Below are 53841 nucleotides of genomic sequence, written 5' to 3' on the forward strand. Positions count from 1 at the left end.
AGAAACCTGGCACCAGTTCCTCGACGACTTCGTTAGCGATCCTGAACTCGCGCAACGCTTCAAGGCTCAACCGCCGCGGTAACAATCGGCCGGTTACGTCCCGCCGCTCAGCGGAAGCGGATAGCGCCCGCCCTCGTCGCCCGTCACCGGGTCGAGGACGATCAGCCCCGGCCGCCAGCCATCGGCGGTAAGCATGTCAGCCTCGATCACCACGCGCCCGTCGCCCATGGGTTGCGCGGTGCTTTTGTACGACAATTTCACGCCGTCGAAACGGACGGTGCCCAGACAGCCCGAGCGCGCCAGCGCCCGGTCGATCCAGCCGCAGGTCTGAAGCCCCTGCCACCCGGCCACAGCTGCCGCCCCCGCCAGCACGAGGGCCGCGAGCGCAGTCCCGAATATCTGCTTGCGTCTCATTCCCGTGCCCCTGCCGCATAGATCCGCAGCTCGCTGTCCGCGCTTGCCGCCACCTCTCCGGCCAAGGCCACGATCACCGCGTCGCGTTGCGGATGCCACAGGATCGCGGGGGCGAGGTCGCTGTCGATGTCATGCGCCGCCAGCAGTCGGCCCGTGGCAATGTCATAGATGCGGATGGCGGCGCGGACCTTTCCCGGGCCTGAAAAGCGGCGGGCGAGGATCGCGATGCGCTCGCCCTCGGGCGAGCGGGCGCTGTCGAGGCGCAGGAAGGGGATGAACCCTGCAGGCAGGTCCAGCGTCACCTGCGTGTCGCCCAGCGGGACCTCGTCACCCGCAGGCAGGCGGGCGTTCGGGTCCGGGACCGGCTGCTGGCGGGTCAGGATCACCGCGCCGGTCGCGGCGTCGAAGGCGACATGGGCGAAGACCACGTTACCCGAGGATGAAAACCCCAGCTCGAAGGCCCGGCCATCGGCATCCGGCGGTGCGTCGCGGTGCTCAATCCCGGCGAACCACTCTCGCTCGCCCTCGCGGTCGAACAGGATCACGCGGCTCTCGCGGGACTCGTTTCCGCCGGGCAGGTCACAGGTGTAGAGCGCATTGCAGCTGACCGTCATGCGGCTGCTGTCGGGCGACAGCCGCAGTTGCTCGGGCCGCCCCTGCATCCCCAGATCGGCGCGGGCAATTTCGGCCCCAGTTTCGGGCTTGAGGGTGGCCACCACCATCTGCGCCTGCAGCCGGCCCAGGCGGCGTTCGGGCCGATAATCGATGCCGCCGACGACCAGTTGGCCTTCGGCGTCAATCACCAGCGTGTCGCCTGTCACCACGAGATCGCGCAAGGTGAAGGCCGCAAGGCAGCCGCCGTCTCCAGCAAGCCGCCCGGCCGGGCCGCAGGGACCGGACAAAGCCAGCGCCGCGACCCCCACCGCCAGCATCAACGCGGCACCGAGCAGCGCACGCCTCATTCCGCAGGCTGCCTTGGCGCCCAATGGTGACATTCCCCGGCGATGCGCGCGACGACCAGCGTCTCGCCCTCGAAATGCCCCTCGGCCACCACGCAGCCGCCACTGGCGAAGGCGTCCTCGATCCGCGTGCGGTCGGCCTTGTCGGCCTCCAGCAGAGGGAGTTCGGTCATGTCATGGCCGGACAGGGGGCGGTCGCGGGTGCCGTCAGGGTTCATGCGGAACACCCCGCGCCATGGGCAAGGCGCGCGATAGCAATTTATGCCGGTCGAACCGAGGCCCCAGAACTGTTCCCCCCCGGCCGGAACCGGCAAGGGTTCCACCGGAAGCGCCTGGACGGCACCGGCCCACAGGATCAGCGCGGCGGCAAGGGTGCTGCGGAGCATGGGCGTTCCTTTCCCAAGATCGTCGTTCCCTCATATGACGCGGGACACACGGCGGACCTTGGGCGCTATCGGGGAACGTCCAGCCTGCGGGCGGCGGCTGCGCGGTCGGGCGCATCGTGGACCTGCATGGACAACGCTCCAGAAAGGCGGATGCCGCCCGGAGCCACGGTGAACACGTCCCAGTTTGTCGTGTCCCCGATGCGGCTTTGCAGCAGCAGCAGTTCGCCCTGGGCGGACATCGTCAGGAAAGCGTCCAGCAGTTCGAACCCGGTGCCGGGGTCAAGGCTGCGGCGGTCGAAGGGTGTCGCGGTTCCGTCCCGAAGAAACGAGAGGCTGACCGCGCCGTCCTGGTCGTGGACGCCGATCTGGAAGCCATCGAAATCGTGGACCCGTGCGGGTGCCAGCACCGTGGTGCCGGACCGCGCGGCAGCCTGCGGCGGGCGGGCGCCCATGATCGGGCCGGACGGTGCGGCCCCGTCGCGCGCAAGGGCGGGTTCTTCCTGGGTCGGGTCATTTCCGGCCAGCCGTGGCGAGCCGGTTTGCGGCACCAGCACGACGACCAGGGCCAATGCCGCCAGCGCCGTGGCGCCGGGGACCAGCCAGATCAGCCACCCCCGGCGGCGTGGGGCGGGACGGCTTGGCGCGCCTTCTGTGAAACGCGCCCGCGCTGCGGTGATGGTGGCCCGCATCCGCGCGGGGTCAGGCTCGGGCGCGGGAAGCCGACGGAGCAGGTCGAGGGGATCAGTCGGCCGGATCATCACAGCACCTCCCTCAATGCCTTGCGCGCCTTGTGGATATGCCAGGCGACGGTCACTTCCTTGCAGCCCATGATCCGCGCGGCCTCGGCTTGGCTCAGTCCCTCGGCATGGACAAGCATCACTGCGTCACGCTGCTTTTCCGGCAAGGCGCGGACCGCCCGCCAGATGTCGGCCACATGCAGCGCGTCATCCTGATCCGGGGCGTGGCTGTCCTCGGCCAGGGTGGCGACGGCATCGGCCAGGCGGGCTTGCCGCTGCCTGCTGCGCTGAAGGTCACGCACGGCGTTCAGCGTCACCCGGTAAAGCCAGCTTGTGAAGGCCGCGCGGCCGTCGAAGCTGCGGATCGCGTCCGGCAGCCGCATGCATACGGATTGGGTCACGTCCTCGGCATCGCTTTCATGCCCCAGCCAGCGGAAGGCAACCCGGAAGATATAGCGGTAATGGAGGACCAGCAACGCCTCGAAGGCGGCGCCGTCGCCCGCCCGCGCACGTTCCAGCAGGGTATCGTCGCTGTCCCCGGCGTCCTCCGGCCGGGGCCGGGCATCGCGCAACCTTGGTGCCTGCAAGAAACTGGCCCCGCAATCCATCCTCAGGGGGCAAGAGGACCACAAATACGGCCGCAAGCAAAGCCAAGATCGACAAAAGACTGCATCCTGCGCCAAGATCGTGCCGGGGCGCGGCGTCCCAAGGGCAGGAAAGGAGGGCGTCCATGATCGAAAAGCATCCGCCTTGCAGTCTGATCCGACGCACGGTCATCCTTGCCGCAGTCTGCGCCATGCCTGCCGCCGCAGGACAGCCGGATGCGGGATTGGTCATCGCGCCCCGGACGGAACTGCCGGAACCCGCGGCCCCGACCGACCTTGGCTTGTGCAGGCATCACGCGCTTGACCCGCAGACAGCCGGGGGGCGGATGGTCGCCGCTGCGGGATGGGCCATCACAGACGAAGCGTCGCTGGGCACATTGACGGCGATCAGCTTCGTCGCCGGCGCCCGGACGATGACCAGCGGCGCCTGCATCCTGGACGGCGGGCGGATCGGCATCTTTGACGGACCGGATCTGCTGGCCCTTGCCGAAGGTTCGCGACCGGACGGCACCGCGATAGGCCACCTGCGCCGCAGCGGCGACCGCTTGCGCATCTGGAACGGCGGGATGCTGTCTCAGCCTGTGGCCGACCTGATGCTGGCCGAAGGTGCGCCGGTAATCGTCCCGCTGCCCTTGGCCGAAGACCTTTGCGAGGGCCGGCTGACAATGCCGCTGATTCATGGCCTGAGCCTTGCCGACGCAAGCGCGCTGCTGGCCGAGCATGGCTGGGAACCGGACAGGCTTGCGGCACCCGTCGATCCCCTTGCCGCCCGGCTTGCCGCCAGGGGCTTTGCCGGGGCCGGACATTGCTCGGGGACCGGCTTCGGTTTCTGCACCATCGCCTTCGTGCAGGACGCGGCCGCAGCCTCGGTCCTGACCTTCGGGGATGTGGAACGGCCCGCAGGCCCCGAAGTGGCGGACTACGAGGTCACCTGTCCCGCCGCACCCTTTTTACCCCGATGAAGGAGAAGATGATGACCCGACCCGCGTTCGCACTGGCGCTTGCCCTGGTTGCCGCCACGCCTGCCCTGGCCGAGGATTCAAACCTGCGCGCCGCGCTGTCGGTCCTTCCCGATACGGCGTTTTCCGCAATCGGCGCGGAGGTTGTGCGGTATGTCGATCTGTCGGCCCTTGCTTTGGCCTACGGCGGCGCGCTGGACCGCGAGGCGCTGGCCCGTGTCCTGCTGGGCGGCGGCATCCGCCCGGTCGAGGCGCTTGCGGTCGGCACCCCGGAAAGCTTTGCCAAAAAGTCCGGGATCGACAGTGCCGAATTGGCATTTGCGGCCGGGATGGGACAGCCGCCGAACGCAGTCTCGGTCTGGGGTTTCAACCAGGGAGAAGCGGCCGCAACGGCGTTTTCCAGCTTGACCGCCCATGACTTTGCGGAACGTTCATCGGGAATGATCGCCAATGGTGAGCCGGGCGTCATGAACATCGCCGGGCGCGATCCTGCGGATCCGTGGCGCGGCCCGATGGGGCAGGCATCGGTCGTGGCGCTTTCCGGTCCGACCCTGCTGCAGGCGGGTGATCCCGCGGTGCTGGAGCCGATTTTGGCCGAGGGGCACTCGGCCCTGGACAGCCCGGCAGGCCTGATCATGCTGGACGCGCTGGAGGCAGAGGAGGGCACGGTGCTGCAGGCAGCCTTCCTCGGGCCGTGGCACGGGCTGGGCAGCGGCATCGATCCTGCCGCCCTTGCCGGCAAGACCCCCGACGAAGCCCGCGCTGTCCTGGAACAGGCTGCCGCCGCGGCCGCCGGCGGGCTGCCTTTTTGGCAGGGTGCCGCAGTAGCCGATCTGGATACGGAAAAGAACCCTGCCATGGTCCTTGCCTTGTCTTATGCGGACTGCGCCGACGCGCAGGTGGCAGCGGACGGTGCCGCGGACCTGTGGCGGGAAATGGACGGCACCTCCGAGGATCTGGCTGATGCGCGCGTTGCACAGATCCAGCCATCCGGTTGCGCGGCGATCCTGCGCGTCACTGGACGCGACGAAAAGCCCCGTCCTTTCAATCAGGCCATTCATGCCCTGATGTCCGGGAACCTTCCCGCATTGCGCATTGGCACCGGAAACTGAGGGGATGATCGCTGGCCTGAAAGGAAGGGCGTCGGGCCTTGCCGGGCGCTGGCTGCTATCGCTGTGGCTCTGCGCCTGCGTTTCTGCCTGCGCCGATCGTCAGGCGGCCATCGACGCCGCGACCGCCTTGGCCGAAGCCGCCTATCCCGGCCAGTTGGAGTTGGTCGGCACGCATTTGCAAAAGGATCATTACGACGTGGTCTTCGCCATCCGGGGCGATCCCTTCACCCGCATCCGGTTCGGCGTCGACCGCGATGCGTCCCGCTGCCGTCCGGCGTCCCCATGCGAGGATCGCCTGCACCGCGCCTATGCGGACGGAACTGCCGCAGGGGCCAAGCTGAGGGCGCTGAATGCAGCTTTCCCCCGGTGCGGGGTCGTGCCGCTGGCGGTGCAGGACGAAGGCCTTGGCCCAGGCTTCACGGCGGTCATCGAACTGGACCTTGCCGTGCAGGATCAGCAACCCGCCCTGGACCGCCTGACGCCCTGCATCGCGGCGTTCCGGTCCGTCCTGCCACCCGTCGCCACGCCCGAACAGCAAAGCCTGAAGCTGCGCATCCTGCTGCCGGAACCGGGCGGGGCAGCGCGTGCCCCTGCCCTGCTGACCCTCGACACGACGCTGGCCGATGCGCGAAGCGACGAGATCAGCTTCCTGACCGGGATCGGGCCGGAGGCCGACCGCATCCCTGCCGAAAGCCTGAGGGTCCATCCCGCCTTCCTGTCCGGCAGGACCATGCGGGACAGGCTTGTCGATGCCGCCGAAACGGCGCTTGCGGGCGACCCCGGTGGCGGGCAGGTTGCAACGCTTGCCTTTCCGACCGGCACGCGTCTCGATCCGCAACGGCTTGACGTGATCCGCAGCTATATCCTTGCCTGCAGCACGGTGCGGAAGGGTCAGGGGCCGTGCAGGACGGACATCGCGGTGCGGCTGCGTCATGATCTTGGTGCGGGCGAGGTGATCCCCGAGGCCATCATCCGCGATATCCGTGATGCCCAGGGGAACCTTCGCCTGTCGCCCCTGCCCGGTCGCGGCGTCGGCTGACGGTCAGAAACGGATGCTTCGGCAATCGGTGCTCTCAAGGCCCAGTGCCGACAGGTCCACGTCCATGATCGGGGTCTGAACCGCCTTGTAAGCCGCAGACGGATCTGCGCCGGGCGAACGCAGGACCAGCAGGCGCGATTGTTGAACCTCTGCCATGTGCTGGAACAAATGCAGAAATCGGTCCCAGCTTTCACGATCAGGAACAGGCTCGGCCGGAATTTCGGAAAGCTGTTCGAAGGACATCCGCCATTCGGTCTCCATGGCGGACAGCGCGGCATCGAGTTCCGGTCTGGGCAGGCCCAGTGTCCCGCGATGCGCATCCACGAATGCTGCCATTGCAATGTCCCGACTGCGCTCATGATCCTGTCTTGATCGGCGGGTTACGATTGCAGTGCAGGCGGCTGCGATCTTCTGAACGAAGATCCGGCGATCCTCGGGAATGTCCACATCCTGCGCGACCAGTTCACAATCACGCCCGGCAAAGCCCAGCCGCCCCATCGCCTCGCTGACCAGTTCGGCAGGTGGTCCGAACTCGGACGCCGGAATCAATCTGCTTGTCGGGTTTTCCAGCCATTGGACGCGGTTGTCCTGCTGCGCCACCTCGGCTTCAAGGAAGGTGATGAACATGTCCCAATCGTCCTGCTGCCCTGCAGGAGGCGCAAGCTCCTCTAAGGCGTGAAGGCTCCGGCTGAGTTCATCCCGGCTGGCGGCGATGTCGCTTTTCAGGGCACGGCGCGCATCGGCTGACAGGTCTGTCCGCTTGAGGAACGCCGCCAGGACCTCCACGCGCGCCTTCTGCCCTTTTCCGAGAACCTGACCCGGTCTGGTATCCAGAATCTGGCGGCAGGCTCGGTTGGCCGCGTCAGGAAATCCCGCCTCATCGGCTGATGCGGACCATGACAGATGCGTGAAAGCGACTGATGCCAGTGCGATCCAGAGTGGTCGGAAACCGTATGCCTTCACCATGTCGATCCTTTCCCGCTTTCCAGAAGCTTCCAGATGCCGCTACCGGTTTCAACAGACCCTTTCCACTCTGGCGGTGCCGGCTTGATCCGGGCGCAGAACTGCGTTCATCGCGGCGGCGAGCGCCTTGGCATCCGGTTCATCCATCGGACCGATCAATCGCCCGCCGCAGCGCACATAGGGTATCCGGCTTTTGAGGGTGATGGAGTTCAGCCTCTCCATCGACAACCCGCGTCGGCAGTGGCTGGGCCGGCGTGCCTGACCGGTCATCATGATTGATCTTGCCGTTTACGGCGGCCTGTTTCTGGCGGCCTTCACCGCAGCGACCCTGCTCCCCGCGCAATCCGAGATCCTGGTTGTCGGCCTTTTGCTGACCGACCACCCGCCATGGCTGGTGCTGACCGTTGCGAGCGCCGGCAATGTGCTGGGTTCTGTGGTCAACTGGTTTCTCGGGCGAGGAATCGAACGGCTGCGCACCCGACGCTGGTTCCCGGTAAGCCCGGCCGCCCTGGCACGAGCGGAGGGCTGGTATCGCCACTACGGCAGATGGTCGCTGCTGTTGGCTTGGGCGCCGATCATCGGCGACCCGTTGACTGTCGTTGCAGGAGTGCTGCGCGAGTCTTTCTGGGTGTTCTTGCTCCTCGTCAGCGTTGCGAAGATTGGCCGCTATCTTGTTCTGGCAGCAGCAACATTGGGGTTCGCTTGACTAAGTTGCCACTCGGCCTCGGCGCTGCAAAGCAGGCTCCGTCTCCTGCAGGTGCAGAAGACGGAGTTGACGAGATTGTGGTCGAGCAACCTCAAACCATTTGTGCCGCGGTTTGCCGTGATCGCCGCCCAGCGAAGGCGGTGCCCCGCCAGGTTGAAATAGCGGAATGAGGGTTCTCAGCTGGTCGCCGGCACCACGGGGAAGCCTGCTGCAGCAAGGGCGGACGCAAAGCGGTCAATCGGCAGATCGCTGGTCAGTTCGACCTCGCGACGGTTCTGATCGATGACGATAGAGGCATCAGCATCGACCGACTGGATGGCACGAGTGACGCTCCGGGCGCAGCCGCCGCAGTTCATGTTGGGGAGATGGAAACGCATGACACCTTCCTTGGTTCTTCTCATGCCTGAGCAGATGGGAGCTTCCAGCGCGGGAAGGTCAAGGCGCCCCAACAACTTCCTGATATTGACCTTCGCGTGAATGGCCACAATCTGGCGGGCATGACTGGAAGCCGTTCATCTGCCCTCTTCCTTCCAACTGCATCACTGCTTGCCGTGGGCCTCGTTTGCATCGCCCTCTGGACAGGATGGAGCCACAGCACCTCGGCCCAGACCCAGCGCGGAGCCGAGCTTTATGCCGAACATTGCGCGATCTGCCACGGCGCCCAGCTCGAAGGGCAGCCCGATTGGCAGGTTGCCGACGAAAGCGGCGTTCTTCCTGCACCGCCGCATGACGCATCCGGCCACACCTGGCACCACGATGATGCCATGCTGACCGACTACATCCGTCGGGGAGGCCAGGCGGTCCTGGATGAGCTGGGTGTGTCCATGACGTCCGGCATGCCAGCATTTGGCGAAATCCTGACGGACGGCGACATTGCCGCCATCCTCGGGTTCATCAAGTCGACGTGGCCCGAGCGGATACGCGTGATCCAGGCCGAACGGAATGGCGGCTAGGCCCGGCTGGGGTCAGTGCAATCTCCTGCCAGTGCATCGAGAATCGAGCAATCCGGATGCCCATCGCCCGCACAGCTCTGAACCAACTGCTGCAGGGCAGTGCGCAGCTGCGCCAGATCAGCCAGCCTTTCGTCGACCTGGGCGAGATGGCGCGCGGCGATCTCGCGCACGTCGGCACTGCTGCGGCTCGTGTCTTCGTTCAGCATCAGAAGGTCGCGACAGTCCTGCAGCGAAAAGTCGAGCCGTCGCGCGCGGCTCAGGAAGCGCAGCCGGTGGACATCAGCAGGGCTGAAATGGCGATAGCCGTTCACCCCGCGCTGCGGGGTCACAAGACCGATGTCCTCATAGTATCGGATCGTCTTGGAGGTGAGACCCGACGCCCGCGCGGCTTCGGCGATGTTCATTCCAGTCCTCCCTTGCCCTGAAGGGTGCCACGTGCACCCTGACCAGGGACACGGCAAGAATGCAGCCGGGACCCGCCCCCGATCACGGCCAGGATGCCCAAGATCAGCGATCTAGCGAATGCCGTTTGCAACCTGAACCTCGCGCACGAAGCGGATGATCCCGGCCAGCTCCGGGTCTGTGAGCCCCGGCACCGGAGGCATGTTTCCGAAGGGCCAGTGATGGGCACGCACCCCGTTGCGTGCTGCCAGGACGAAAGCCATGTCGCCGTGGTGGCTCGGCTCATAGATCATGTGGATCAGCGGTGGCGCGATCCCCACCCGCCCCTCGGCATCGATGCCGTGGCAGGATGCGCAGTTGGCGGCGAAGGCCTGCTGACCGGCTTGGGCTTCGGGTGACAACGTGGCCGGCAGGGTTACAGCGACAAGAGCCTGGCCCTCTTCGGCCGGCCTTGCATCGGATTGGCCCCAGAGCCACCAGGCACCGCCTGTGGCGATCGCGGCACTTGCAGCGAGAAGAACAGTTCGCATGATGTCTTTCCTCTGAATGGCTCGCGCGACGGGTGAGCCGCGCGAGCGGTGCCGGAGAGGCTTTGTTCGGTGAGCTGTAGCTCGGACTGGCGCCAGGAAACCCGGCGCCAGCTTCTGCGATCCGGTCAGTTCGACGACCCATGGACGATGCCGTTCGGGCGGTCGCCCACCGGCACCGATCCGACGACCTCCTGGCGCGCGACGTCGATGACCGAGACGCTGTCGTCCGCGATGTTGGTCACAAACACGAAGGCGCCGTCCGCTGAAACCGATACGCCATGCGCGCCAGAAGCGGTTTTCAGCGTCCTGGCAACCTCGCCGGTCGCCGTGTCGATCACCGATACGGTGTCGTTCGGCGCGGCTTCGGTCCCCTGGTTGGCGACGTAGACCTGCCTGCCATCGGGGGTGGCGATCATCTGGATCGGATTGGGACCGACCTCGATCCTGTCCGTGACCTCGCGCGTGGCGGTGTCGATCACCGCCACGCGGTTCTCGTCGCGCAGCGAGACATAGACCTTTCCGCCGTCTGGGGTGAAGCCGACCTGGACCGGCGCCGTGCCCACCGGGATGCGTGCCGCCTCGGTCAGGCTGGCCGTGTCGATGACCGAGACTGTGCCGTCCTCGACATTGGCGACGTAAAGCTCGGCGCCATCCGGGCTGAGGCGCAGCCCATGCGGATAGGCGCCGGTCTCGACGCGGGCGGTGACGGCACCTTGGGCCAGATCGACCACCGCCACCTCGTCGCTGCCCGACAGCGAGACGAAGGCGCGCCCCTGCCGGTCGGCCACCACATGGGCGGGATGCGCGCCGACCTCGACCGTGGCCGCGGGCTTCGACAGATCCTGCGGATCGAGCATCACCAGAAGGCCCGCGGTATCGCCGCCCGCATGATCGTGCCCATCCCCGTGGTCGCCACTAGTCGGGGTGCCGACCGCCAGAAGGAAGCGCCCGTCCGGCGTCAGGTCGACGTTATGGGGCGCCACCGGGATCGGCGTTGTGGTCACGGTCCCGGTGCCCAGGTCGAGGGCGCTGATGGAGCTGCCGCCTTCGTCGGCGGACCAGACGGTGCCGCCGGTCCGGCCGAAGTCGATGGCCTCGGACTGGGCCTTCTCCTTCAGCCAGGCTTCCATCTCGGCGATCTCGCGCTCCTGCGCGGCGATGATCTGCTCGGCCCATGCCCTGGTCTGGGGATCATCGCCGTGTTGCTGCACGATCCGGGCCATGTCGATCGCGCCCTGATGATGCGGGATCATGCCCCGCACGAAGGCTGTGTCGGGGTCATCGGCCATGACGCCTTCCATCATCGGCCCGTGCATTGCGTCCATCGCGTCCACATAGGCGCGGGTGAACTCGGGGGCGTTCCCATCGCCGGCAGCTTTCGATGCATCGACCGCACCGTGCATCATCCCGCCCTGCATCATCTGCTGCATGGCACTTAGGCACTCGGCCGGCATGGCCTGCATCATGGTCCGCATCTGGTCAGGCATACCCGGCATCGGCATCGTCGGGGCGGCAGGCGGGGCGGCCTGTTCCTGCGCCTGTGCAGGGTGGTTGGTGTCATGCCCGGCCTGCGCCAGGGCAACAGTCGGCAGCCCGGCTGCGAGGCCAAGGGAAAGGGCGATTGCAGTTCGTTTCATTGCTGTTCATCCATGCTGACGGGAAGGCAGCGTCACGCAGCGGACGCGCGGTTCCCGATGATCGGTGATGGCTGGATGGCGTTTCCGGTCTGTCGACCGAGGCGGCCGGACGGCGTGGACCTGTCAGGCCCGGAACGCCTTCACACGACGATGGATGAACGGGGTGGCCGCAGGATTCCCTCGGGAGTCCGCCCCAAGCGACCCACCAGGATGCCGAGGCGGGTCTCCCCGCCGGAAGGCGGATCGGCCCGGGGGCTCTCCGGCAGAAGGGCGGCGATCGTGCAGAACTGGGCGCAGCAGTCGTCCTGGGAACCCGGCCCACTCCCGCCGGAACCGTCCTGATCTCCGGAAGTCGTCCGGGCACAGCCGGACGGCGCATGAGAATGATCGCAGCCCTGGTCCAAGCTCGCGGCGACAGCCCGCTCGGCATGGTCCGTGTGTGCTGCCGGGAGGGAGTGGGCTCCGGCCTGTAGACCCAGGGCGGCGAAAGCCAGGAACAGGAATGCGGTCGCGAGCCATTGCCTCCAGCAGCCGCGAAGCCCCATGCCCTTTGCCACACCCCTGTTCATCGGACCGTTCGTTCTCTTCCTCTGGACCGTCTCAGGCTTCCTGCCTGCTCAGGAAGCAGGGAAGCGGCCATTTTCCGTCAGTGCCCTCATCACACCACGTCGTGCGGGAAGACGACACCTGAAACCGGCCAGGGCAGGTTGCGACATGATGCCGCCCGTCGAAGGTGCTGACGATCGATTCTGGCCGCCTTCCGGTCATCACAGCTTCACCCCCCGCAGCCGGGACGCGTTCGCGATCACGCTGACCGAGGACAGCGCCATGGCGGCGGCCGCGATGATCGGCGACAGCAGGATGCCGAAGAACGGATACAGCACACCGGCCGCGACCGGGATGCCGAGCGCGTTGTAGATGAAGGCGAAGAACAGGTTCTGGCGGATGTTGCGCATCACCGCCTGCGACAGCCGCCGCGCCCGCACGATACCCGTGAGATCGCCCTTGAGCAGCGTGACGCCCGCGCTCTCCATCGCCACGTCCGTGCCGGTGCCCATCGCGATGCCGACGTCGGCTGCTGCGAGCGCCGGGGCATCGTTCACACCGTCCCCCGCCATTGCCACGACTTCCCCCGCCGCCTTGTGCCGCTGCACGACCTCGCTTTTCTGATCCGGCAGGACCTCCGCCTCGACCTCGTCGATGCCGAGCTGGCGCGCGACGGCCTTGGCCGTCGTCCAGTTGTCGCCGGTGAGCATGACAACCCGGATGCCCTGCCCCTTCAGGGCGGCAAGCGCCTCGGGCGTCGATGGCTTGACCGGGTCCGCAATGGCGAAGATGGCGGCCACCTGCCCATCGACGCCCATGAAGATCGCCGTCGCCCCGTCCTCGCGCAGCCTGTCGGCCTGCTCGGCCAAGGGCGCGACATCGACCCCCTGCTCGGCCAGGAACTTCGCGTTGCCGAGCGCGACGCGCCGCCCGTCGACGGTGCCGAGCGCGCCCTTGCCGGTGGGAGAATCGAAATCCGCGACTGGCGCGGGCGCGATCCCCCGTTCCTCCGCCGCGCGGACGATGGCGAGTGCCAGCGGATGCTCGCTCGCCCGCTCGACGCTGGCGGCCAGGCGCAGGGCTTCCTCCTCAGTGAAACCTGCTGCGGGAACAATGGCCGTCACCGCAGGCCGGCCCTCGGTCAGCGTCCCGGTCTTGTCGACGATGATGGTGTCGATCTTCTCCATGTGCTCCAGGGCCTCGGCGTTCCGGATGAGGACGCCGGCCTGGGCGCCACGCCCGACGCCGACCATGATCGACATGGGTGTCGCCAGCCCGAGCGCGCAGGGACAGGCGATGATGAGGACGGACACGGCAGCGACGAGCCCGAAGGAAAAGCGCGGCTCGGGTCCCCAGATCGACCAGGCAATGAAGGCGAGGAGGGCGACCCCAATCACCGCGGGCACGAACCAGCCCGACACCTGGTCGGCAAGCCGCTGGATCGGGGCACGACTGCGCTGCGCTTCCGCGACAAGCTGGACGATCTGCGACAGCATGGTGTCGCGGCCAACACGGCGGGCCTCGATCACCAGGGCACCGGACTGGTTCATGGTCCCGCCGATCGCCGATGCGCCGATCTCCTTCGTCACCGGCATGGACTCGCCGGTCACCATCGATTCATCGACGGCACTGCGTCCCTCGATCACCTCGCTATCGACCGGCACCTTCTCGCCCGGCCGGACCCGCAGACGATCACCGACATGGACGGTATCGAGCGGAACCTCTTCCTCGGTGCCATCCACGTCGATGCGACGCGCGGTCTTTGGCGCCAGGTCGAGCAGCGCGCGGATCGCGCCGCTGGTGCTCTCGCGGGCGCGCAATTCCAGCACCTGCCCCAGCAGCACGAGCACAGTGATGACCGCGGCCGCCTCGAAATAGACGGCGACCGAGCCGTCATGCTGGCGGAAGGCGTCGGGGAAGATGCCCGGCGCCAGCGTCGCGACGACGCTGTAGATCCAGGCCGCCCCCGTGCCCATGGCAATCAGGGTGAACATGTTCAGGTTGCGCGTGACCAGCGACTGCCAGCCGCGCTGGAAGAAGGGCCACCCGGCCCACAGGACCACCGGAGTCGCGAGGATCAACTGGATCCAGTTCGAGCTGCGTTGGCTGACGAGGTGATCGAGCCCTAGCAGGTGCCCTCCCATTTCCAGCAGGAACACAGGGATCGTCAGCACCAGCCCGATCCAGAAGCGACGGCGCATGTCGATCAGTTCGAGATTGGGCTCGGCTTCCAGGCTGACCAGAACAGGTTCCAGTGCCATGCCGCAGATCGGGCACGACCCCGGCCCGACCTGCCGGATCTCGGGATGCATGGGACAGGTGTAGATCGTCCCTTCGGGCACGGGCTCGGCCTTGGCCGCCGCCGCGGCCGGGTCGAGGTAGCGCTCCGGCTCGGCCAGGAACTTCGCGCGGCAACCTGCCGAACAGAAGTAATAAGGCCGGCCGGCGTGCTCCGCCTTGTGCTGCGTCGCATGGGGATCGACCATCATGCCGCAGACCGGGTCCTTGATCTGATGCGCGCCGTCACTCGGAGCCGTCGCCGGGGCGTGCGAGTGCTCTGACCCGTGGTGGCTGGAATGAACATGCCCGTGATGGTGATGCTGATGGTCGCCGTCGCGAGAGCTGCTCTCCATGTGGAGGGAGGCTGGGTGTTGGTCTTTGCTCTTGCTGGCCATCATGTACCTCGTTTGGAAGCTACCCGAGAATCGCCCGCGCTTGTCGTGCACCTTCCTGTCGCTGGAAGGTCAAGAAAAATCATGAAGCGGAAGCCGTTGCATCAATCGTCATGATGAACGCTCCTCATTTCGGAGTTTCCCGGAACGACCTGTCGGAACCGGCATGGCCGCCGCGAGACAACCGACATGAGTTCACCTCCTGTAGACGCGCCAGGCACTCCTTGCTGTCGTTGTGGCCGCCGCAGCTTCAAGCTCCGGCGGCCCGAGTCCTTACTGCTGGCCCGCGTTCTTCTCGACCCAGGCGGTCATCTCCTCGATTTCAGGGCCTTGGGCATCAATGATCTTCTGAGCCATCGCTTTCGACTCCTCGTCGTCGCCATACTTCAACTCGACTTCGGCCATGGCGATGGCGCCGGCATGATGCGCGATCATCCCGCAGTGGAAGGCAAGGTCGGGGTCCTTGATGGTGTGGGTGGCCATCATCGGGCCGTTCATCTCCATCATGGCCTGCATGGAGGCCTGCTGGGCCTCATCCATTCCTTCCATGCCGCCCATCATGCCGGACATGTCCATGCCCTGCATCATCCCCGGCATTCCGGACTGCTGGATTGCGTCCTGGCAGCCCTGCGGCAGGATCGACAGGTCCGTCATGGAGCCCCCCTGTCCCGCCATGTGGCCCGCCTGCCCCCCGGTCCCGCTCTCCTGAGCAAGAGCCGCGGGCGCGGCGAGAAGGGCAGCGAAGATGGCGGCTAGCTCGAACTTACGCATGAAGGTTCTCCTTTGATGTAACTGGTTTCTGGTGCGTTCAGGCGGCCATTTTCCGGCAGCTTTCGGCGCACCGGCGGCAGGCATCGACGCATTCCTGCATGTCGCCGACCTGCTCGCAGCTCCGGGCGCACTCCTCGCAGACTTCAGCGCAGACCGCGCAGGTGCGCTTGTGAAGATCGCTGCCCATCAGCATGAAGTTTGCCGAGGTCTGGCAGATCTCGGCGCAGGCTATCATGAGCCGAAAATGCTCCGGCTCGACATGCCGTCCGCCTGCCTCCAGGCAGTGGTTCATGGCCATGCTGAGGCAAACGCCGTGGCAGCGCTGGCAGTCGTCGATGCAGCTCTGCATTTCAGTAGACATCTGGTGCATGTGGCTTCTCCGTTGCGAAAGCGCCGGAAACAGGAAGCGGCGAGCGCGGCGCCAGTCTCACCGCATCGAGGACGCAAGGTGAAAACCTCGCGTTCATTGACCGCAATCCGCCCGTCTGAGGCTTGGGAGTGGGCGCCCACCTCTTCAATCAGGCTTGGCGCTTCACTTCCGATGGAACGCGATCAGATCCGATAGGGGAGCCGTGGAGGACGACGCAGCCCTTCAGGGTCGTGCCCCGCCAATGAGGAGACAACGAACGGGGATTTCGACCGTACGCCCCAAGGCTCGTTCAGATGAATATCCACGTCCGGCATCAGCGCCAGCAGACACGCCTCTCCGCAGCAGGGAGCAGTTCCATCCTTGGCAGTGCCATGCTTGTGGCCGACCGCCGATGAATGCTCATGGTTCCCACCCGGCTCGGCAGGAGTATGACCTGCGATGAGCGATAATTCGGCGGGAGCAACGGAATGGTCGTGGGCGTGGGGAAGTGCGCCTTTGGCAGCTGCACCATGCGCCACGAACATCACGACCGCCAGAATTGCGATTGCACTCGCAAGCTTCTGCCAGACCGACACAACTCTCGTCCTGATGTCGGGTCGTCCCATGGCACAGGAACGCCAACGACGAGGAGTCGTTCCTGCTGGCAAAAGGGAGGTAAAGAAAACGGAGGCTATTCTGCCCATGGCCATAGCCTATCGTGTTCGTTGCAGAACCTGCCGGTTTTAGTAAATTTACTCGGTAAGGAAAACTAAGGAAGCTTACTCGCTTCTGGTGATGATTTTTCTTACTGAAATCGCTCTGGGCCGCGAAGATCGGCTATGCGCAGGTTTTCACCATTGAGCAGAACCTGGGTTAGTATTCGTGATCAACAGCACAGGCTAACGGCAGTTGTGGATGCCCCGGCCGAACCGGGACGACCCGGTTCTTTTCAAGCCTGCCTGAGACCAGATTTGCGGGGTTCAGTGCAGCCTTTGCCGTCGGGCCGTTCGGTCACGCCACCGCTGACGAGTTTAAGATGATCGAAGGGAAGCACCTGCGGCTTCAGGTCCGAATTTGCGCTACTTCCAGACAAAGCGCACTCCGATCCCTTGGGCCGATCTGTCTACGGTGGAGCCGAAGGTCAGGCTCCAGCCGTTCCCGAACGAGTGGGTGTAGTTCGGACCACGCGGTCCCTCGAGATCGAAACCAGGAACCTGGCCGTAGCCGAGGCCGCCGCCGGATATCAGCGCCTGTTCGACACTGTTCAGTTCATGCATCCTTGCCTCACTTCGGTTTGACTTTCAGAAGGTCCGCCAATCCTGGCGGAATGACGCAGCCGCCTTCCGACCTGCCGCCAGAGATCAGCACCGCTTCGTCCGGCCTGATTTCGCGCAGGTTCGAGCAGGCAATTTCCGTATCGCGTGCCATCAAACTACCAGCGATAGTAACGAACGACATATTGGCCGTTGCTGTTGCGCGATCCGATTGCTGCGCCATCGGTCCAGACCGTGCCGCTATAGCCGCCGATCTCGAAGGAAAGGCCACCATCGCCGGACGAACCGACGCTCCAGGCGCCGCCGACCGCATCGAGTTCGGCGGCAGACAGTTCGCGCAGGCTCTCGGTCTGATGTTGAACGGTTGTCATGGCTTCTACCCCTGTCTTGACTGGGCTTGCTTACCCGTTACCAATCATGGGGATCGAGCCGGCCAAGGCATCTAGCTCAAATGAGCTATCAGCCGAAAATCGCCTGTCAGGGGTGAACGGAAGCGGCCAGGGAGGTTCGCAGACCGAATGGAGACAGCGTTGAACCGTCCCGCCCCTTTACGGGGGTCCGAGGATTTTTTCGCCGAGACCGAACGCCAGCAGGCCGTGGTCAGGCTGATCCTCGCGGCGGCCATTGCCTGTTATATCGGCCTGTTGGGCGCCATCAGCGCCATCGGGCAGCCGCTGATGCGCTTTTTCGCGGTCGAGACTGTGCTGATCTTTGCCGCCGCATTGTTCATCCACTGGTCGGTGCGCAGGCGGCCCGGGATCAGGCACTGGCGCCGTGCGCTGGCAATGGCGACGGATTATGGCGCAACAACGGTGCTGATCGGCGTGGGGGGCGCCGTGATGACGCCGATCTTTGTGGTGCTGCTGTGGATCACCCTGGGCTATGGCCTGCGATATGGCCGAACCTATCTGCTGATCGGGGCCGGACTGTCGCTGACCAGTGTATTCTGCCTCGCGCTTTTCAGCGCCTATTGGCGCGACTTGCCCTATATCCTCATCACCATCGCGCTGATGGTCATGATGGTCCCTGCCTACGCATACACGTTGATGTCGGCGCTGCGACAGGCTCATGACGAGGCCCTGCAAGCCGGTCTGGCCAAATCGCGGTTCATGGCGCAGGCGAGCCACGACCTGCGTCAGCCGATCCATGCCATCAGCCTGTTCACCTCCTGTCTCAAAGGCAGCAGACTGAGCGATGACCAAGCCGAGATGGTGGACAGCATCGACCGTGCCCTCAATGGCATATCGGGGCTTTTCAGGTCCTTGCTGAACGTTTCCACGCTCGATAGTGGCGGGATCGTGCCGCAGCAGCAGATCGTGGCCCTTGGTCCGTTGCTGCAGGATGTGGCAGCCCAGCATGGCGAGGCAGCCCAGAGAGCACGGGTCACGCTCCGCGTGGTGGAAAGCGGGCTTTTTGTCCGCACCGACCGCGCCATCCTGTTTGCCATCATTGGCAACCTGGTATCGAACGCCGTGAAATACGCGCCTGGCCGCAAGGCGCTGATCGGGTGCAGGAGGCGGGGCAGCCAGGTGACGATCCTGATCTGTGACAGCGGCCCCGGCATCGCGTTGGAGGAGCAGGCGAAGGTTTTCGACGAATTCTACCGCAGCCCCCGCCATCGACGCACGCGCGAGGGGATCGGGCTGGGTCTGTCCATTGTCGTGCGTATGGCGCAGCTTCTGGGGTTGCAGGTGAACCTGCGCTCAACACCCGGCCGCGGCACCGTGATCGAAGTATCCGGGCTGGAGCTGTCGCAGGAAGAAGCCACCCTCGCGGCCCCTGTGGCATCCCCCGTCACGGCACTTGCCGGGATGCGGATCCTGCTGATCGAGGATCACGACGAGGTTCGCGCCGCAACCCGCCGAATACTCGAAGGCTGGGGTTGCATCGTCGAGGACGACACGTCGGCCCGCGCAGAGGCACGGGATTGCGACCTGATCCTGGCCGATCAGGATCTTGAGGACGGAGCCGGCAGCGAGTGCATCGAGCGCATCCGGGCAACGCTCGGCCGGCCCATTCCCGCCATCATCATGTCGGGCCATGATGCTGCGCGTCTGACCGAGGAACTGGCCGACACGTCGCTGCCGATCTTGTCGAAGCCCGTCCACCCGGCGCGGCTGCGGGCAGCACTGATGGCGCAGAAATTCGCGGCGCCAGTCGCCTAGCTAGGCCAGCGAGCTGCCGTTCAGGCCCGCCGCCGCCGCCTTTGCCGCCGCCGCAGCCCGTGTCTGGACGCCGAGCACGCGGAACACCGCCGAGACATGGATGCGGACGGTGAAGGGCGAAATTCCCAAGTTGCGCGCGATCTCCTTGTTTGAAAGTCCAGCGGAAAGCTGATCCAAAATTTCGATCTGCCGCTGTGTCAATCCGTCCAGCAGGGACGGCTCATCCGCTGTGTCGGTCAGCGTGCAGTTCGAGGTGGCGATCACGGACATGCCGTCCCGGATCGCCTGGATCGCCCGCCCCATCTCCTCGGCGGTCAACGCCTTGCCGACGAACCCGTCAGCGCCCGCGTCCAGCAGTTTCTGGATCGTCGCGCTGTCGTCCATCATCGAGACGATGATGATCGAACTTGTCGGAAACTCGCGCCGCAGCGCGGGCAGTGCCTTGGGTGGCTCGAACCCCGGAAAAATCAGGTCGAGGATGAAGGCGTCCGGAGTGGCACCGTCCCGTGCCCGCTGCAGCACCTGATCGAAGCTTCCGGCCTCGGCAATGGTGACGGTCGGATCGATGCCAAGGATGATCCGACGCAGTCCATCGCGGAACACCGGATGATCGTCCGCCAGAACGATCCGGTTGCGCACGCTCTCCCCCATGACGTCCCCTGTTCTTATCTAAGGTAATGCATTGACAGGATAACAGCACCAGATGTTGGCATAGCACATCTGGACTACAGACAGCCGCGTTGGCTGCTGCGACCCTTCCGCGATGGACGCAGTCAACAAGGGAGATGCCTGAAATGGCCCTGACCATCATTCCTGACGAAGCGCTGATACAGGTCGCCGGCGGCGGCATGGACATTCCGCCGCCGCGGCAGCCGCCGCTTTTGCCCCGGAAGCCCGATATCCCGCCGCAGCGCCCCTGGCCCCCCCGCCATCGCTCCATTCCTGCGCCGGATCCGGGCCCGGGCCCCATTCTTCCTCCTCCGCCCGTCCCGATGTGACGGATCCCGTCGCCTTGATGCGGCCTGATCCCTGACGAGTTGACGAATGGCGCCACTGTTTCGGCCTGAATCGCTTCAGTCACGCGCGCAAGCGTGGCTGGGTCGTCCTGTGGTGATCTCACGTATCCCGATCATCGCCTTTGCCACGTTCTCGATTGTCTTCGTTGTTGCAAGCGCGCTGTTTGTCACCTTCGCCGATTACACCCGCCGCATCCGGGTCAGCGGGATCATTCTGCCGCAGGAGGGGCTGACCCGCGTCGCCGCCCCGCAGGCAGGCTGGATTACCGATCTCCGCGTCAAGGAAGGGGAGCAGGTGCGGCGAGGAGACCTGCTATACACCCTTAGCATCGACATAACGACCGCGCTCGGGGCTACCCAGGGGGCGGTCTCGGACATTCTGGCCCACAAGCGGGCCGAGCTGACGCAAATGCTGGAGCGTGACACGCAGATGCGGGCCTTGGAAAAGCAGGCCATCGAGGCGCGGCTGTCCGACCTTCAGCGCGAAATTCCTCAAATCGACGAGCAGTTGCGGCTGCTGCAAGCGACCATCAGCGAGTTTTCGGATTTTGCGGAACGGCAGAAGGATCTGATGGAGCGCGGCATTGCGGTTTCTGCCGAATACGAGCAACGCCTGCGCGCCTTCTATGCCGAGCGGGCACAACTGCCGGCTCTGAGCCGGGAGAAGGTGCAGGCTGAAAGCCGCCTGAACGACCTGCAGGCGGAGCTCGCCTCCTTCGACCTTCGATCCGAGGCGCAGGCCGCCGACATCCGCCGCCAGATCCTCGATATCGACCAGCAGATTTCCGAAAGCGAAGCCCGCCGCGAGGTTGCGGTGACCGCCCCCCGCGACGGAACCGTAACCGGGATCATCACCCTTGCCGGGCAGACCGTGACGGCCGGAACGCCGCTTCTGACCATCGTGCCGGACAACCGTCCGCTGGTCGCGCAACTGCTCGCGCCCGGCTCCGCCATCGGTTTCCTGCGTGAAGGAATGCCGGTGCTGCTGCGCTACCAGGCGTTTCCCTATCAGAAGTTCGGGCAGTATCCGGGCGAGGTCACGGTGATCTCTCGCGCCAATCTCGGCCCGGAGGGGATCGGCGAACTGCGCGGCGACAGTCAGGACGCCCCCGTCCTCTACCGCGTTACCGTCCAGCCACAGCAGCCGCATGTGAACGCCTATGGCCGCACCGAGGAATTGCAGGCCGGGATGGAGGTCGAAGCGCATCTGCTGGTCGAGACGCGTCCGCTTTACCAGTGGGTTCTCGAACCAATTTACGGGCTGCGCGGCGCAGTGTCGGGGGGCGAGTCATGACCGCGCTGTTGGCGCAGCGTCTGAACGCGCGCATCTTCGGCGCCACGCCCGTCATCCTGCAAAGCGAAGGCGCCGAATGCGGCCTTGCCTGTCTTGCCATGATCGCGGGCCATCACGGCCACCGGATGGATCTGCCGGCGATCCGGCGGCGCTTTTCGGCCTCGATGAAGGGCACGACACTGCAGGATCTGGTCAGGATCAGCGAGTCGCTGCAACTGGCCACCCGCGCCCTGCGGTTGGAACTCGACGACCTCTCCAAGCTGCGCCTGCCCTGTGTCCTGCACTGGGCCCACAACCACTTCGTCGTGCTGACACGCGTCGGCGCAACGGGCATCGTCATCCACGACCCTGCCATCGGTCGTCGCCATGTGCCGATGGAGGAGGTGTCGAAGAACTTCACCGGCATTGCGCTGGAAGCGTGGCCCACAGCCAGCTTCACCCGCCGCGACGAAACTGTCCGCATCAGCATCATGGACATGGTCCGCCGCACCAAAGGCATCGGAGCAGCTGTCTTGCAGGTGCTGGCGATCTCGCTGTTGCTGGAGATTACGGTCATCGCAATGCCAATCGGTTTCGCGCTGATCCTCGACGAGGTTGTAGTTGCGGCCGACCGCGATCTGCTGAGCATCATCGTGATCGCGCTCGCATTCCTTCTGATCCTGCAGGTGGCGGCAACATTCGTGCGCAGCTGGATCACCATGCTGATGGGATCGGGCCTCGCCCTGCAATGGAAGGTAGGGCTCTTCGACCACCTCATGCGCCTGCCGCTGGCATTCTACGAAAAGCGGCACGTGGGAGACATCGTCTCGCGCTTCGGATCGCTGGATTCGATCCACCGGACCGTGACCACGTCAGCAGTGACGGCGCTGCTTGATGGTGTGATGTCGATCGCTTTGATCGCGATGATGTGGATTTATGGCGGCTGGCTTCTATGGCTCGCGCTATTGGGCGTCGGGCTTTATGCACTGCTCCGTGTTTCGACATGGGGCACCTATCGCCGCATGTCCGAGGAAGCGATCGTTCATGCCGCGCAGGAGAACACGCATTTCATGGAGTCGGTGCGCGGCATCGGCAGCGTGAAGGTGCTGAACATCGAAAGCCGGCGCCAGGGCACCTGGATCAACCACCTTGTGGAGCGCCTGAACGCCGAATTGCGGGTCCAGAAGTTCGATGTCTGGTTTCAGGCGGGCGCATCCTCGATCTTCGGGATCGACCGGCTGCTCATCATCTATTTGGGAGTGATGGCGATCATCGACTCCACCATGTCCGTCGGCATGTTCGTGGCCTTTCTGGCTTACAAAGACCAGTTCGCGGACCGCATCAACAGCTTCATCGACACGTTGCTGCAGTTCCGCATGCTGGGACTGCATGGCGAGCGTATCGCCGACATCGCCCTCGCCGCCCCTGAGGAGGACACTCGTCGCCCTGTCGTGGCAGTCATTCCCAATACGGAACCCGCCAGCCTTGAGATCCGCGATGTCCGTTTCCGCTATGCCGACAACGACCCCGAGGTGCTGAAGGGCATCAATCTTCGGATCGAGGCGGGGGAATGCGTCGGCATCGCCGGCCCCTCGGGCGCCGGCAAGACGACGCTGCTGAAGGTGTTGGCCGGGCTCGCGCGCCCAAGCTCGGGCCAAGTGCTGATCGATGGCATCCCGTTGGATTCTATTGGTCTGGCGGCCTACCGCGCCCGTGTCGGCTGCGTGCTCCAAGAGGATCGGCTGTTCGCGGGCTCGATTATCGACAACATCACCGGCTTCAACCGCGACGTCTCGCCCGAGGATCTGGAACGCGCGGCCCGCATGGCGGCGATCCATGACGAGATCCGCACCTTGCCGATGGGCTACGAGACGCTGGTCGGCGACATGGGCAGCACTCTTTCGGGCGGGCAGAAGCAGCGGATCGTGCTGGCGCGCGCGCTGTATCGCCGCCCCTCGATCCTGCTGATGGACGAGGCGACGAGCCATCTCGACAGCACGAATGAGGCCATCATCAATCTCGCCATCCGCAAGCTCGGCATGACCCGCATCGTCATCGCCCACCGCGAGACGACGCTGGCGATGACGGATCGAGTCATCAGCATCAGCGGCGGCGTGGCGGCAGAGCATGCGGATCGCCCCGTTGCTGCCGAGTGATCCAGGGTGGGAATTGCAGACGTTGGCACGGAGAACTGACGAGGCAAGCTCGATCGAATGGGGATGGCTCAGCGGACACTCTGCCTGAGGTGAGCATTAACACCAACTTTCCCGGCGGGGCTTGCAAAACCCGCCATGGTTCGAGTCTCACATGACTGGTCCGGCATGTTTTGCAGTGAAGGGGCGTCTTGTGTTACAGATGGCCCATGAAACCCCTGCTGATCGGCTCTGTGTGTTGTCTTGCGGGCAAGTGGGATCTCGCGGCTCGAAAGGGGGCCCTCGTTGGCGCAGGGCCGCAACCAAGCTCGTCCCTTGCACTGACAAACCAGACGCTGCTGTGATGACGAAGGAGCCGAAGACCCCTCTCCGACCGACGTTCAGGAGCGAAACCCGCCAGACGAACTGGCGCCGTGCCAATATTCCCAAGTACAGCGCCCATCTGGCAGTGCAGCGAGCGCTCGTCTCAGGGACCCTGCACAAGCAGGGCTGTGAGGTGTGCGGCAGCGGCGAGGTTGATGCCCATCATGACCGCTACGACGAGCCGCTGAATGTCCGGTGGCTGTGTCGTCGCCACCATGTTCGGTTGCACCGAGGTGGCGAGGACATGTTTCCTGTTGGCCGCGATCTGCCGGATGCGGCACCACATAGCGATTGAAAAGAGCTTGAAGCTGGCATGCGACTGTCGACGCATGCCCGCGTTCGGCATGGTGTCTTGCTCGGACTGCTGGACCACCGGCCGGCTTTGACGGCCCGTGGTCTTGAAGCTTTCCTTAGCCCCGGCGATCAGCGGCCAAGTCCTGCTCACCTGCGTTGGCGAACAGATCGCGGTAGTGATCCCGATACAGGGCCTTGCCCAGCGAGACGCACATCGCCGCCATCACGAATGCGAAAGGCAGCGCGCCGATGATCATGGCATTCTGCAGGACAACAAGCCCACCGCCGCCCGCCAGGATCAGGGCGGCGATAACCAGGGTCAGCAGCACGCCCCAGACGATGCGGTGGCGCGTGTCGGTTTCTTCCTCACCGCCTGCCATGATCGTGTTGATGACAAGAAGGCCGGAGTCCGCCGAGGTGACGAGGAAAGTCAGGATCAGCACGACGCACATGATCGCAACGATGCCATAAACCTGTTCGCTCACGATGAACTGCAGTGTCGCGAAGAGCATGTTGGTGGCGGATGCGTCGATGATGGCACCTTGGGCAATGCCCGACAGCTCCATATCGATTGCCGTGCCGCCAAGGATGGCCATCCAAGCAAAGCAGACCAGAGATGGCACGACAACAGCCCCGACCACAAATTCGCGCACCGTGCGACCGCGAGAGATACGGGCGAGGAAGAGGCCCACAAAGGGGGAGAACGCAATCCACCACGCCCAGTAGAAGGTCGTGGAGCCCGACTGCCAGTCACCCAGGGGCGTGCCGGTCGAGTAAGCCTCGAAGGACAAGGCGGGGAAGTGCAGGATATAATCCATAAGCGCCCGACCATAGGTCGACACCGAGAACAGGACCGAGCCGAAGACCACGAACACCAGGAGCAGCAGGGTGGACAGGACGAGGTTCAGGTTCGACAGGTATTTCACCCCGCGTCCGACGCCGGACACCGCAGATAGCGTCGACAGCGCCATCACGATAACCAGAGCTGCGATCAGCCCGACGCTCGAAGGCGCGGGCGGGCCGCCGTCCTGGCCTGCCTGCAGGAGCCACTCCATGCCGGTGATGGAGTAGAACCCCTCGACCAGCTGGCTGATCCCGAAGCCGATGGTAACGGCCACACCGAGGATGGTGGCGACGACGCCGAGGATGTCGACCACGTGTCCAATTGGACCGTTCAGGTGCCGGCCGAGCAGCGGCGTGAGCGCCGTGCGGATCGTCAGCGGCATGTCGCGTGTATAGGCGTAGTAAGCAAGGCACAGGCCGGTCAGGACATAAATACCCCAAGCGTGGATGCCGTAATGCATGAAGGTGTAGCGGTAAGCCGACGTCACCGCCTCGGCGGAGTGGGCGGCGACGCCGCCCGTGATGATGTCTGGATTGCTGGTCCAGTTTGCCATCGGCTCGGCCGTGGCATAGACCATCAGGCCCACGCCCAGTCCCGCGCCGAACATCATGGCGAACCAGGAAAAGGTGCTGAACTCCGGTTTTTCATCCTCTTTCCCCAGCCTGCGCTGCCCGGAAGAGGGCACAGCGGCCACGATCAACAGAAACCATGCGAACAGTCCCACAGCAATGATGTAGAACATGTTGAACACGCCGAGAACTTCGGTGTTGAGCAGCGACAGGATCGCCTCGGCACTGCCGGGTCTGAGCAAGGCCCAGACGGTCAGCAAGGCGAAGGTGATCTTGGAGGCAAGAGCGATCGGAAGGGAGTGTCCTTGGTAGAAGCCGGCGTCGGCCGTAGGGATGTCGATGTCGGTAAAAGGAGGCTTTATGTCATTCATAAGCTGTTTCGCTGTGGACCTTTCGTGATCAGGTGGCGAGGTCTTTTGCCTGAAGGCAATTCAAGGGGATGATGCTCTCTGGAGGGCCTGGGAATGGAAGTCCGCTAAAGGCGGATGACAGGCGGGTAGCGCCGACTGGCGGCGCGGCATGCACAGCGGATAATGGGGAAGCATCCGGTGCAAGCGGTTAGCGACGATGCGAAAACATCGTCCATGCTGGGGTCATCGAGCATGGGGGAATTATAGCCAAAAGGAGCAGAGAGGCAACCTTTGGTCTAATTATTCATATGTATGCGGCTGTTTTCGCAGATGAAAAACCTTCCACCGTAGCTTATGCCCACCTCTTCAGGAGCGTGGCAACGACAGCTTCATTCTGCAAAAGCCGCCGCCTTCCCTTGGCTTTAACGTCCGCTTTGATATCTCAGGCCGCCAATGCACGGTAAACGGTCATGCGAGATAGTCCGAGGTCACGGGCGATCCGGGCCTTGGACACGCCTTCCGCTGCCAACCTGCGGATTTCCGCGTCGTCCACCCGCTTCTGACGCCCTTTGTAGATGCCTTTGCCCTTCGCTGCCTCGATGCCGGCCCGCTGACGATCGCGAATGAACTTCAGCTCCATGTCGGCCACCATGCCAAGAACGGTGATGACCATCCGGCCCATGTCCCCGGACGTGGTGACTTCGGGTTCCAGAACGCGGAGCGACGCTCCTTTCGCATCCAGCTCATGCACCAGGTTCAGCACGTCGCGCGTGGACCGGCCAAGGCGGTCGAGACGATGCACGACCAGCTCGTCGCCCGCGCGAAGAAACTCCAGAACCGTTGCCAACTCGCTGCGGCCGTCGCGGGATGCTCCGGATCCCGTCTCGGCGCGAATGATCTCGCAGCCTGATGCCTTCAGCCTAGCTTTCTGAATGTCGAGATCCTGGCTCGACGTGCTGACGCGGGCGTATCCGATCCGAGGCATGGGCAATCTGTCACGTTAGGGTGGCTAATCTCCTGATACTGTCGCAATGGTATCTTTTCCACCCATTTGTGACACTCTTGGCCGTCACATCTGGCTGTCACCTGCGAGTGTGCCTAAATGTGACACAGAGAGCGAGCTGGTAGTTTAGAAACGGAGCTGCTTGCCTATTGGATATGACTTTCCTGTTGTATCGATACTAAATAGACTGGTGGGTATCATTGTTGAAAGTTAGACCAAAAAGGATATGCCTGTCATGACCACGCAGCGGGTACGGATCATCGAGGGTGGCAAGCTCGTCATCCCCGCGACCATGCGGCGAGAGTTGGGGATCGCAACAGGCGATACCGTGCTTGTCGAGATTGATGGCGGCGAGTTGCGCGTCCGCTCGCTCCCACAGGCTGTTGCCCGCGCCCAGGCCATCATGCGGCGGCATGTACCCGAAGGCGTGTCGCTTGCAGACGAGCTGATCGCCGATCGCCGGCGCGAGGCAGAGCGTGAGTAAGGCCGCAGTCTTGGACGCCTCAGCGCTTCTTTGTCTTTTGAATGGCGAGCCGGGTAGCGAGCGCGTTCTGGAAGCCCTGCCCATGGCAGTGATCGGCGCCACCAATTTCGCCGAGGTCGCATCCAAGCTGCGCGAGCGCGGCCTGAGCGTCAACGAGGTGGAGGACGTGCTCGGAGGCCTGCGTCTCGATATTCGGCCTCTCACCCCGGCCCAGGCCTACGCCATCGGTCATCTGCGCCCGGCGACTCGCTCCCTGGGACTATCGCTTGGTGATCGGGCGTGTCTTGCCCTTGCCGCTGAACTTGGCATACCTGCCCTGACTGCGGATCAAGTCTGGGCGGAGCTTAAAATCGGCGTTTCGATTGAGCTAGTTCGAGATCCAAGCATAGTGTGATCCTAGGTGTTCAGTCCCGGCATCTGGTGGATCGGATCCAGGATGAATCGATCCGGCTCTGAAGTCCAGATTTTGCAGATGTATTCGTAGGGCGTGAGACCACCGAGGGTCTTGAGCCGACGCGCGAAGTTGTAGGCTGCCATGAAGTCCGCGAGATGCGTACGCAGTTGCTCGTGGCTGTCATAGTGGAAGCGCTTGACGGTCGCCTCCTTGATTGTGCGGTTCCCCTTCGCCCCTACGGACAACCTTGCCTGGGTCCCCCTCCTGCCCTCGCCGGGAGGCAGGGTTTCAGGAGAGGCGCGCGCTTCGCGCTTCCTCGCCAGAAACCCCGCCCGATGATCCGGCACCAGACCGGCAAAGGGCATCGCCACAAGGAGGCCACAAATGGCTGACACGTTCGACCTCTACGCCCACGTCACCGACAGCATCATTGCCAGCCTCAAAGCAGGCACCCCGGCATGGCGCAAGCCGTGGACCGGCGACAAGGGCGGCGCCCCTTTCCCGCTGCGGAGCAACGGCGAACCCTATTCCGGCATCAACGTCCTGATGTTGTGGCTTGCCGCTGACGCCAAAGGCTACCGCGCCGCCCGCTGGTTCACCTACAAGCAGGCCCAGGAGGCAGGCGGACAGGTCCGCAAGGGCGAGAAATCGTCCACCGTTGTCAAATACGGCACCTTTGAACGCGAGGACGCGGACACGGGCGAGGAACGGCGCCTGCCCTACCTGAAAGCCTACCGCGTGTTTAACGCCGAGCAGATCGACGGCCTGCCCGCCGAATACTATGGCACCCCCGCCGAGCCTGCCCGCGACCTTGGCACCGAGGCCGACCCCGCCCTTGACGCTTTTTTCGCAGCCACCGGCGCGGACATTCGCACCAGCGACGAGCCGCAAGCTTACTACAACCCTGCCGAGGATTACATCCACATGCCGCCGATTGCGACGTTCCACAGCGCCGCAGGCTACTATGCCACGCTTGCCCACGAGGCGACCCATTGGACCGGCCACAAGAGCCGCCTTGACCGCTTTTCCCGCTTCACCGACCGCAAAGCTTACGCGTTCGAGGAATTGATTGCGGAGATTGGCAACTGCATGACCTGCGCCCGGCTTGGCCTGACCCCGGATTTTGACCAGTCCGGCGCATACGTCCAAAGCTGGCTGCGCGCCTTGAAAGACGACACGCGGCTGATCTTCAAAGCCGCCAGTGAGGCGCAGAAGGCCGCCGAATGGCTGGTGAAAGGCAAGCCCGCCGAGAAGGAAGAAGGGGCGGCCGCATGAGCGGCCCCCACCCCTTGCCCGCCCTGTCCTGCCGCAAATGCGGCAGGAACAACCCATGGGTCTATGTCGCCCCTGTTGTGGTCGAGGGATCTGGCACCTGCATCTGCATGGATTGCGCGAAGGCGCGCGGCTGGCTGGACGCGGCCGGAAATCTCAAGCCGGGAGTCTCACTTTGACCACCTACGAGATCCGGGACGACCCCGACGACCTGCCCATCATCTGCGCCCCCTTGGCAGAAGCGGAGAGGCGCGGCAGTCGCCGCGCCGCCCGCCTCGGCATCGAGGTTCTGATTTACGAAATGCACCCCACGCGCGGAGAGCGATTTATCGGTGCGATCTGACCCCGGCCTCCGCAGCAGCAGCGGGGGCTTTTCCGTGTCGATCTGGTTGACCGCGAACGCGGCAAAGCGGAGACGGCCGCGCCGTCACCCCATAAAGAAGCCCCGCCCAAAAGGACGGGGCAGGTATCTCCAACAGGGAGGGAGTCCCGGTCAACGTAAGGTTCCCAAGAGAGTTCCCGGAAACCGCGACGAGATTATCAGCCTGTTCTTCATTCCCCGGTCCGCCATGCCTCCCAATCCTGTTCCGTGATCCTGTCGATGGCCGGGTTGCTGTGCAGGACCGGCAGGCGCAGCGACTCCGCGGCCGCAAGCGCCAGGCAGGTCTGCACCGTCAGTTTCGCCGGATGATCCGCTCCCTGGCCGAACCGGGCTGCAAGCCTGCACCCGTCAGCTGCAATGCGCGGGCTGACCGCAATTTCATAGACCTTCAGGATCTGAAGCAGGCTGTCGAAAATCTCCGTGGCCTGTTCAACCGCATCGGCCGAGACGCTGCGTGTGTCCGCGCGGCTCTCAGTCAGGGCCATGACCACATCGAGGTGCACGCTGGCTGAGGTCTTGCATTGCCTGCGGCTGCCCTTGATCTTCTCCACCAGCAAGGCCGCGTCAGACCTGTTGCCCAGGATGGCAAGGAAAGCAGAGCTATCAACGAACATCAGCGTTTGCCCTTCGGCGGAACGATGTGCGTGGACCTGAAGCCGTAGTTCTTCACCCGCTCCTGCAAGGCGGCAATCTGGTCCTCGATGGTCGGCATGGACCGGATGCGCTCAATCTCGTTCTGGATTGCCTGCCGCACCGCTTCTGTCTTGGTGACGCCCAGCATCTCCGCCAGCGTTTCCGCCAGATCGTTCACACCTTCATCGCGGATGGATAACTTACCCATGTGCGTTCCAATCCGTATGCACAGTAATTGCGAAATAGTCTATACACTGGCATAATTGTCAGCAAGTCCGAGCGAGGTTCCGGCCATGCCACCCGACACCCTGACAGGCCGCATCAGCTTCCTGGTGTCGCGTTGCCCCTAAATCCGAGACACGGCGCGTTTTCCGGCCTTTCTTGCTCTTAAATATGAGATGAGGTGGCTGAACCACCGACGCGTAGTCGCATCCGCTGAGCAATCTGGTCGACCGTTGCAAGCAGCCGGGGCTCCTTATCGTAGGCGCGAAGCAGGGCAACTCGTGAATAGACGTCGATGTCCATGCTGCACAACGCAGCCTTTACCAGTGGACGTGATTGGGCGGAGACAACAGCGGCAAGGCAGAAGAGCCTTATGTTTGACCGGGGACTTTGAAGCGCGAAGAACGGATCTCCACGTAAAGCATTCAGTCCCATCGCGAAGGTGACCGCCCGCATTGCTCGGCGTAGTTCACGCGCGCTGCCGGACATAGCGACGCGCTCCAGCACCCGTGCCCCGTTCCGGGCACGATTAACCAGCTTTTCGGAGACCACTGCGCCCTTCTGCTTGTCTGCCTTTGGAAGAAGCCGGTCACCACACATCTGGCAGTCGAACGCCCAGGCCCTACGCCAGTGCCTGAGCTCAAGTCCGCCATCGGCGCAGTTTGGGCAAGTTTGAAACGGCACCTGTGCGGTCAACCGCATCTCTGCTTCCTGCATCGCCGCGAAAGTCATTGACAGCACGAATGCGGGGTCGATGCGTGCCGCAACGGAAATCCTGTCCGCAGCCAGCATGTTGATATCATGGTCGAGTGCTGCAGCATGTTTTCCGCCGATCCCGATATGGTTGAGAAGGTCTGCTACCTCGCAATGATTGGAAGCGGCCAGTCGCGATAACCAACCAGAAAGCAACTCGTCCGGCACTGGCGTCACCGATATCGGTAGAGGGCGACACTTCACGCCCCCGATTTCTCGAGCCGTCGCTGAGCGTTTGCATGGCGCGACCAGACCGGTGCTCATTTTGTGATGGCATCATCCGTGACGCACTCGTCACCGCTGATGATCGCGTCGATGGACAGTTCCTTGACCAACGCGAAGATGCGGGACGTCACCCCGCCAGTCAATGCAAGGATCTGCTTGAGCGACCGCACTTTCAGATTGGATTTTCTCTCCAGCGGCATGGCCGCAATCAAGGTCTGAATCATGTCCGAGAACTCAGCATCATCGCGCCAATTCGGCAGGTGGTGTTCATCAAGCCGACGGGCCAGTTGGACATCGCCGCGAATGGCATCGACGGCTTCGCTTACACCGTAGCAGACCAAAGATGCTTCCAGCTCGTTGCTCAGATACCTCAGGACATTGAGAAACCGGCGCTGTTCTCGGTGCGTGCCTGCCAGAAGGTTGTGAACTTCGTCGATCATGATCATCCGCAGCCCGAGGTCGCGCAAAAGACCCACGACACGAACTTCCAGCGAGGCAACACTCTGCGCCTTCAGACTCAACGTCGACGACGGGGCTCCGACGGCTGCGAGGATGTGCATATAGAACCGCCGCTCATCGGGTGCGGGTGGCGCCTGCAACAGAAGTAACGGGGTGTGAGTGACGCCAGACTCCGGATCATACTCCGGCGCATAGCGTCGCGACAGGTTGCGGGCGATCATTGTCTTGCCGATGCCGGACGTTCCATGCACCAGAAGGCCAGGCATGCGGGTCTGCCGCGGCATCTCAATCAGTCCCTGTAACCGGTCCAGCACTTGCTCTGCCCGGGGAAAGCCTATCCAGATGTCCGACTGAATGAGAGCGATACGGCCGTCATCTTCAGTTTCTGCCCTCAATTCACCAGCGCTCCACCTTAAACATCGGGCGCGATGTATCACCGGTGTCGACCGGTCGCAGCCCCTCGGATCCCCGATCATCGGCGGCCAGACCCTTCATTACAGTCCTTTCGCGGGATCGGCGTTCTGCCTTGGTCAGCGCGCGGCTTTCACCCTCAATTTGGCGTTGCTGCCGGATCAATTCGGCGAGGACCAATTCATTCGTGCCCACTTTCCCCATGGCCCGTGCCTTTTGCATGGCCTCGCGGTATTCCCAGAGCGACACCGGCGGGAGTTCCAGGTTGCGGTACCGGGCCTCGACACATCTGCCGCCATCCAGTTCGACCCAGACGGCCGAGAGATCGCGGGGATCGTAGCGGACAACCACCTTTCCGTCCCGGCGACCAACATAACCCGCGAGGGCGTCGGACCAGTAACGCAGGTCGAACAGATGGATGCCGTCGCGCCGAACTTGTCGCTGCTCACTTGGCAGGAAACTCACCCGAAAGGCCTCCATATCGAAGGGAATGTCGCCGGACATTTCCCCTGCGAGCGCGTCCCACTTGGCAACGGGCGTGCAGTTGAGGCTTGAGTGAACGCTGTTGTTGTAACGGCAGATCTCGAGGGCGAACCACAAATCGAACTCTCGAAGGGTCATCGCCGCATTGGCTTCGGCATCGTAGCCGCCCTTGGCCGCAACTGACGACTGGGTGGTCCCCGGCAGAAGATGCACTGCGCCCATCATCGTGCCGATCAGCCGTTCGATATGCCCACCAAAATGAGGGCTTCCCGGAGGTCGGTAGACCAGGTTGATCCCCCATTCCGCACAAGCTGACTGAAAAGCCTGGGACCGGAAATCGCGGCCATTGTCGACATGGATGCTGCGCGGTTTGCCCTGGGCAGGCCACGGCACGGCGCACTCAAGGTCAGCCAGCAGTTCTGCTTTGGGGGCCACAGCATGCGTAAGACATAAGGCCACCGAAAGGCGAGATGGCGCTTCAAAGCTGACGTGGTATCCCGTCACCATGCGTGAGGTGATGTCGATCGCGAGGGTCACCCAAGGCCGGCCGATGGGTTTGCGCTCGAAACTGTCGACAAGGATGATGTCCGCCGGTGTGTGATCAATCTGAACAACGTCCAGCGGCCATTTCGCCGCGTTTTGCCCTGTCACCGGCGCGAAACGCTGCCGTGCCGCCTGCGCCCCCTCGCGCGCTTTCATGACTTCGCGCGCATCCATCGCATCGAGGCGGCGCTGAACTGTCCGGCGCGTCGGCTGTTGAAACCCCTGCTCACCGCAAGCACTGCGGATTTCGGCGACCACCCTCGCCAAGCTGGGACGCTCCCGGCGCAAGTAGTATCGCATAAGGTGATCTTCGATGATGGCTTCGACTTCGTGGGGCACCATGGCGGTTCCCGTTGGACGACCACGTTTTCGCGGAACAATCGCACTGGTTCGGCCGCCGCCTTCGGCAAGCCTCCGGATCCACCGCCAGACCGTCGCTCGGCTTACCCCCAGCTCCCAGACAGCGTCACGGACCCCGCTCTCCAAGCTGCCGGACCCGGAAAGATAGACCTGCACTAAGGGCCGCAAGACCGACGCCCGGCGCTGTTCCTCTGCGCCGAGCCCCCCGATTTCTTCGCGATCAGCTTGCAACCCCACTAATAGACCAGTCCCGTGAACCCTGTCTCACCATTAACGGCAAGAATCTCAGAATAAAATGCAACATCTCGCATTTAAGGGCAACGGTGTGCCATTGTTTTTGTTGAATTCGTCATCTCAGAATTAAGGGCCACGCGACACCGCATCTTCGGCGCGCTCGGCCAGTCTGCGCCGTCCGCTACATGGCCCCCAGTTCCACGACGATTCCCATTCCGATGGTCCAGAGTGCCAGCGACGACAGGCAATAAAGCCCGTTCCACCGGATGCCGACGACCCACGGGGGGCGACCCACCAAGGCACCGGCGTAAACGACCGTCGTGATCAGCGGGGTAAAGCCCATGACGCAGCCCCAGGTGCCTGCCAGGCTGAGCGCGGCCGCGGCGTCGCTGAGCCCTGGCACGTCAAGCTGCGTGACCAGACTGCCCATGACCGACGCGGTGATGATGGGATTGATCCCCACGGCTGCCAGCAGGAACATCGACAGGTTGAGCAGCGCGATCATCTGCCAGGGCGCATCGATCAGGGCGGCCACCGCCGCCTGGACCTGGGGAAGCGGCACCAGTTCCAGCACCAGGACGGACAGCAGCCCGGCCGAGGCGAAAACGCCGATCTCGGCCGCGGCCAGGGGAAAGCGCCCGACCGTTCCGGCGATGGTGCGCCGTGCCATGGCCATGGCACCCGCATCGCCGCGATGTCCCAGCCAGGATGCCCAGATCACGCTGTAGGCAGGGACCGCGATCAGAAGCGCCTGCTGGAACGGCAAGCCTGTGGCGGCATGCAGCCCGAACACCAGTCCCGCCACCAGACCCACATGCAGCGTCAGCAGGCCGACGCCGCCCCAGTCGCCCGTTCCTGTCCCTGGGCCTGGCCGCAGACCCGCGGGAACCGGCGGCGCCCATGCCCAGTCCAGAAACCAGCCCCAGCCAAGAAACAGCACCGCCGCCGCCAGTCCCGCAGGGGCCACGTCGCCATAACGCAGATCCGGCATCGCTAGGAGCAGCCCGTTCATTCCAAGGCCGATGGGCGACCACAGCGGCGCAAGGGAAAAGCCCCGCAGCACCGCCGTGGTCATGCGGCGCAGCCGCCATTCGCGCAGCCCGGCGGGCAGATGGGCGCTTGTTTCGTCCAGCGACCGGCGGGTCATTTCCAGCAGGATCGCGATGCCGCCCAGGTTGATCAGGACGCCAAACACATGGCCGCCGAAATTCATCGCCAGATAGCGCCGTCCCGGCGGCCGCGTGGTCAGATACCGGCCGGCGCGCAAAACCTCGGGCGCGGCGGCGGCGACCACGCGAAGCGACCCCAGCAGGGCCAGCAGCGCGGCCAGATAGGCCATCCGTTCCAGTCCCCGGGACAGCGTTTCCAGATCGATGCCGCGCAGCAGGGCAAGAACCAGCAGGATCACGCAAAGGCCGACGGTGATCCAGGTGGCGACAGTGAACTGCCGCCATGACAGGGCCAGATACAGGGCAAGGGCGATGCCCGCGGCGATCCCCAGGGCAGGCGAGGTGATGACGATGCCCGCCAGCGATATCAAGACAACGATGATCATGCAGGCCTGCGCGACAAGACGCCGGCAGCGATCCGCCTTTGCAAGATCCGGCATCACCGGTCACGCAATCCCGGCAAACCGGACATGCCCGGATTCGTGCAGGAAAAGGCGCTTCCAAAAGTGCCAAGCTCATCAGAAAGTGCCATCATTGCATCGTTTCCCGCGCCAGAACCGGTCGCCTTTCATCACTTAGCTTGCTCAAAAACACAAGAGTGTTCCATTCTTCGGAACAATATGCCATCATGTGAAACAGGAGAGGAGAATCATTATGCGTTTTCTGACAGCAGGTTTGACGGTCGGCCTTGCGTTCGCGGCCACGGTGCCCGCCACTGCCATGACCCTGATCTATGGCGAAGCTGGTCCGAACCGGGGCGTCCGCGCCGAGGCGACCCAGTGGTTCGTGGACCAGGTTTCCGAACAGTCCAATGGTGAACTGACCATCGACGTGAACTGGGGCGGCGCCCTGTTTTCGGAAAAGGTCGCGGTCCAGTCGATCCGCGACGGGGTGGCCGACATGGGTTCGGTCATCGGCGTGTATTTTCCCCAGGACATGATCGCCTATGGCCTGGCCGACCTGCCGATCCCGAACCCCGATCCTTGGGTGGGCATGAAGGCAACCGACAAGCTGATGCGGGAAAACGAACAGATTCGGGAAAACCTGGCCGCCCAGAACCTGGTCTATATTGGCACCTACACGACGTCGGCCGTTCAGGTGGGCTGCAAGGGCAAGACCATCGAGACGCTTGACGACGTCAAGGGCCTGAAGATCCGCGGCGTCGGCGCCTATGGCAAGGTGTTCCACGACCTGGGCGCCACGCCCGTCGACATGTCCGTCTACGAGGCCTATCAGGGCTTGGAAACCGGGCTGATCGACTGCACCCAGACCTATCCCTATCTGGTCGAGGCGCTGAAGTTCGACGAGGTCTTCGACAGCTATACCGAGATCGACTTCGGCCAGATCGGCGCCCTGGGCATCATGATGAACAAGGACAGCTTCGACATGCTGCCGCCCGAACACCAGCAGGCCCTGCTGACCGCAGGCGAAGGCCTGGCGGACGAATTCGGGCGCATCCTGACCGACGCCAACCAGCGGTCGATCCAGATCCTGAAGGACAAGCAGATCCCGGTCCTGAAGATCTCGGACGAGGATCGCGCGCGTCTTGGCGAAATGGGCACGAAATACGTTGACGAATGGGTCGCGCGCGCCGATGCCGCAGGCCTGGACGGCCGGGCCCTGGTCGATGACTATACCGCACTGGTCGCGGAATTCACCACGCAGCGCGACGAACAGGGCTATCCCTGGGCAGCCGAGGCAAACTGACCGACCGATGCGGGGATGCGGCACGCTTGGCGTCCGCGTCCCCAATCTCCTGCCTGATCTGAACTTTCCCCAAGTCTGGACACGATGTGCCCCAACCCGGGAGGTGCGGCCATGAAGGCCATTGAACGCATCATGCTTGAATTTGCCGTCGTTTCGGCCTTGGCGCTGGCGCTGGTGATCACCGCCAACGTGCTTGGACGCCAGCTGTTTGGCTGGGGTGTGCCGGACATCGTGATCATCGTGCGCGAGCTGATGATCCCCACCATCGTCTTTCCGCTTGCCGCCGCGACGGCCAGCCGCGCCCATATCGCCGTGACCTTCGTGACCGATCGCATGTCACCCGGCGCGCGGGGGGCCTTGATCATCATGGGCTGGTTCGTGGCGCTGCTGGCGATGCTGCCGCTGTTCTATGCCAGCTGGCGCAACCTGTCGGGGTCGTGGGCGTCGGGCGAATTCTATGACGGGCTGCTGGGCATTCCCCGCTGGCCCATGAAGCTGGTCTTCCTGCTGGGCCTGATCGTCATGGTGATCCGCCTTGTGCTGGTCGCGCTGCACGACATCGCCGAACTGCGCCGGACCGGAACCGTCGCCGATGGCGGCCACAGCACCGAGGAGTCTGTCTGACATGGATGCTTCCACCATCGGGCTTGTGGCCTTCGGCCTGGTCATCGTCCTTCTGGCGCTGCGCGTGCCCATCGCCTTTGTGCTGGCGGGCGTGGCGACGGTCGGCACCTTCCTGATCTATGCCTTTCGCAGCGGCAGCTTCATGCCGGAACGCGCGCTCAACCCGACCTCGTCGATGGTGGTGAACAGCTTCTTCGAACTGATCCATTCCTATGACCTGTCGATGATCCCGCTGTTCGTGGCGCTGGGCAACATCGCCTATCACACCGGCATCACCACCCGCATTTATGACGCGGCCAATGTCTGGCTGCGCAGCGTGCCGGGCGGCGTCAGCGTCGCGTCGCTGATGGGCTGCGCCGGATTTTCGGCCATTTCCGGGTCGTCCATCGCCTGCGCCTCGACCATGGGCCGCATCTGCGTCCCCGAGATGCTGCGCCTGGGCTATGACCCCAAGCTGGCCACGGCCTCGGTCGCGGCGGGCGGCACGCTGGGGTCGCTGATCCCGCCGTCGGTGCTGTTCATCCTGTATGGCATCTTCACCGAAACCTCGATCAGCAAGCTGTTTCTGGCCGGCATCCTGCCGGGTCTGCTGACGCTTGCGGGCTATATCATCGTGGTGATCTGGTGGACCTCGCGCGATCCCAGCGCCGCGCCGGTCGATCCGACGCCCCTGCCCAAGGGCGCGCGCCTGAAGGCCGCGATTTCGGCCTGGCCCGCGATGATGCTGTTCGTGGTCATCATCGGCGGCATCTATGGCGGCATCTTCACCGCGACCGAGGCTGCGGCCATCAGCGTCGTCCTGACCATCCTGATCGGCTTTTTCGAACGCTCGCTGACGCTGCGGTCCATGTGGACGGCCATCCGCGAAAGCCTGGTCCAGACCTCGGCCATCTTCCTGATCGCGGCCTGCGCCAAGATCTTCGTGTCCTTTGTCGCGCTGACCGGGGCCGCCGGAATGGTGTCGCAATGGGTGGCCGATGCAGGCCTGTCGCCGCTGGTCCTGATGTTTGCGATCTGCGTGCTGTACCTGTTCCTGGGGATGTTCCTGGATCCGGTCGGCATCATCGTCCTGACGCTGCCGTTCGTGATCCCGATGGTGGACAACCTGGGGATGGACCTGATCTGGTTCGGGGTCATCGTGGTCAAGCTGCTGGAGATCGGGTTGATCACCCCGCCCGTCGGGCTGAACGTCTTCGTGATCGGCAACGTGACCGACCGCAGCATCAAGGTGGACACCATCTTCGCAGGTGTGACGCGGTTCCTGGCGATGGACATCGTGGTGCTGGCAATCCTGGTCCTGGTGCCTGCAATATCGCTTGTCATTCCCAACGGGCTGTGAGGCGCCGATGACCGACCTGCACGATCCCCGCTTTGCGACCACCCTGGCACGGGGGCTGTCGGTCCTGCGCGCGTTTCGCGTGACCGACGATGGTCTGAGCAACGCGGAAATCGCCCAGCGGACGGGCCTGCCCAAATCGACCGTGTCGCGGCTGACCTTCACGCTGGGGCAACTGGGCTATCTGGTCCAGTCCCCCCGCGACGACCGCTTCCGGCCGGGACCGACGCTGGTCGCGGTCGGCCATGTGGCCGCGGCTTCGCTGTCTTTCCTGGTGCCCGCGCATGACCTGATGCAGCGGCTGGCCGAGGAGACAGGGACGCTGGTGGTCCTGGCGGTGCGCGACGGCGACAAGATGGTCCTGATCCGGACCTGGCGGCCCATGCACGTCGCCTCGATCTGGCTCGAGGTCGGGCAGCGGATCCCGTTTCAACCGTTTTCGTCGCCGCGCGCCTTTGTCGCCGCCGCCACGCCCGAGGAGATCGACCGGATCGTGTCCGAATCCATCGCGGACCGCGACGCCATGGCCGACCTGCTGACCACACGCCCGCTGGTGCGGACCGAAATGATGCGCCAAGGCTTTGTGTCCACCCCGGCGGGCAGCGGGCCTGCCGCCTACAACGCGGTCTCGGTTCCGTTCCGCAGCGGCAATCTGGCTGAACCCGTGATCTTCACCTGCGGCGCCCTGCCGTCCGAGGCGTCGGTCGAACGCATGCAATCCGACGTCGGGCCCAGACTGGCCGCGGCGGTCCGCACCCTGGAACGACTGACCGGACAGGCCCCCGGCCTGATCCGCACCGAGGCATGACCATGACCGAACATTCCCCCGTCACCTATCGCTGCGAAGGCGGGATCGCCTTCATCGAAATCGACAATCCGCCCGTCAACGCCCTGTCGGCGGCGGTTCGCCGGGGATTGGCGGAGGCCATGGACCGGCTGGCCAATGACGCCGACGCGCAGGCAGCCGTTCTGTTCTGCGCGGGCCGCACCTTTATCGCCGGCGCCGACATTTCCGAATTCGGCAAGCCGCCCGTGGCCCCGTTCCTGCCCGAGGTGATCGCCGCAATCGAGGCGTCCGGCAAGCCGGTCGTGGCGGCCCTGCACGGCACGGTTCTGGGTGGCGGCCTGGAGGTTGCCCTGGGCGCCCATCACCGCGTCGCGGTTCCCGGCACCCGGATGGGCCTGCCCGAAGTGACCCTGGGCCTTTTGCCCGGGGCGGGGGGAACGCAGCGCCTGCCGCGCGCCGTGGGGGTAACGGACGCCATCGACCTGATCACGTCGGGCCGCCAGATCGGTGCCCAGCAGGCGCTTGACCTGGGGCTGATCGACGCGCTGGCCCAAGGCACCGATCCCCGCGCGGCGGGCGAGGCCGAGGCGCGTCGCCTTCTGGCCGAGGGGTCCGGTCCCCGGCGGCTGTCCGAAACGCCCGCCCCCGCCGTCGATCCCGACATGGTTCAGGCATGGCGCGCAAAGGTCGCGAAATCCGCGCGCGGTCAGGTGGCGCCCCTGCGCGCGCTGGACACGATAGTGGCCGGGTTGGACCTGTCTTTTGCAAAGGGCATGGCACAGGAACGCCAGGCCTTCATGGACCTGATGCAGACCCCTGAACGCGCTGCCCTGATCCACGCCTTTTTCGCCGAACGTCGGGCGGCGCAGCAGGATGATCCGGCCGGTGTCAAGGCCCGGCCGGTTGCGCGCATCGGCATCATCGGCGGCGGCACCATGGGTCAGGGGATCGCCGCATCCGCCCTGACAGCCGGGCTGGACGTGACCCTGGTGGAACGCGACGAGGCCGCAGCGGCCAAGGCCACAGGTGGCATCCGCGCCATGCTGGACGGCGCCGTCAAGCGCGGCAAGCTGGACCGCACGGCGGCCGACCGGATGCTGGACCAGGCCTTGCGCGCGGTCGCAGGCTATGACGCGCTGGCCAACGTCGATCTGGTGATCGAGGCGGTGTTCGAGAATCTGGACGTCAAGCAAGAGGTGTTTCGCACGCTTGACCGCGTCTGCCGCCCCGGCGCGGTGCTGGCGACCAACACGTCCTATCTGGACGTGAACCTGATCGCCGGGGCGACCGCCCGGCCGCAGGACGTGATCGGGCTGCATTTCTTCTCGCCCGCCAACGTCATGCGCCTTTTGGAAATCGTGGTGGCGGACAAGACCGCCCCCGATGTCACGGCGACGGCCTTTGCCCTGGCCAAGAAGATGGGCAAGATCGGCGTGCGGTCCGGCGTCTGCGACGGCTTCATCGGCAACCGGATGCTGCTGGCCTATCGCACGGCGGCCGACCACGTGGTGCTGGACGGCGCCTCGCCTTATCAGGTTGACCGGGCTGTCGTGGACCTGGGCTTTCCCATGGGCCCGTATCAGGTGGGCGATCTGGCCGGTCTCGACATCGGCCATGCCACCCGCCAGCGCAAGGCGCCCACGCGCGATCCGCGCGAACGCGTTCCCGTCTTTGCCGACCGGCTGGTCGAATCCGGGCGGCTGGGGCGCAAGACCGGGCGCGGCTATTACATCTATGACGAAGGCAGCCCCCAGGGCCGCCCCGACCCCGACATGGACGACATGCTGTCAGGCATCCGGTCCGACCTGGGCATCACCCCGCGCCCGTTCGAGGCTGAGGAAATCCAGTCCCGCTACATGGCCGCCATGGTCAACGAGGGCGCGAAGATCCTCGACGAAGGCATCGCCGCGCGGGCGTCCGACATCGACGTGGTGCTGTTGCACGGCTACGGTTTTCCGCGCTGGAAGGGCGGGCCGATGCACTGGGCCGACGCGCAGGGGCTGGACCGGATCGCCGCCGACATCGCCCGTTATGCCGAAGATGATCCCTATTTCTGGCAGATCTCGCCGCTTCTGGCGCGTCTTGCGGCCGAGGGCGGGACACTTGCCGACGTGAACACCGGAAAGGACGCATCATGAAGGACGCCGTCATCGTCGCAACCGCCCGCACGGGCATCGGCAAGGCTGCGCGCGGCAGCCTGAACCTGACCCACGGCGCCACCATGGGCGGCCATGTCGCCGCCGCCGCCGTAAAACGCGCGGGCATCGACCCGGCGCTGATCGAGGACAGCATCTGGGGCTGCGGCTATCCCGAATACGTTACCGGCGGCAACATCGCCCGGCAGATCGTCATTCGCGCGGGCCTGCCCGTCAGCGTGGCGGGCACCACCGTCAACCGGTTCTGCGCATCCGGGCTGCAAGCCCTGGCGATGGCTGCGCACATGGTCCGGCTGGAAGGCGCCCGCGCCGTGCTGGCCGGCGGCGTCGAATCGATCAGCCTTGTCCAGCCGCCGCCCCGCCCTGCGCGCGAGGCCTGGATCGAGGCGCACAAGCCCGACCTGTATCTTCCGATGATCGACACCGCCGACAACGTCGCTGCCCGCTATGGCGTCAGCCGCGCGGCGCAGGACGAATACGCTCTGCGGTCCCAGCAGCGCATCGCCGCCGCGCAGCAGGCCGGGCTGTTCGCCGACGAGATCGTGCCGATGCAGGTCACGCGTGCGGTGATCGACAAGGCCAGCGGCGAAACCCGGCACGAGGATGTCACGCTGGACGCGGACGAATGCAACCGTCCCTCGACCACGCTGGACGGGCTGGCCTCGCTGAAGCCGGTGAAGGGAGAGGACAAGTTCGTCACCGCCGGAAACGCCTCGCAACTGTCGGATGGTGCGGCCGCGCTGGTCGTGATGGATGGCGATCTGGCCGCGCAGGAAGGCCTGACCCCGCTGGGGGCCTTTCGCGGCTTTGCCGTCGCCGGCTGCGAGCCCGATGAAATGGGCATCGGCCCGGTCTTTGCCGTGCCGCGCCTGCTGGAGCGCGCGGGCCTGACGGTCGGCGATATCGACCTGTGGGAGTTGAACGAGGCCTTCGCCAGCCAGGCGCTGTATTGCCGCGACCGGCTGGGCATCGACCCCGAAAGATACAACGTCAACGGCGGCTCCATTGCGATCGGCCACCCCTTCGGCATGACCGGGGCGCGGACGGCGGGGCATCTGCTGCTGGAAGGGCGCAGGCGCGGCGCGAAATGGGGCGTGGTCACCATGTGCATCGGCGGTGGCCAGGGCGCCGCCGGCCTGATCGAGATTTTCTGAGGGAGACGCGACATGGACATGAGCTTTTCACCTGAAGACCAGGCCTTCCGCGCCGAGGTCCGCCAGTTCCTGAAGGACCGCCTGCCCCAGCGGCTGTCCGAAAAGGTCCGCCTGTTCCAGGAACTGACCAAGGCCGAGATCGAGGAATGGCACGCCGTCCTGAACGAAAAGGGCTGGCTGGCCGGCAACTGGCCGCGTGACTTCGGCGGCGCGGGCTGGACCGCGATCCAGCGCCACATCTTCGAGGAGGAAAGCGCCCTGGCCCATGCGCCGCGCATCCTGCCCTTCGGCATCGCGATGCTGGGGCCGGTGTTGCAGAAGTTCGGCAGCAAGGAGCAGCAGGACCGGTTCCTGCCGCGCATCCTGGACGGCCAGGACTGGTGGTGCCAGGGCTATTCCGAACCGGGTTCGGGGTCCGACCTGGCCTCGGTCAAGACCACGGCGGTGCGCGACGGAGATCATTACGTGGTCAACGGCCAAAAGACCTGGACCACGCTGGGCCAGCACGCCAACTGGATCTTCTGCCTGGTGCGGACCGATCCCACCGCCAAGGCGCAGGAGGGCATCAGCTTCCTGCTGGTCGATCTGACCGCGCCGGGCATCACCGTGCGGCCCATCGTTCTTCTGGACGGCAACCCCGAGGTGAACGAGGTCTTTTTCGACGACGTGCGCGTCCCGGCCGAAAACCTGGTGGGCGAGGAGAACAAGGGCTGGACCTATGCCAAGTATCTGCTGACGCATGAGCGCACCAACATCGCGGGCGTGGGCTTTGCCACGGCGGGGCTTGCCGCGCTGAAGCGCATCGCGCGCGGCCAGATGTCGGGCGGCAAGCCGCTGTCGCAGAACCCGCTGTTCGCGGCCCAGGTCGCGCGGGTGGAAATCGACCTGATGGCGATGGCCACGACCAACCTGCGGCTGCTGGCCCAGGCGGCGGCGGGGCAGGCACCGGGGGCCGAAAGCTCGATGCTGAAGCTGAAGGGCACGCAGATCCGGCAGGCCATCAACGATCTGACGCGCCGTGCCGTCGGTCCCTGGGCGCTGGCCTTTCCGTCCGAGGCGCTGGAGGGTGCGAACGACGACCTGCCGCCCGGCCCGCCCGAGGCTGCGGGCGCCACGCGCGCCTATCTGAACAACCGCAAGCTGTCGATTTATGGCGGCTCGAACGAAATCCAGCGGGGGATCATCGCGAAATCCCTGCTGGGCCTCTGAAGGGGGACCGCCTGATGAACTTTGGTTTCACCGAAGAACAGACCATGCTGGGCGACAGCCTGGCCCGGACGCTGGAGCGCGGGACGGACGCCAGCGCCTTGTTCGAGCTGGGCGCAGGCGCCGCGCTGATGACCGAGGAGGCCGGCGGCTTCGGCGGCACCGGGGCGGACATCCTGATGGTGTTCCGCACCCTGGGACGCGCTGGCGCGGTCACGCCGCTGCTGGACAGTGTGGTGCTGGGCGCGGGCATCCTGTCGGCTGCGGGCGAAAGTGATCTGGCCGAGGCCGCCGCCAGCGGCGAGGCCCGTGTCGCGGTCGCGCTGGACGAACCCGGCCAGCGGTACGAGGGCACGGTCGCCACGACCGCCGCCGCCGGCAAGCTGACCGGCGAGAAATCGGTGATCCATGGCGCCGAGGACGCGACGCATCTGATCGTGCGGGCGACGGACGGCCTTTATCTGGTCGAGGCCGGGGCCGAGGGGCTGAGCCTGCGCGGCTATGCCCTGATGGACGGCGGCCGCGCGGCCGAGGTGACGCTGAAGGACGTGCCCGCCCGCCGCCTGGGCGATGCGGACCTGCTGGACCGCCCGCTGGCCGCCGCGATCCTGGCGCTGTGCGCCGATGCCCTGGGGGTGATGGAAAAGGCGGTCGATCTGACGACCGACTATCTCAAGACCCGCAAGCAGTTCGGGCGTCCCATCGGATCGTTCCAAGCCATCCAGCACCGCATGGCGGACCTGCTGACCGAAGTCGAGCAGGCCCGGTCCGCCGTCTGGAACCTGGCGGGCCATCTGGACAGCGCCGACCGTGACCGTCACGTCGCCGCGACCAAGTCGCTGGTGGGCCGCATCGCGCGCCTGGTGGCCGAGGAAACCATCCAGCTGCACGGCGGTATCGGCATGACCGAGGAATACGAACTGGCCCCCATGGCCCGCCGCCTGCTGGCCGCCGATGCGCGGTTTGGCGACAGCGATCACCATCTGGAACGCTTCATCGCGGCCAGCGCGGCATGACGGACTCGCCCGCCCTGATCGTGGATGAAACCGGCACGCAGCGGCTGGTCGGCTATACGCTGGACGTGGGCCAGCCGGACCGGCAGGCCCGCTGCCGCCTGCTGGTGGACGACCGGCACACCAACCGCCACGGCGTGCTGCATGGCGGGATCGCCGCGATGCTTCTGGACAGCGCCTGCGGGGCCACGGCCAGCCTGACGGTGGACGACAGCGGTCGGCGGCCGTTCCTGACCATCTCGCTCACCGTGGATTTCGTGGGCGCGGGCCGCCCGGGCGGCGTTACGGCAACCGGCCGCGTGGTTGGCGGAGGACGCAGCCTGCTGTTCGTGGCCGGTGACTTGGTCCACGACGACGGCACCCTGATCGCCACGGCCAGCGGCGTGTTCAAGCGGGTTCCCGGCGGCACCGGGGCGGAGAACGGCTGATGACCGAAACCACCGCCCGGATTCTTGTCGAGGATCGCGGCGATCACCTGCTGGTGACGTTGAACAATCCCGCCCGTCGCAACGCCCTGGACCCGGCGATGCACTCCATTCTGCGCAATGCTCTGGATCAGGCTGCGGCCGAGGATCGGCTGGGCGCGGTGGTGCTCACCGGGGCGGGCGGCTATTTCTGCGCGGGGGGCGATCTGAACGCCCTGGCGCAGCGGGCCGCCCTGACACGCGATGAACGCCGCGCGCGGATCGACGACCTGCACACGACCATTCGGGCGATCCGCGCCTGCCCCCGCCCGGTGATCGCTGCTGTCGAAGGCGGCGCGGCGGGTGCGGGCCTGTCCATCGCGCTGGCCTGCGACCTGCTGGTCGCGGCCGAGGACGCGAGTTTTGCCGCCGCCTATGTCCGCGTCGGCCTGGTGCCGGACGGGGGGCTGACGGCATCGCTGGCGCGGCGCGTTCCGGCGTCCCTGGCGGCCCGGATGTGCCTGACAGGCGACCCGGTCACCGCGCCGGCCCTGGCCGTCATGGGGGTGGTGACGGATCTGTGCCCCCCGCGCCAGGCCGTCGCCCGCGCCGCGGATCTGGCCGCACGGCTGGCCCAGGGACCGGCGGGGGCGCAGGCCGCCATCAAGCGCCTGCTGGCCGACGCCGGCCAGACCGGCTTTGACGACCAGCTTGACCGCGAACGCGATGCGATGGCCGACGCCCTGGCCTCGCCCGAGGCTGCCGCAGGCCTGCGGGCCCGTCTGGACCGCAGGGGTCCCGATTTCGGACGGGGCCTGCCCAGGAAAAAGGAAACCGACCGATGACGACGCGAATCCATCATCTTCTGGACGCGCGCCGGGCGTCCCCCAGGGACCTGGCGCTGATCGATCACGACGGCACTCGTCATGACTATGGGCAATTCTGCGACGCGGTGGAACGCATGGCCGACGATCTGGCCGCGCGGGGCCTGGGGCCGGGCGACCGTCTCCTGATCGTGGCCGAGAACTGCGCGGCCCTGCCCGCGCTGATCATTGCAGCGTCCCGCCTGGATGCGATCGCGGTTCCGGTCAATGCCCGCATGACCGAACACGAACTGCGCCGCATCGCCGCCCATACCCAGGCCCGGCTGACGGTCTTTCTGTCCGGCGCCTCGCCCCAGGCGGGTGGCCACGCAGCGGCGGCGGGGGCCACGCCCTGGGCGACCCCGCTGGGCACCGTCCAGATCGCTGTTCCGGATCCCGACGCCACCCCCGAGCCGGTGATACCGGGGGCCGATCAGGTGGCGGTGATCCTGTATACGACGGGTTCGACCGGCACGCCCAAGGGCGTGATGCTCAGCCACGGCAACCTGATTTTCGGGGGCGGCACGTCGGCGCGGATGCGCGGCATGACCCGGGACGACCTGATCCTGGGCGTGCTGCCGATCACCCATGTCTTCGGCCTGACCTCGATGACCATCGCGGCGCTTGTCGCGGGCGCAGGGCTGCGGCTTTTTTCGCGCTTTTCAGCCGCGGTGGTTCTGGACGGGTTGCAGGCCGGGGCCAGCGTCCTGCCCGCCGTGCCCCAGATGCACGCCCTGATCATGGAGGAAGCCGCAGCCCGCGGCATCGACCGCCTGCCGCCGGGACGGCTGCGCTATGTCTCCTCGGGGGCGGCGCCGCTGGATCCGGACTGGAAGCGGCGGGCCGAGGCCTTCTACGGCGTCGCGCTGCAGAACGGCTATGGCCTGACGGAAACCACGGCCGGCGTCACGCTGACCACCAACCCGCCGGGCGTGCCGGATGTCAGCGTCGGCCCCGCCCTGCCGGGGGTGGAATTGCGCCTGCGCAATGTCGGCCCCGACGGCGTGGGCGAGATCCTGACCCGCGGACCCCATGTGATGCCCGGATATTTCCGCAACCCCGAGGCCACTGCGGCGGCCTTCGATGCCGACGGGTTTCTGTGTACCGGTGATCTGGGCCGGCTGGACGAGGCCGGAAACCTGCACGTCGCCGGACGCGTGCGCGAATTGATCATCCGCGGCGGCTTCAACGTCTATCCGCCCGAGGTGGAAGCTGCCCTGAACGACCACCCCCGCGTGATCCAGACCGCCGTGATCGGGCGCAGGATCGAGGGCGGCAACGAGGAGGTTCTGGCCTTTTGCCAGACCGACGACCCGGCCAGCCTGACCGAAGCCGATCTGCGCCTGCATGTGGCCGAACGGCTTTCGGCCTACAAGCGTCCGGCGCGCATCATCGTCACCACCGCGCTGCCGACCTCCCCCAATGGCAAGATCCTCAAGCAGCAGTTGATCGAGACGTTCCGGCACGCCCTGGAACGGAAAGAGGACCAGGGATGACCGGCACCGCACTGCGTGTTGTGTCGGCTGTCGGTGCGTCGCTGAAGACCTTCGGCCATCCGCCGAAGGCAAGGTTCGCGACAAGGATCAGGAATATCCGCCCGTAAAAGCGGCTGTCCGTGACAAGGCGGGATCCCTGAAAACGACAAACGCCCTGTCAGAAACCAAAGGGCGCGCGAAGACAATGTCGAGAAGGGTCGATCCCCCTGGCGGCGTGACATGGACCCGGCATCACGGCGCGTATCACCTGCTGACCGGAAAGAACTGCCGCGACCCGATCGGTGGTTTCAGGCTGTCGGTCAATTCCGGTGTCCTGCGCCATGGCAGCACGCAATGGACCTGTGCAGAGATGCCGGAAGGGCGGAAGGGCAGCGTTCAACAGACAGCCACGAAGCTTTTGATCGTTCCAGTCATGGCTTTTGCGCCAACAGCCGCTGTTCCAGGCCTGTCAAGGCCTGTGGTCGCACCGCCGGACAGGCATGGCGCGAAAGAAGTTCTGGGCGCGTTGTAACATCCTGGCCCCTTCTGCCGATCTGTCTTCTGGAAGGCGTGCAAGCCTTCTCAGACAGGGAGAAACACTGATGACCGCAACGATGTCCCGCCTGGCCCTTGGCGCATCGCTGGCCTGCGCGCTTGGCGCGATGGCCGCAACGCCCATTCAGGCGCAGGAAATGGAAAAATGCTATGGCGTGGCCCAAGCCGGGCAAAACGATTGCGCGGCGGGGCCGGGCACGACCTGCGCTGGCACTTCGACCACCGATTACCAGGGCAATGCCTGGAAGCTGGTCCCGGCGGGCACCTGTCTGTCGATGGAACTGCCCCCCGCCAGCGACGGCACCGCGCGCAAAGCCTCGCTGGAGCCGCTGACCCGCGACGTTCCCGCATGATCCGACAGGGCGCGGTCCCGCGACCGCGCCCTTCCATTGCGCCCGGCACCAGGAGGATGCCATGACCCGACTGCCCCCCCGCGCCGGTGTCGGCTTCAAGCCCCAGCACCTTGCCGATATCCGCCGCGATCCGCACCCGCCCGCCTTTTTCGAGGTCCATGCCGAAAACTACATGGGCGCGGGCGGGCTGCCCCATGCGCAACTGGCGGCGCTGCGGGCCGATCACGCCCTGTCCGTCCATGGGGTCGGGCTGTCGATCGGCGGTGCAGGCAGGCTGGACGCCGGCCACCTGGCGCGGCTGCGGGCCCTGTGCGACCGCTATGAGCCTGAAAGTTTTTCCGAACATCTGGCCTGGTCCAGCCACGGCGCGGAATACCTGAACGACCTGCTGCCCTTGCCCTATACGTCCGGCACGCTGGCCGCCGTCTGCGATCATGTGGATCAGGTCCAGCAGGTGCTGGGCCGCCGGATGCTGCTGGAAAACCCCGCGACCTATGTGCTGTTCGCGCAGTCCGACATCCCCGAAACCGAATTCCTGGCGCAGATCGCCGCCCGCACCGGCTGCGGGCTTTTGCTGGACATCAACAACGTCTTCGTGTCCTGCACCAACCACCGCCGTGATCCGCGCGCCTATCTGGCCGATTTCCCGATGGACGGCGTGGGAGAGATCCACCTGGGCGGGCACGCGGCCGAGGATCTGCCTTCGGGACCGTTGCTGATCGACAGCCATGGGGCGGTGGTGGCCGATCCGGTCTGGACGCTTTACGGGCAGGTGATCGACCGCATCGGCCCTGTCCCCACGCTGGTCGAATGGGACAACGACCTGCCTCCCTGGCCGGTCCTGGCCGCCGAGGCCGCGCGCGCCGATGCCCTCCTGACACGGGTGGCCCGTCATGCCGCCTGATGGCCAGTCCGCGTTCCGCAGCGCCCTGCGCGACGGCACCCTGCCGCCCGGCGTCACCGCCGCCCACCCGGCCGAGACCGCGCGCCGCTTTGCCGTTTATCGCAACAACGTGGCCGTCAGCCTGGGCCAGGCGCTTGGGCGGCGCTTTCCGGTGATCCAGCGGCTGGTGGGGGACGAATTCTTTGCCGCCCTGGCTCGCGCCTATCTGGCGGCCGATCCGCCGCGCAGCCCGGTCCTGATGGAATGGGGCGCGGGGTTCGCGGGCTTTCTGGCGGGCTTTCGGCCGCTGGCGGGATGGCCGTTCATGGCCGATGTGGCGCGGATCGAATGGGCGCGGGGACTGGCCTTTCATGCCGCCGACGCCGCCCCCCTGGACCCTGCCATCCTGGCCGCAGCCGATCCTGAAACCCTGCGGCTGGCCCTGCACCCTTCAGTCACGGTGCTGCGGCTGGACCATCCGGCGGTGACGATCTGGGCGCAGAACCAGCCGGGCGCCGCCCCCGGACCGCTGCCGTCCGGCCCCCAGATCGCGCTGATCCTGCGTGATCCGTCCTTCGCCATCCCGGTCGAGGCGATCACGCCCGCCGATGCCGTGCTGATCGAGGCGCTGCAATCCGGCGCGACCCTGGCCGGCGCCGCCGCCCTTGATCCCGATCACGATCCCGCCCCCCGCCTGATCGCGCTGATGCGACAGGGCGCCTTCATCAAGGCGCGCACCCGATGATCGCCCGGCTGAACGCCCTGCCTGCCCGCATCCCCGCCGATCTGGTGGCCCTGTCGCTGCGGGTCTTTCCCGCCCTTGTCTTCTGGCAATCGGGCCGCACCAAGGTCGAGGGGCTGTCGATCACGGATTCCACCTGGTTCCTGTTCGAACACGAATACGCCTTGCCGCTGATTCCGTCCGCCTGGGCGGCCGTGCTGGCCACGCTGGCGGAACACGCGCTGCCGGTGCTGATGATCCTGGGGTTGATGACGCGGCTGTCGGCCCTGGGTTTGCTGGCGATGACGGCGGTGATCCAGGTCTTTGTCTATCCTGGCGCCTGGCTGACCCATGGCCTGTGGGCGGCGGCCCTGCTGGCCCTGGCGGCCCACGGTCCGGGGCGGCTGTCGCTGGATCACCTGCTGGGACTGGATCGCGCCAGGGGCGGACGCCGATGATGCTGGCCGGGGATCCTGCCCAGGGCGGGCATTGCCCCGCCTCGCGGACCGGGGCTAGACTGGGGCATCGACGGACGGAGGCCGTGCTGGAAAAGGACCGCGTCTGGGACGATCTGATGCGCCGGGCCAACGGGGGCGACGGCGCGGCCTTTCTGCGCTTTCTGACCGAGGTGACGCCGCCCCTGCGCGGGCTGATCCGCACGCGGGGCCGCAGCCTGCCCCCCGACCTGCACGAGGACATCCTGCAAGAGGTTCTGCTGGCCATCCACCTGAAACGCGGCAGTTGGGATGCAACGGTGCCTGTCCGGGCCTGGCTTTACGCCGTGGCCCGGCACAAGGTGGTCGACGCCTTCCGCAAGCGCGGCCATCGCCTGCATCTGCCGATCGACGAGGTGGCCCAGATTCTGGCCGCCGAACCCGAACCCGCGCCCCTGGCCGCGCGCGACGCCGACCGGATGCTGGGACTGATCGACGCCCGGTCCGCCGCCCTGGTGCGCGCCGTCCGGCTGGAGGGACGAAGTCCCGAAGACGCGGGCGCCGGACTGGGCCTGACCGCAGGCGCCGCCCGCGTGGCGCTGCACCGGGCGATGCGGCGCCTGGCCCATCTGGCCGAGAGGATGCGATGACCGACCCCCGATCCACCGACGACCTAATCCGCCGCCTGGCCGCCAGCTCCCCTCCGGCGCCCTTGTCGGCCCCCTTGGCGGCCGGGGCGATCCTGGGCGCGGCGGCCCTGTCGGCCGGGTTGTTCCTGCTGCTGGCCGGGCCGCGCGCCGGCCTGCTGTCCGCCCTGGACAATCCTGCGGTCCTGGCCAAGGTCGTTTTGCCCCTGGTTCTGGCGGTCGCTGCCCTGGTGCTGGCCCTGCGTTCGGCCCGGCCGGGCGCCGCTGTCCGGCCATGGGTGCTGGCGGTTCCCGTGGCGGCGGCCCTGGCGTTGTTTGCGGTGCGGCTGGTCCAGACCCCCCCGGCCCAGATCCTGCCAACCGCCCTGGGTAGCAGCGCCGTCGCTTGCCTGGCATCCATCACCGCGCTGTCGGCGCCGGCCATCATCCTGGGCCTGGCGCTGTTCCGGCGTGGCGCTGCCCTTCGTCCGGCGCTGACGGGCGCGCTGATCGGGCTTGCGGCCTCGGGCGGCGCGGCGGCAGGCTATGCGCTCCATTGCACCGAGGATTCGCCGCTGTTCTTCACCCTCTGGTACGGCCTGGCGATCCTGGCAGGCACAACCGCAGGTGCCGTCGCCGGAAGAAAACTGCTGCAGTGGTAAGGACAGGGAAAGGGGCATCGCCGATGTCTTGAAAGACGGCAGGACGCTTGGGCTTGGCCTTCATCATTCAAGCCTGCGACATCGCGGCAGACACGATCTTTGAAACGGTTATCGCGGGTCTTCAATTGTCGTGACCTCCTGGGCCAGCCAGTCGCGGAAATGGATCAACGGACGCGATTCGGCGCGCGTCCCCGGCCAGACCAGGTGGTATCCGCCTTGGCCTGGAACGGCCGTTTCAAGAACGGGCAGCAGGTGCCGTTCGGCAATTTCCTGGCGCGCGAGGTAGTCCGGCAAGAGCGCCAGCCCCACCCCGGAAATCGCTGCCTGGATCATCATGGAAAACTGGTCCATCACCATGCCCCCCGACGGCGCGGTCCCCGTGCCCTGGCCCCGGAACCAGTCGGCCCAGGCATCCGGGCGGGTCTGAAGATGCAGCAGGACCAGACCCGCAAGGTCGCCCGGATCGCGGATCGGATGGGTGGCCAGAAAGGCCGGGCTGGCGCAGGCGGTCAGGCTTTCATCGAACAGCTTCAGGCTGTGGGCATCCGGGGCGGCGTCATGGCGAAAGATGATCGCCGCATCAAAGGGCTCGCTGTTAAAGGCGACGGGCTGAAAGCGGGTCGTCAGGTTGACCAGGATCCCCGGATGCCGGGCCATGAATCCGGGCAGGCGCGGGGCCAGCCAGCGGGTGCCGAAGGTCGGCAGCACCGCCAGGTCCAGGCTGCCGCCTTCGGGATTGGCGATCAGCGACATCCCGCCCCGCTGGATCAGGTCAAGCGCGGCGGAAATGTCCTGGTGATAGCGCGCGGCCCCGTCGGTGGGGACCAGGCGGCGGCGATGACGCACGAAAAGCTTCTGGCCCATCTGTTCTTCCAGCGTCTGGATCAGGCGGCTGACGGTGCTTTGCGTCAGGCCCAGTTCCTGCGCGGCCGCCGTCACCGATCCATGCCGCATCACCCCGTCGAACGCCAGAAGCAGGCTGAGGTTCGGCAAGTATCGTCTGATCCGCAAGACATTCATCCCATGCATGAACTCATGGAAATTTATCATTTTTGATGTTGCGCACAAATGGATATCCTTCTGGCAACAAATCAGGAGTTCCTTCATGTCCACCACATCCCCCAAGGGCGCTGCGTTCGACTGGTCTGACCCGTTTCTTCTGGACGACCAGTTGAGCGAGGAGGAGCGGATGATCCGCGACGCTGCTGCGGCGTTTGCGGCCGACCGGCTGGCGCCGCGCGTCACCGACGCCTACCTGAACGAGACGACCGACCCCGAGATCTTTCGCGAGATGGGGGCTGCGGGCCTGCTGGGGGTGACGGTGGATGACGCCTATGGCGGGGTAGGCGCGTCCTATGTGGCCTACGGCCTGGTGGCGCGGGAAATCGAGCGGGTTGATTCCGGCTATCGCTCGATGGCCTCGGTCCAGTCCTCGCTGGTGATGTTTCCCATCGAGGCCTATGGCAGCGAGGACCAGAAGCGGCGCTATCTGCCGAAGCTGGCCACGGGCGAATGGATCGGCTGCTTCGGGCTGACCGAACCGGATGCGGGGTCCGACCCGGCGGGGATGAAGACCCGCGCGAAGAAAACCGACGGCGGCTATGTGCTGAACGGCGCCAAGACCTGGATCTCGAACAGCCCGATCGCGGACGTGTTCGTGGTCTGGGCCAAATCGGACGCCCATGGCGGCAAGGTGCGCGGCTTCGTTCTGGAGAAAGGCACCAAGGGCCTGTCGGCGCCCAAGATCGAGGGCAAGCTGTCCCTGCGGGCCTCGATCACCGGCGAGATCGTGATGGAGGACGTGGAGGTGTCCG

At 65.4% G+C, this 53841-nt stretch carries 61 protein-coding genes and 1 pseudogene (1 of these 62 only partly in view); 32 read left to right on the top strand and 30 right to left on the bottom strand.

Features of this window, described 5'->3' with window-relative positions; all coding sequences use genetic code 11:
• Window positions 1–93: 93 nt before the first annotated feature.
• From PARHAE_RS13715 to PARHAE_RS13735, 5 genes are all read right to left on the bottom strand, one after another.
• The gene (locus PARHAE_RS13715) at window positions 94–414 is read right to left on the bottom strand and encodes a hypothetical protein (protein ID WP_126155163.1); all 321 of its coding nucleotides are present in this window, start codon (window positions 412–414) and stop codon (window positions 94–96) included.
• A complete protein-coding gene (locus PARHAE_RS13720; RefSeq protein WP_126155164.1) occupies window positions 411–1376 on the bottom strand; it encodes a hypothetical protein in 966 nt (321 codons plus the stop codon). The genes PARHAE_RS13715 and PARHAE_RS13720 overlap by 4 nt, the downstream gene beginning before the upstream one ends.
• Window positions 1373–1759: a hypothetical protein gene (locus PARHAE_RS13725; RefSeq protein WP_126155165.1), complete on the bottom strand. Its 387-nt coding sequence runs from the start codon at window positions 1757–1759 to the stop codon at window positions 1373–1375. The genes PARHAE_RS13720 and PARHAE_RS13725 overlap by 4 nt, the downstream gene beginning before the upstream one ends.
• Before the next feature lie 65 nt (window positions 1760–1824).
• Window positions 1825–2517, bottom strand: a complete 693-nt coding sequence (locus PARHAE_RS13730) for a hypothetical protein (protein WP_126155166.1) — start codon at window positions 2515–2517, stop codon at window positions 1825–1827.
• Window positions 2517–3068, bottom strand: a complete 552-nt coding sequence (locus PARHAE_RS13735; protein WP_206436961.1) for an RNA polymerase sigma factor — start codon at window positions 3066–3068, stop codon at window positions 2517–2519. The genes PARHAE_RS13730 and PARHAE_RS13735 overlap by 1 nt, the downstream gene beginning before the upstream one ends.
• Window positions 3069–3226: 158 nt before the next feature.
• On the opposite strand from PARHAE_RS13735, the gene PARHAE_RS13740 reads away from it, so the two are divergent.
• Genes PARHAE_RS13740 through PARHAE_RS13750 form a run of 3 tightly spaced genes read left to right on the top strand, consistent with a single transcriptional unit; the run spans window position 3227 to window position 6211 of the window.
• Window positions 3227–4063 (top strand): hypothetical protein, encoded by an 837-nt coding sequence (locus tag PARHAE_RS13740; protein WP_126155167.1) that lies wholly within the window; start codon window positions 3227–3229, stop codon window positions 4061–4063.
• A gap of 11 nt (window positions 4064–4074) precedes the next feature.
• Complete coding sequence (locus PARHAE_RS13745) at window positions 4075–5172, top strand: hypothetical protein (RefSeq protein WP_126155168.1); 1098 nt, start codon at window positions 4075–4077, stop codon at window positions 5170–5172.
• Window positions 5173–5176: 4 nt separating this feature from the next.
• Window positions 5177–6211, top strand: coding sequence for a hypothetical protein (locus tag PARHAE_RS13750; protein ID WP_120444937.1), 1035 nt, complete (start codon window positions 5177–5179; stop codon window positions 6209–6211).
• 3 nt (window positions 6212–6214) lie between these two features.
• Here the strand turns inward: PARHAE_RS13750 and PARHAE_RS13755 are convergent, their stop codons facing one another.
• The gene (locus tag PARHAE_RS13755) at window positions 6215–7177 is read right to left on the bottom strand and encodes a hypothetical protein (RefSeq protein ID WP_120444935.1); all 963 of its coding nucleotides are present in this window, start codon (window positions 7175–7177) and stop codon (window positions 6215–6217) included.
• 48 nt (window positions 7178–7225) lie between these two features.
• On the bottom strand, window positions 7226–7447 hold the full coding sequence (locus PARHAE_RS13760; RefSeq protein WP_126155169.1) for a hypothetical protein: 222 nt from the start codon (window positions 7445–7447) through the stop codon (window positions 7226–7228).
• Here PARHAE_RS13760 and PARHAE_RS13765 point away from each other — a divergent pair.
• Entirely contained in the window at window positions 7446–7880 is a 435-nt protein-coding gene (locus PARHAE_RS13765) for a YqaA family protein (RefSeq protein WP_126155170.1), read from the top strand. The two genes, PARHAE_RS13760 and PARHAE_RS13765, sit on opposite strands and share 2 nt — an antisense overlap.
• 176 nt (window positions 7881–8056) lie before the next feature.
• Here the strand turns inward: PARHAE_RS13765 and PARHAE_RS13770 are convergent, their stop codons facing one another.
• The gene (locus PARHAE_RS13770; protein WP_126155171.1) at window positions 8057–8257 is read right to left on the bottom strand and encodes a heavy-metal-associated domain-containing protein; all 201 of its coding nucleotides are present in this window, start codon (window positions 8255–8257) and stop codon (window positions 8057–8059) included.
• 120 nt (window positions 8258–8377) lie between these two features.
• Here PARHAE_RS13770 and PARHAE_RS13775 point away from each other — a divergent pair, with 120 nt between their 5' ends.
• Window positions 8378–8833: a c-type cytochrome gene (locus tag PARHAE_RS13775; RefSeq protein ID WP_126155214.1), complete on the top strand. Its 456-nt coding sequence runs from the start codon at window positions 8378–8380 to the stop codon at window positions 8831–8833.
• Here the strand turns inward: PARHAE_RS13775 and cueR are convergent.
• The 10 genes from cueR to PARHAE_RS13815 form a co-directional block, all read right to left on the bottom strand.
• On the bottom strand, window positions 8830–9237 hold the full coding sequence (cueR, locus tag PARHAE_RS13780) for a Cu(I)-responsive transcriptional regulator (protein ID WP_126155172.1): 408 nt from the start codon (window positions 9235–9237) through the stop codon (window positions 8830–8832). The two genes, PARHAE_RS13775 and cueR, sit on opposite strands and share 4 nt — an antisense overlap.
• A 111-nt stretch (window positions 9238–9348) precedes the next feature.
• Complete coding sequence (locus tag PARHAE_RS13785; RefSeq protein ID WP_126155173.1) at window positions 9349–9765, bottom strand: c-type cytochrome; 417 nt, start codon at window positions 9763–9765, stop codon at window positions 9349–9351.
• A 125-nt stretch (window positions 9766–9890) separates the two neighbouring features.
• On the bottom strand, window positions 9891–11402 hold the full coding sequence (gene copM / locus PARHAE_RS13790) for a CopM family metallochaperone (protein ID WP_126155174.1): 1512 nt from the start codon (window positions 11400–11402) through the stop codon (window positions 9891–9893).
• Window positions 11403–12169: 767 nt separating this feature from the next.
• Window positions 12170–14581, bottom strand: coding sequence for a heavy metal translocating P-type ATPase (locus tag PARHAE_RS13795; RefSeq protein ID WP_478354266.1), 2412 nt, complete (start codon window positions 14579–14581; stop codon window positions 12170–12172).
• A gap of 312 nt (window positions 14582–14893) precedes the next feature.
• Complete coding sequence (copM, locus tag PARHAE_RS21910) at window positions 14894–15475, bottom strand: CopM family metallochaperone (protein ID WP_206436962.1); 582 nt, start codon at window positions 15473–15475, stop codon at window positions 14894–14896.
• Complete coding sequence (locus PARHAE_RS13805; protein ID WP_126155175.1) at window positions 15429–15761, bottom strand: four-helix bundle copper-binding protein; 333 nt, start codon at window positions 15759–15761, stop codon at window positions 15429–15431. Before PARHAE_RS13805 ends, copM (PARHAE_RS21910) begins: the two co-directional genes overlap by 47 nt.
• Window positions 15762–15943: 182 nt before the next feature.
• A complete protein-coding gene (locus tag PARHAE_RS21135) occupies window positions 15944–16366 on the bottom strand; it encodes a hypothetical protein (protein ID WP_164555253.1) in 423 nt (140 codons plus the stop codon).
• Between the two features lie 453 nt (window positions 16367–16819).
• Window positions 16820–17017 carry a hypothetical protein gene (locus PARHAE_RS13810; protein WP_126155176.1) on the bottom strand — a complete coding sequence of 66 codons (198 nt, stop codon included), beginning with the start codon at window positions 17015–17017 and terminating at the stop codon, window positions 16820–16822.
• 7 nt (window positions 17018–17024) lie between these two features.
• On the bottom strand, window positions 17025–17168 hold the full coding sequence (locus PARHAE_RS21140; RefSeq protein ID WP_164555254.1) for a hypothetical protein: 144 nt from the start codon (window positions 17166–17168) through the stop codon (window positions 17025–17027).
• Window positions 17169–17172: 4 nt separating this feature from the next.
• Window positions 17173–17385, bottom strand: coding sequence for a hypothetical protein (locus PARHAE_RS13815; protein WP_126155177.1), 213 nt, complete (start codon window positions 17383–17385; stop codon window positions 17173–17175).
• A gap of 330 nt (window positions 17386–17715) precedes the next feature.
• Between PARHAE_RS13815 and PARHAE_RS13820 the strand changes: the two genes are divergently transcribed.
• Window positions 17716–19179: an ATP-binding response regulator gene (locus PARHAE_RS13820; RefSeq protein ID WP_164555255.1), complete on the top strand. Its 1464-nt coding sequence runs from the start codon at window positions 17716–17718 to the stop codon at window positions 19177–19179.
• Here the strand turns inward: PARHAE_RS13820 and PARHAE_RS13825 are convergent, their stop codons facing one another.
• Window positions 19180–19830 carry a response regulator gene (locus tag PARHAE_RS13825; RefSeq protein ID WP_126155179.1) on the bottom strand — a complete coding sequence of 217 codons (651 nt, stop codon included), beginning with the start codon at window positions 19828–19830 and terminating at the stop codon, window positions 19180–19182.
• A gap of 393 nt (window positions 19831–20223) precedes the next feature.
• Between PARHAE_RS13825 and PARHAE_RS13830 the strand changes: the two genes are divergently transcribed.
• On the top strand, window positions 20224–21489 hold the full coding sequence (locus tag PARHAE_RS13830; protein WP_126155180.1) for an HlyD family secretion protein: 1266 nt from the start codon (window positions 20224–20226) through the stop codon (window positions 21487–21489).
• Window positions 21486–23624 carry a peptidase domain-containing ABC transporter gene (locus tag PARHAE_RS13835; RefSeq protein WP_126155181.1) on the top strand — a complete coding sequence of 713 codons (2139 nt, stop codon included), beginning with the start codon at window positions 21486–21488 and terminating at the stop codon, window positions 23622–23624. Before PARHAE_RS13830 ends, PARHAE_RS13835 begins: the two co-directional genes overlap by 4 nt.
• Before the next feature lie 463 nt (window positions 23625–24087).
• Here PARHAE_RS13835 and PARHAE_RS21410 read toward each other — a convergent pair whose 3' ends face one another.
• The 3 genes from PARHAE_RS21410 to PARHAE_RS13850 form a co-directional block, all read right to left on the bottom strand.
• Window positions 24088–24429 carry a hypothetical protein gene (locus PARHAE_RS21410; protein ID WP_206436963.1) on the bottom strand — a complete coding sequence of 114 codons (342 nt, stop codon included), beginning with the start codon at window positions 24427–24429 and terminating at the stop codon, window positions 24088–24090.
• Window positions 24395–26062: a BCCT family transporter gene (locus PARHAE_RS13845; protein WP_126155183.1), complete on the bottom strand. Its 1668-nt coding sequence runs from the start codon at window positions 26060–26062 to the stop codon at window positions 24395–24397. Before PARHAE_RS13845 ends, PARHAE_RS21410 begins: the two co-directional genes overlap by 35 nt.
• Window positions 26063–26483: 421 nt before the next feature.
• Window positions 26484–27026 (bottom strand): recombinase family protein, encoded by a 543-nt coding sequence (locus PARHAE_RS13850; protein WP_126155184.1) that lies wholly within the window; start codon window positions 27024–27026, stop codon window positions 26484–26486.
• A gap of 253 nt (window positions 27027–27279) precedes the next feature.
• On the opposite strand from PARHAE_RS13850, the gene PARHAE_RS13855 reads away from it, so the two are divergent.
• Together PARHAE_RS13855 and PARHAE_RS13860 are read left to right on the top strand one after the other, a co-directional pair.
• Complete coding sequence (locus tag PARHAE_RS13855; RefSeq protein ID WP_045983529.1) at window positions 27280–27528, top strand: AbrB/MazE/SpoVT family DNA-binding domain-containing protein; 249 nt, start codon at window positions 27280–27282, stop codon at window positions 27526–27528.
• Between the two features lie 10 nt (window positions 27529–27538).
• Window positions 27539–27922 (top strand): type II toxin-antitoxin system VapC family toxin, encoded by a 384-nt coding sequence (locus PARHAE_RS13860; protein ID WP_204245771.1) that lies wholly within the window; start codon window positions 27539–27541, stop codon window positions 27920–27922.
• Window positions 27923–27924: 2 nt separating this feature from the next.
• On the opposite strand, the pseudogene PARHAE_RS13865 reads toward PARHAE_RS13860, so the two are convergent.
• Window positions 27925–28146: pseudogene (locus tag PARHAE_RS13865) on the bottom strand (IS3 family transposase); the annotation flags it as partial.
• Between the two features lie 160 nt (window positions 28147–28306).
• Here PARHAE_RS13865 and PARHAE_RS13870 point away from each other — a divergent pair.
• From PARHAE_RS13870 to PARHAE_RS21145, 3 genes are read left to right on the top strand one after another with little or no spacing between them, the layout of a single operon-like run.
• Window positions 28307–29197 carry an ArdC family protein gene (locus PARHAE_RS13870; protein ID WP_126155185.1) on the top strand — a complete coding sequence of 297 codons (891 nt, stop codon included), beginning with the start codon at window positions 28307–28309 and terminating at the stop codon, window positions 29195–29197.
• Window positions 29194–29373 (top strand): hypothetical protein, encoded by a 180-nt coding sequence (locus tag PARHAE_RS13875; RefSeq protein WP_126155186.1) that lies wholly within the window; start codon window positions 29194–29196, stop codon window positions 29371–29373. Before PARHAE_RS13870 ends, PARHAE_RS13875 begins: the two co-directional genes overlap by 4 nt.
• Window positions 29370–29537, top strand: coding sequence for a hypothetical protein (locus PARHAE_RS21145; RefSeq protein ID WP_164555256.1), 168 nt, complete (start codon window positions 29370–29372; stop codon window positions 29535–29537). The genes PARHAE_RS13875 and PARHAE_RS21145 overlap by 4 nt, the downstream gene beginning before the upstream one ends.
• Before the next feature lie 209 nt (window positions 29538–29746).
• Here the strand turns inward: PARHAE_RS21145 and PARHAE_RS13880 are convergent, their stop codons facing one another.
• The 6 genes from PARHAE_RS13880 to PARHAE_RS13905 form a co-directional block, all read right to left on the bottom strand.
• Window positions 29747–30190 (bottom strand): hypothetical protein, encoded by a 444-nt coding sequence (locus PARHAE_RS13880; RefSeq protein WP_126155187.1) that lies wholly within the window; start codon window positions 30188–30190, stop codon window positions 29747–29749.
• Window positions 30190–30417, bottom strand: coding sequence for a type II toxin-antitoxin system VapB family antitoxin (locus PARHAE_RS13885; protein WP_126155188.1), 228 nt, complete (start codon window positions 30415–30417; stop codon window positions 30190–30192). Before PARHAE_RS13885 ends, PARHAE_RS13880 begins: the two co-directional genes overlap by 1 nt.
• Window positions 30418–30596: 179 nt before the next feature.
• Window positions 30597–31448, bottom strand: coding sequence for a TniQ family protein (locus PARHAE_RS13890; RefSeq protein ID WP_241232815.1), 852 nt, complete (start codon window positions 31446–31448; stop codon window positions 30597–30599).
• Window positions 31445–32305 carry a TniB family NTP-binding protein gene (locus PARHAE_RS13895; protein ID WP_241232816.1) on the bottom strand — a complete coding sequence of 287 codons (861 nt, stop codon included), beginning with the start codon at window positions 32303–32305 and terminating at the stop codon, window positions 31445–31447. The genes PARHAE_RS13890 and PARHAE_RS13895 overlap by 4 nt, the downstream gene beginning before the upstream one ends.
• On the bottom strand, window positions 32265–33647 hold the full coding sequence (locus PARHAE_RS13900) for a Mu transposase C-terminal domain-containing protein (protein WP_241232817.1): 1383 nt from the start codon (window positions 33645–33647) through the stop codon (window positions 32265–32267). The genes PARHAE_RS13895 and PARHAE_RS13900 overlap by 41 nt, the downstream gene beginning before the upstream one ends.
• A gap of 433 nt (window positions 33648–34080) precedes the next feature.
• A complete protein-coding gene (locus tag PARHAE_RS13905; protein WP_126155190.1) occupies window positions 34081–35454 on the bottom strand; it encodes a hypothetical protein in 1374 nt (457 codons plus the stop codon).
• Between the two features lie 268 nt (window positions 35455–35722).
• Here PARHAE_RS13905 and PARHAE_RS13910 point away from each other — a divergent pair, with 268 nt between their 5' ends.
• The 18 genes from PARHAE_RS13910 to PARHAE_RS13990 all read left to right on the top strand — a co-directional run bounded on the left by PARHAE_RS13910 (window position 35723) and on the right by PARHAE_RS13990 (window position 52027).
• Complete coding sequence (locus tag PARHAE_RS13910) at window positions 35723–36775, top strand: C4-dicarboxylate TRAP transporter substrate-binding protein (RefSeq protein ID WP_126155191.1); 1053 nt, start codon at window positions 35723–35725, stop codon at window positions 36773–36775.
• A 132-nt stretch (window positions 36776–36907) separates the two neighbouring features.
• Window positions 36908–37399: a TRAP transporter small permease gene (locus tag PARHAE_RS13915; protein ID WP_164555257.1), complete on the top strand. Its 492-nt coding sequence runs from the start codon at window positions 36908–36910 to the stop codon at window positions 37397–37399.
• Between the two features lies 1 nt (window position 37400).
• Complete coding sequence (locus PARHAE_RS13920; RefSeq protein WP_126155193.1) at window positions 37401–38738, top strand: TRAP transporter large permease; 1338 nt, start codon at window positions 37401–37403, stop codon at window positions 38736–38738.
• Window positions 38739–38745: 7 nt separating this feature from the next.
• Window positions 38746–39543 carry an IclR family transcriptional regulator gene (locus PARHAE_RS13925; RefSeq protein ID WP_126155194.1) on the top strand — a complete coding sequence of 266 codons (798 nt, stop codon included), beginning with the start codon at window positions 38746–38748 and terminating at the stop codon, window positions 39541–39543.
• Between the two features lie 2 nt (window positions 39544–39545).
• Window positions 39546–41660 carry a 3-hydroxyacyl-CoA dehydrogenase NAD-binding domain-containing protein gene (locus PARHAE_RS13930; RefSeq protein WP_126155195.1) on the top strand — a complete coding sequence of 705 codons (2115 nt, stop codon included), beginning with the start codon at window positions 39546–39548 and terminating at the stop codon, window positions 41658–41660.
• Window positions 41657–42832, top strand: a complete 1176-nt coding sequence (locus tag PARHAE_RS13935; RefSeq protein ID WP_126155196.1) for an acetyl-CoA C-acyltransferase — start codon at window positions 41657–41659, stop codon at window positions 42830–42832. Before PARHAE_RS13930 ends, PARHAE_RS13935 begins: the two co-directional genes overlap by 4 nt.
• Before the next feature lie 12 nt (window positions 42833–42844).
• Window positions 42845–44041: an acyl-CoA dehydrogenase family protein gene (locus tag PARHAE_RS13940; RefSeq protein ID WP_126155197.1), complete on the top strand. Its 1197-nt coding sequence runs from the start codon at window positions 42845–42847 to the stop codon at window positions 44039–44041.
• Between the two features lie 14 nt (window positions 44042–44055).
• The gene (locus PARHAE_RS13945) at window positions 44056–45054 is read left to right on the top strand and encodes an acyl-CoA dehydrogenase family protein (protein WP_126155198.1); all 999 of its coding nucleotides are present in this window, start codon (window positions 44056–44058) and stop codon (window positions 45052–45054) included.
• The gene (locus tag PARHAE_RS13950; protein ID WP_126155199.1) at window positions 45051–45479 is read left to right on the top strand and encodes a PaaI family thioesterase; all 429 of its coding nucleotides are present in this window, start codon (window positions 45051–45053) and stop codon (window positions 45477–45479) included. Before PARHAE_RS13945 ends, PARHAE_RS13950 begins: the two co-directional genes overlap by 4 nt.
• Window positions 45479–46300, top strand: coding sequence for an oxepin-CoA hydrolase, alternative type (locus tag PARHAE_RS13955; RefSeq protein WP_126155200.1), 822 nt, complete (start codon window positions 45479–45481; stop codon window positions 46298–46300). The genes PARHAE_RS13950 and PARHAE_RS13955 overlap by 1 nt, the downstream gene beginning before the upstream one ends.
• Window positions 46297–47814 carry a class I adenylate-forming enzyme family protein gene (locus tag PARHAE_RS13960; protein ID WP_126155201.1) on the top strand — a complete coding sequence of 506 codons (1518 nt, stop codon included), beginning with the start codon at window positions 46297–46299 and terminating at the stop codon, window positions 47812–47814. Before PARHAE_RS13955 ends, PARHAE_RS13960 begins: the two co-directional genes overlap by 4 nt.
• Before the next feature lie 214 nt (window positions 47815–48028).
• Window positions 48029–48325 (top strand): hypothetical protein, encoded by a 297-nt coding sequence (locus tag PARHAE_RS21150; protein ID WP_164555258.1) that lies wholly within the window; start codon window positions 48029–48031, stop codon window positions 48323–48325.
• Between the two features lie 70 nt (window positions 48326–48395).
• Complete coding sequence (locus tag PARHAE_RS13965; protein WP_126155202.1) at window positions 48396–48701, top strand: BufA1 family periplasmic bufferin-type metallophore; 306 nt, start codon at window positions 48396–48398, stop codon at window positions 48699–48701.
• Window positions 48702–48762: 61 nt separating this feature from the next.
• On the top strand, window positions 48763–49605 hold the full coding sequence (gene bufB, locus PARHAE_RS13970) for an MNIO family bufferin maturase (protein ID WP_126155203.1): 843 nt from the start codon (window positions 48763–48765) through the stop codon (window positions 49603–49605).
• The gene (locus PARHAE_RS13975; protein WP_126155204.1) at window positions 49595–50329 is read left to right on the top strand and encodes an HvfC/BufC N-terminal domain-containing protein; all 735 of its coding nucleotides are present in this window, start codon (window positions 49595–49597) and stop codon (window positions 50327–50329) included. Before bufB ends, PARHAE_RS13975 begins: the two co-directional genes overlap by 11 nt.
• Window positions 50326–50763, top strand: coding sequence for a DoxX family protein (locus PARHAE_RS13980; protein ID WP_126155205.1), 438 nt, complete (start codon window positions 50326–50328; stop codon window positions 50761–50763). Before PARHAE_RS13975 ends, PARHAE_RS13980 begins: the two co-directional genes overlap by 4 nt.
• Before the next feature lie 83 nt (window positions 50764–50846).
• A complete protein-coding gene (locus PARHAE_RS13985) occupies window positions 50847–51389 on the top strand; it encodes a sigma factor (protein WP_241232818.1) in 543 nt (180 codons plus the stop codon).
• Window positions 51386–52027 (top strand): NrsF family protein, encoded by a 642-nt coding sequence (locus PARHAE_RS13990; protein ID WP_126155206.1) that lies wholly within the window; start codon window positions 51386–51388, stop codon window positions 52025–52027. The genes PARHAE_RS13985 and PARHAE_RS13990 overlap by 4 nt, the downstream gene beginning before the upstream one ends.
• Window positions 52028–52135: 108 nt before the next feature.
• Here PARHAE_RS13990 and PARHAE_RS13995 read toward each other — a convergent pair whose 3' ends face one another.
• Window positions 52136–53047 carry a LysR family transcriptional regulator gene (locus PARHAE_RS13995; RefSeq protein ID WP_420899409.1) on the bottom strand — a complete coding sequence of 304 codons (912 nt, stop codon included), beginning with the start codon at window positions 53045–53047 and terminating at the stop codon, window positions 52136–52138.
• 85 nt (window positions 53048–53132) lie between these two features.
• Here PARHAE_RS13995 and PARHAE_RS14000 point away from each other — a divergent pair, with 85 nt between their 5' ends.
• Window positions 53133–53841: the 5' portion of an acyl-CoA dehydrogenase gene (locus PARHAE_RS14000; protein WP_126155208.1), read on the top strand. The gene runs 491 nt beyond the window's last position; the window shows 709 of its 1200 coding nt (coding positions 1–709); the start codon lies at window positions 53133–53135; the stop codon falls past the right edge of the window.

It is taken from the genome of Paracoccus haematequi (assembly GCF_900631945.1).
Taxonomy (GTDB): Bacteria; Pseudomonadota; Alphaproteobacteria; order Rhodobacterales; family Rhodobacteraceae; genus Paracoccus; species Paracoccus haematequi_A.

Excerpts from the sequence above, each read along its gene's own strand:
- PARHAE_RS13855 (WP_045983529.1), top strand. The coding sequence starts at position 27,280 with ATGACCACGCAGCGGGTACGGATCATCGAGGGTGGCAAGCTCGTCATC.
- PARHAE_RS13775 (WP_126155214.1), top strand. The coding sequence starts at position 8,378 with ATGACTGGAAGCCGTTCATCTGCCCTCTTCCTTCCAACTGCATCACTG.
- cueR (WP_126155172.1), bottom strand. The coding sequence starts at position 9,237 with ATGAACATCGCCGAAGCCGCGCGGGCGTCGGGTCTCACCTCCAAGACG.
- PARHAE_RS13930 (WP_126155195.1), top strand. The coding sequence starts at position 39,546 with ATGACCGAACATTCCCCCGTCACCTATCGCTGCGAAGGCGGGATCGCC.
- PARHAE_RS13825 (WP_126155179.1), bottom strand. The coding sequence starts at position 19,830 with ATGGGGGAGAGCGTGCGCAACCGGATCGTTCTGGCGGACGATCATCCG.
- PARHAE_RS13890 (WP_241232815.1), bottom strand. The coding sequence starts at position 31,448 with ATGAGCACCGGTCTGGTCGCGCCATGCAAACGCTCAGCGACGGCTCGA.
- PARHAE_RS13940 (WP_126155197.1), top strand. The coding sequence starts at position 42,845 with ATGGACATGAGCTTTTCACCTGAAGACCAGGCCTTCCGCGCCGAGGTC.
- PARHAE_RS13715 (WP_126155163.1), bottom strand. The coding sequence starts at position 414 with ATGAGACGCAAGCAGATATTCGGGACTGCGCTCGCGGCCCTCGTGCTG.
- PARHAE_RS13960 (WP_126155201.1), top strand. The coding sequence starts at position 46,297 with ATGACGACGCGAATCCATCATCTTCTGGACGCGCGCCGGGCGTCCCCC.
- PARHAE_RS13725 (WP_126155165.1), bottom strand. The coding sequence starts at position 1,759 with ATGCTCCGCAGCACCCTTGCCGCCGCGCTGATCCTGTGGGCCGGTGCC.
- PARHAE_RS13900 (WP_241232817.1), bottom strand. The coding sequence starts at position 33,647 with ATGGTGCCCCACGAAGTCGAAGCCATCATCGAAGATCACCTTATGCGA.
- PARHAE_RS13980 (WP_126155205.1), top strand. The coding sequence starts at position 50,326 with ATGATCGCCCGGCTGAACGCCCTGCCTGCCCGCATCCCCGCCGATCTG.
- PARHAE_RS13950 (WP_126155199.1), top strand. The coding sequence starts at position 45,051 with ATGACGGACTCGCCCGCCCTGATCGTGGATGAAACCGGCACGCAGCGG.
- copM (WP_126155174.1), bottom strand. The coding sequence starts at position 11,402 with ATGAAACGAACTGCAATCGCCCTTTCCCTTGGCCTCGCAGCCGGGCTG.
- PARHAE_RS13765 (WP_126155170.1), top strand. The coding sequence starts at position 7,446 with ATGATTGATCTTGCCGTTTACGGCGGCCTGTTTCTGGCGGCCTTCACC.
- PARHAE_RS13885 (WP_126155188.1), bottom strand. The coding sequence starts at position 30,417 with ATGGGTAAGTTATCCATCCGCGATGAAGGTGTGAACGATCTGGCGGAA.
- PARHAE_RS13810 (WP_126155176.1), bottom strand. The coding sequence starts at position 17,017 with ATGCATGAACTGAACAGTGTCGAACAGGCGCTGATATCCGGCGGCGGC.
- PARHAE_RS13830 (WP_126155180.1), top strand. The coding sequence starts at position 20,224 with ATGGCGCCACTGTTTCGGCCTGAATCGCTTCAGTCACGCGCGCAAGCG.
- PARHAE_RS13760 (WP_126155169.1), bottom strand. The coding sequence starts at position 7,447 with ATGATGACCGGTCAGGCACGCCGGCCCAGCCACTGCCGACGCGGGTTG.
- bufB (WP_126155203.1), top strand. The coding sequence starts at position 48,763 with ATGACCCGACTGCCCCCCCGCGCCGGTGTCGGCTTCAAGCCCCAGCAC.
- PARHAE_RS13730 (WP_126155166.1), bottom strand. The coding sequence starts at position 2,517 with ATGATCCGGCCGACTGATCCCCTCGACCTGCTCCGTCGGCTTCCCGCG.
- PARHAE_RS21135 (WP_164555253.1), bottom strand. The coding sequence starts at position 16,366 with ATGGGACGACCCGACATCAGGACGAGAGTTGTGTCGGTCTGGCAGAAG.
- PARHAE_RS13815 (WP_126155177.1), bottom strand. The coding sequence starts at position 17,385 with ATGACAACCGTTCAACATCAGACCGAGAGCCTGCGCGAACTGTCTGCC.
- PARHAE_RS13720 (WP_126155164.1), bottom strand. The coding sequence starts at position 1,376 with ATGAGGCGTGCGCTGCTCGGTGCCGCGTTGATGCTGGCGGTGGGGGTC.
- PARHAE_RS13925 (WP_126155194.1), top strand. The coding sequence starts at position 38,746 with ATGACCGACCTGCACGATCCCCGCTTTGCGACCACCCTGGCACGGGGG.
- PARHAE_RS13805 (WP_126155175.1), bottom strand. The coding sequence starts at position 15,761 with ATGCACCAGATGTCTACTGAAATGCAGAGCTGCATCGACGACTGCCAG.
- PARHAE_RS13770 (WP_126155171.1), bottom strand. The coding sequence starts at position 8,257 with ATGCGTTTCCATCTCCCCAACATGAACTGCGGCGGCTGCGCCCGGAGC.
- PARHAE_RS13995 (WP_420899409.1), bottom strand. The coding sequence starts at position 53,047 with ATGAATGTCTTGCGGATCAGACGATACTTGCCGAACCTCAGCCTGCTT.
- PARHAE_RS13875 (WP_126155186.1), top strand. The coding sequence starts at position 29,194 with ATGAGCGGCCCCCACCCCTTGCCCGCCCTGTCCTGCCGCAAATGCGGC.
- PARHAE_RS13990 (WP_126155206.1), top strand. The coding sequence starts at position 51,386 with ATGACCGACCCCCGATCCACCGACGACCTAATCCGCCGCCTGGCCGCC.
- PARHAE_RS13750 (WP_120444937.1), top strand. The coding sequence starts at position 5,177 with ATGATCGCTGGCCTGAAAGGAAGGGCGTCGGGCCTTGCCGGGCGCTGG.
- PARHAE_RS13850 (WP_126155184.1), bottom strand. The coding sequence starts at position 27,026 with ATGCCTCGGATCGGATACGCCCGCGTCAGCACGTCGAGCCAGGATCTC.
- PARHAE_RS13920 (WP_126155193.1), top strand. The coding sequence starts at position 37,401 with ATGGATGCTTCCACCATCGGGCTTGTGGCCTTCGGCCTGGTCATCGTC.
- PARHAE_RS13975 (WP_126155204.1), top strand. The coding sequence starts at position 49,595 with ATGCCGCCTGATGGCCAGTCCGCGTTCCGCAGCGCCCTGCGCGACGGC.
- PARHAE_RS13910 (WP_126155191.1), top strand. The coding sequence starts at position 35,723 with ATGCGTTTTCTGACAGCAGGTTTGACGGTCGGCCTTGCGTTCGCGGCC.
- PARHAE_RS13740 (WP_126155167.1), top strand. The coding sequence starts at position 3,227 with ATGATCGAAAAGCATCCGCCTTGCAGTCTGATCCGACGCACGGTCATC.
- PARHAE_RS13845 (WP_126155183.1), bottom strand. The coding sequence starts at position 26,062 with ATGAATGACATAAAGCCTCCTTTTACCGACATCGACATCCCTACGGCC.
- copM (WP_206436962.1), bottom strand. The coding sequence starts at position 15,475 with ATGCCTGCCGCCGGTGCGCCGAAAGCTGCCGGAAAATGGCCGCCTGAA.
- PARHAE_RS13965 (WP_126155202.1), top strand. The coding sequence starts at position 48,396 with ATGACCGCAACGATGTCCCGCCTGGCCCTTGGCGCATCGCTGGCCTGC.
- PARHAE_RS13915 (WP_164555257.1), top strand. The coding sequence starts at position 36,908 with ATGCTTGAATTTGCCGTCGTTTCGGCCTTGGCGCTGGCGCTGGTGATC.
- PARHAE_RS13935 (WP_126155196.1), top strand. The coding sequence starts at position 41,657 with ATGAAGGACGCCGTCATCGTCGCAACCGCCCGCACGGGCATCGGCAAG.
- PARHAE_RS13745 (WP_126155168.1), top strand. The coding sequence starts at position 4,075 with ATGACCCGACCCGCGTTCGCACTGGCGCTTGCCCTGGTTGCCGCCACG.
- PARHAE_RS13795 (WP_478354266.1), bottom strand. The coding sequence starts at position 14,581 with ATGGAGAGCAGCTCTCGCGACGGCGACCATCAGCATCACCATCACGGG.
- PARHAE_RS13880 (WP_126155187.1), bottom strand. The coding sequence starts at position 30,190 with ATGTTCGTTGATAGCTCTGCTTTCCTTGCCATCCTGGGCAACAGGTCT.
- PARHAE_RS13785 (WP_126155173.1), bottom strand. The coding sequence starts at position 9,765 with ATGCGAACTGTTCTTCTCGCTGCAAGTGCCGCGATCGCCACAGGCGGT.
- PARHAE_RS13945 (WP_126155198.1), top strand. The coding sequence starts at position 44,056 with ATGAACTTTGGTTTCACCGAAGAACAGACCATGCTGGGCGACAGCCTG.
- PARHAE_RS13755 (WP_120444935.1), bottom strand. The coding sequence starts at position 7,177 with ATGGTGAAGGCATACGGTTTCCGACCACTCTGGATCGCACTGGCATCA.
- PARHAE_RS13955 (WP_126155200.1), top strand. The coding sequence starts at position 45,479 with ATGACCGAAACCACCGCCCGGATTCTTGTCGAGGATCGCGGCGATCAC.
- PARHAE_RS13835 (WP_126155181.1), top strand. The coding sequence starts at position 21,486 with ATGACCGCGCTGTTGGCGCAGCGTCTGAACGCGCGCATCTTCGGCGCC.
- PARHAE_RS13870 (WP_126155185.1), top strand. The coding sequence starts at position 28,307 with ATGGCTGACACGTTCGACCTCTACGCCCACGTCACCGACAGCATCATT.
- PARHAE_RS21140 (WP_164555254.1), bottom strand. The coding sequence starts at position 17,168 with ATGGCACGCGATACGGAAATTGCCTGCTCGAACCTGCGCGAAATCAGG.
- PARHAE_RS13905 (WP_126155190.1), bottom strand. The coding sequence starts at position 35,454 with ATGATCATCGTTGTCTTGATATCGCTGGCGGGCATCGTCATCACCTCG.